The organism is Aeromicrobium sp. SP1 (assembly GCF_055663785.1).
In genome coordinates, this window is record NZ_JBQVVK010000001.1 from 1,241,394 (window position 1) to 1,297,695 (window position 56,302).

General features: G+C 70.2%; 57 protein-coding genes (2 of these 57 only partly in view). 25 read left to right on the forward strand and 32 right to left on the reverse strand.

The annotated features are described in order from the left end of the window. The 3 genes in view from ypfJ to hrpA are tightly spaced (at most 13 nt apart) and all read left to right on the forward strand, a layout consistent with a single transcriptional unit that may run on beyond the window. Positions 1-752, forward strand: partial view of a KPN_02809 family neutral zinc metallopeptidase gene (gene ypfJ, locus ACT26F_RS06120; protein ID WP_471669615.1) — the 3' portion only. Its footprint begins 154 nt before the window's first position; 752 of the gene's 906 nt are visible here — the last part of the coding sequence; its start codon lies beyond the left edge, outside the window; its stop codon occupies positions 750-752. Positions 753-756: 4 nt separating this feature from the next. After that, the gene (locus ACT26F_RS06125; protein ID WP_471669616.1) at positions 757-1,500 is read left to right on the forward strand and encodes a CPBP family intramembrane glutamic endopeptidase; all 744 of its coding nucleotides are present in this window, start codon (positions 757-759) and stop codon (positions 1,498-1,500) included. A gap of 13 nt (positions 1,501-1,513) precedes the next feature. After that, entirely contained in the window at positions 1,514-5,098 is a 3,585-nt protein-coding gene (gene hrpA, locus ACT26F_RS06130; RefSeq protein ID WP_471669617.1) for an ATP-dependent RNA helicase HrpA, read from the forward strand. A 3-nt stretch (positions 5,099-5,101) separates the two neighbouring features. Here hrpA and ACT26F_RS06135 read toward each other — a convergent pair whose 3' ends face one another. After that, positions 5,102-5,464 carry an FKBP-type peptidyl-prolyl cis-trans isomerase gene (locus ACT26F_RS06135; protein ID WP_471669618.1) on the reverse strand — a complete coding sequence of 121 codons (363 nt, stop codon included), beginning with the start codon at positions 5,462-5,464 and terminating at the stop codon, positions 5,102-5,104. Positions 5,465-5,483: 19 nt separating this feature from the next. Between ACT26F_RS06135 and ACT26F_RS06140 the strand changes: the two genes are divergently transcribed. Then, complete coding sequence (locus ACT26F_RS06140; RefSeq protein WP_471669619.1) at positions 5,484-6,503, forward strand: zinc-binding dehydrogenase; 1,020 nt, start codon at positions 5,484-5,486, stop codon at positions 6,501-6,503. Between the two features lie 33 nt (positions 6,504-6,536). Here the strand turns inward: ACT26F_RS06140 and ACT26F_RS06145 are convergent, their stop codons facing one another. After that, a complete protein-coding gene (locus tag ACT26F_RS06145; RefSeq protein ID WP_471669620.1) occupies positions 6,537-7,748 on the reverse strand; it encodes an acyl-CoA dehydrogenase family protein in 1,212 nt (403 codons plus the stop codon). A gap of 14 nt (positions 7,749-7,762) precedes the next feature. Further along, positions 7,763-9,070, reverse strand: a complete 1,308-nt coding sequence (locus tag ACT26F_RS06150) for an acyl-CoA dehydrogenase family protein (protein ID WP_471669621.1) — start codon at positions 9,068-9,070, stop codon at positions 7,763-7,765. Between the two features lie 126 nt (positions 9,071-9,196). Here ACT26F_RS06150 and def point away from each other — a divergent pair, with 126 nt between their 5' ends. Next, on the forward strand, positions 9,197-9,802 hold the full coding sequence (gene def, locus ACT26F_RS06155; RefSeq protein ID WP_471669622.1) for a peptide deformylase: 606 nt from the start codon (positions 9,197-9,199) through the stop codon (positions 9,800-9,802). Further along, positions 9,799-10,323, forward strand: a complete 525-nt coding sequence (locus tag ACT26F_RS06160; protein WP_471669623.1) for a GNAT family N-acetyltransferase — start codon at positions 9,799-9,801, stop codon at positions 10,321-10,323. Before def ends, ACT26F_RS06160 begins: the two co-directional genes overlap by 4 nt. A 99-nt stretch (positions 10,324-10,422) precedes the next feature. Here the strand turns inward: ACT26F_RS06160 and ACT26F_RS06165 are convergent, their stop codons facing one another. The 4 genes from ACT26F_RS06165 to ACT26F_RS06180 are packed head-to-tail and all read right to left on the reverse strand — an operon-like array spanning position 10,423 to position 13,599. Continuing rightward, complete coding sequence (locus ACT26F_RS06165) at positions 10,423-11,226, reverse strand: TrmH family RNA methyltransferase (RefSeq protein WP_471669624.1); 804 nt, start codon at positions 11,224-11,226, stop codon at positions 10,423-10,425. A gap of 11 nt (positions 11,227-11,237) precedes the next feature. Further along, positions 11,238-12,335: an SPFH domain-containing protein gene (locus ACT26F_RS06170; protein WP_471669625.1), complete on the reverse strand. Its 1,098-nt coding sequence runs from the start codon at positions 12,333-12,335 to the stop codon at positions 11,238-11,240. Continuing rightward, positions 12,335-12,784, reverse strand: a complete 450-nt coding sequence (locus ACT26F_RS06175; RefSeq protein WP_471669626.1) for an NfeD family protein — start codon at positions 12,782-12,784, stop codon at positions 12,335-12,337. Before ACT26F_RS06175 ends, ACT26F_RS06170 begins: the two co-directional genes overlap by 1 nt. An 11-nt stretch (positions 12,785-12,795) precedes the next feature. Beyond that, positions 12,796-13,599, reverse strand: coding sequence for an ABC transporter ATP-binding protein (locus ACT26F_RS06180; protein ID WP_471669627.1), 804 nt, complete (start codon positions 13,597-13,599; stop codon positions 12,796-12,798). Positions 13,600-13,649: 50 nt separating this feature from the next. Between ACT26F_RS06180 and serB the strand changes: the two genes are divergently transcribed. Next, positions 13,650-14,870 (forward strand): phosphoserine phosphatase SerB, encoded by a 1,221-nt coding sequence (gene serB, locus ACT26F_RS06185; protein WP_471669628.1) that lies wholly within the window; start codon positions 13,650-13,652, stop codon positions 14,868-14,870. 7 nt (positions 14,871-14,877) lie between these two features. On the opposite strand, the gene ACT26F_RS06190 is transcribed toward serB, so the two are convergent. Then, positions 14,878-15,093, reverse strand: coding sequence for a dodecin (locus tag ACT26F_RS06190; RefSeq protein WP_471669630.1), 216 nt, complete (start codon positions 15,091-15,093; stop codon positions 14,878-14,880). Positions 15,094-15,127: 34 nt separating this feature from the next. Between ACT26F_RS06190 and ACT26F_RS06195 the strand changes: the two genes are divergently transcribed. Both ACT26F_RS06195 and ACT26F_RS06200 read left to right on the forward strand, forming a co-directional pair. Next, entirely contained in the window at positions 15,128-15,409 is a 282-nt protein-coding gene (locus tag ACT26F_RS06195; protein ID WP_471669631.1) for a DUF3099 domain-containing protein, read from the forward strand. Next, positions 15,410-16,147, forward strand: a complete 738-nt coding sequence (locus tag ACT26F_RS06200; RefSeq protein WP_471669632.1) for an SURF1 family cytochrome oxidase biogenesis protein — start codon at positions 15,410-15,412, stop codon at positions 16,145-16,147. Here ACT26F_RS06200 and ACT26F_RS06205 read toward each other — a convergent pair. From ACT26F_RS06205 to ACT26F_RS06245, 9 genes are all read right to left on the reverse strand, one after another. Continuing rightward, positions 16,120-17,718 carry an ABC-F family ATP-binding cassette domain-containing protein gene (locus ACT26F_RS06205; protein WP_471669633.1) on the reverse strand — a complete coding sequence of 533 codons (1,599 nt, stop codon included), beginning with the start codon at positions 17,716-17,718 and terminating at the stop codon, positions 16,120-16,122. The genes ACT26F_RS06200 and ACT26F_RS06205 overlap by 28 nt on opposite strands. A 180-nt stretch (positions 17,719-17,898) precedes the next feature. Next, positions 17,899-18,273: a metal-sulfur cluster assembly factor gene (locus ACT26F_RS06210; RefSeq protein WP_471669634.1), complete on the reverse strand. Its 375-nt coding sequence runs from the start codon at positions 18,271-18,273 to the stop codon at positions 17,899-17,901. Continuing rightward, positions 18,270-18,725, reverse strand: a complete 456-nt coding sequence (sufU, locus tag ACT26F_RS06215; protein ID WP_471669635.1) for a Fe-S cluster assembly sulfur transfer protein SufU — start codon at positions 18,723-18,725, stop codon at positions 18,270-18,272. The genes ACT26F_RS06210 and sufU overlap by 4 nt, the downstream gene beginning before the upstream one ends. A 2-nt stretch (positions 18,726-18,727) precedes the next feature. Next, entirely contained in the window at positions 18,728-19,960 is a 1,233-nt protein-coding gene (locus ACT26F_RS06220; protein WP_471669636.1) for a cysteine desulfurase, read from the reverse strand. Between the two features lie 11 nt (positions 19,961-19,971). Beyond that, positions 19,972-20,730, reverse strand: a complete 759-nt coding sequence (gene sufC / locus ACT26F_RS06225) for a Fe-S cluster assembly ATPase SufC (RefSeq protein WP_471669637.1) — start codon at positions 20,728-20,730, stop codon at positions 19,972-19,974. A 3-nt stretch (positions 20,731-20,733) separates the two neighbouring features. Then, positions 20,734-21,057, reverse strand: coding sequence for a Rieske (2Fe-2S) protein (locus tag ACT26F_RS06230; RefSeq protein WP_471669638.1), 324 nt, complete (start codon positions 21,055-21,057; stop codon positions 20,734-20,736). Next, on the reverse strand, positions 21,054-22,229 hold the full coding sequence (sufD, locus tag ACT26F_RS06235) for a Fe-S cluster assembly protein SufD (RefSeq protein WP_471669639.1): 1,176 nt from the start codon (positions 22,227-22,229) through the stop codon (positions 21,054-21,056). The genes ACT26F_RS06230 and sufD overlap by 4 nt, the downstream gene beginning before the upstream one ends. Next, positions 22,226-23,662 (reverse strand): Fe-S cluster assembly protein SufB, encoded by a 1,437-nt coding sequence (gene sufB, locus ACT26F_RS06240; RefSeq protein ID WP_471669640.1) that lies wholly within the window; start codon positions 23,660-23,662, stop codon positions 22,226-22,228. Before sufB ends, sufD begins: the two co-directional genes overlap by 4 nt. After that, the gene (locus ACT26F_RS06245; RefSeq protein WP_471671659.1) at positions 23,659-24,345 is read right to left on the reverse strand and encodes a helix-turn-helix transcriptional regulator; all 687 of its coding nucleotides are present in this window, start codon (positions 24,343-24,345) and stop codon (positions 23,659-23,661) included. Before ACT26F_RS06245 ends, sufB begins: the two co-directional genes overlap by 4 nt. Positions 24,346-24,460: 115 nt before the next feature. On the opposite strand from ACT26F_RS06245, the gene ACT26F_RS06250 reads away from it, so the two are divergent. The 4 genes from ACT26F_RS06250 (at position 24,461) to ACT26F_RS06265 (ending at position 27,570) form a co-directional block, all read left to right on the forward strand. Next, positions 24,461-24,988 carry a hypothetical protein gene (locus tag ACT26F_RS06250; protein WP_471669641.1) on the forward strand — a complete coding sequence of 176 codons (528 nt, stop codon included), beginning with the start codon at positions 24,461-24,463 and terminating at the stop codon, positions 24,986-24,988. Beyond that, positions 24,982-25,875 carry a hypothetical protein gene (locus ACT26F_RS06255; protein ID WP_471669642.1) on the forward strand — a complete coding sequence of 298 codons (894 nt, stop codon included), beginning with the start codon at positions 24,982-24,984 and terminating at the stop codon, positions 25,873-25,875. Before ACT26F_RS06250 ends, ACT26F_RS06255 begins: the two co-directional genes overlap by 7 nt. 19 nt (positions 25,876-25,894) lie before the next feature. Then, a complete protein-coding gene (locus tag ACT26F_RS06260; RefSeq protein WP_471669643.1) occupies positions 25,895-26,962 on the forward strand; it encodes a DNA polymerase domain-containing protein in 1,068 nt (355 codons plus the stop codon). Positions 26,963-27,261: 299 nt separating this feature from the next. Continuing rightward, positions 27,262-27,570 carry a DUF2510 domain-containing protein gene (locus ACT26F_RS06265; protein WP_471669644.1) on the forward strand — a complete coding sequence of 103 codons (309 nt, stop codon included), beginning with the start codon at positions 27,262-27,264 and terminating at the stop codon, positions 27,568-27,570. Between the two features lie 7 nt (positions 27,571-27,577). Here the strand turns inward: ACT26F_RS06265 and ACT26F_RS06270 are convergent, their stop codons facing one another. Beyond that, positions 27,578-28,666 (reverse strand): ATP-dependent DNA ligase, encoded by a 1,089-nt coding sequence (locus ACT26F_RS06270; protein ID WP_471669645.1) that lies wholly within the window; start codon positions 28,664-28,666, stop codon positions 27,578-27,580. Between the two features lie 31 nt (positions 28,667-28,697). Here ACT26F_RS06270 and ACT26F_RS06275 point away from each other — a divergent pair, with 31 nt between their 5' ends. Genes ACT26F_RS06275 through ACT26F_RS06285 form a run of 3 tightly spaced genes read left to right on the forward strand, consistent with a single transcriptional unit; the run spans position 28,698 to position 31,272 of the window. Further along, a complete protein-coding gene (locus ACT26F_RS06275) occupies positions 28,698-29,642 on the forward strand; it encodes an ABC transporter ATP-binding protein (protein WP_471669646.1) in 945 nt (314 codons plus the stop codon). Further along, complete coding sequence (locus tag ACT26F_RS06280; protein WP_471669647.1) at positions 29,639-30,409, forward strand: ABC transporter permease; 771 nt, start codon at positions 29,639-29,641, stop codon at positions 30,407-30,409. Before ACT26F_RS06275 ends, ACT26F_RS06280 begins: the two co-directional genes overlap by 4 nt. Further along, a complete protein-coding gene (locus ACT26F_RS06285) occupies positions 30,400-31,272 on the forward strand; it encodes a COX15/CtaA family protein (protein WP_471669648.1) in 873 nt (290 codons plus the stop codon). Before ACT26F_RS06280 ends, ACT26F_RS06285 begins: the two co-directional genes overlap by 10 nt. Here ACT26F_RS06285 and ACT26F_RS06290 read toward each other — a convergent pair. Genes ACT26F_RS06290 through ACT26F_RS06300 form a run of 3 tightly spaced genes read right to left on the reverse strand, consistent with a single transcriptional unit; the run spans position 31,166 to position 33,070 of the window. Then, positions 31,166-31,699, reverse strand: coding sequence for a GNAT family N-acetyltransferase (locus tag ACT26F_RS06290; RefSeq protein WP_471669649.1), 534 nt, complete (start codon positions 31,697-31,699; stop codon positions 31,166-31,168). The two genes, ACT26F_RS06285 and ACT26F_RS06290, sit on opposite strands and share 107 nt — an antisense overlap. Continuing rightward, positions 31,696-32,067: a hypothetical protein gene (locus tag ACT26F_RS06295; protein WP_471669650.1), complete on the reverse strand. Its 372-nt coding sequence runs from the start codon at positions 32,065-32,067 to the stop codon at positions 31,696-31,698. Before ACT26F_RS06295 ends, ACT26F_RS06290 begins: the two co-directional genes overlap by 4 nt. A gap of 19 nt (positions 32,068-32,086) precedes the next feature. Beyond that, the gene (locus tag ACT26F_RS06300; RefSeq protein ID WP_471671660.1) at positions 32,087-33,070 is read right to left on the reverse strand and encodes a heme o synthase; all 984 of its coding nucleotides are present in this window, start codon (positions 33,068-33,070) and stop codon (positions 32,087-32,089) included. 34 nt (positions 33,071-33,104) lie between these two features. Between ACT26F_RS06300 and tkt the strand changes: the two genes are divergently transcribed. From tkt to pgl, 6 genes are read left to right on the forward strand one after another with little or no spacing between them, the layout of a single operon-like run. Beyond that, positions 33,105-35,288 carry a transketolase gene (gene tkt / locus ACT26F_RS06305; protein ID WP_471669651.1) on the forward strand — a complete coding sequence of 728 codons (2,184 nt, stop codon included), beginning with the start codon at positions 33,105-33,107 and terminating at the stop codon, positions 35,286-35,288. Positions 35,289-35,311: 23 nt separating this feature from the next. Beyond that, positions 35,312-36,400 carry a transaldolase gene (gene tal / locus ACT26F_RS06310; protein WP_471669653.1) on the forward strand — a complete coding sequence of 363 codons (1,089 nt, stop codon included), beginning with the start codon at positions 35,312-35,314 and terminating at the stop codon, positions 36,398-36,400. A gap of 3 nt (positions 36,401-36,403) precedes the next feature. Beyond that, positions 36,404-37,963 carry a glucose-6-phosphate isomerase gene (locus tag ACT26F_RS06315; protein WP_471669654.1) on the forward strand — a complete coding sequence of 520 codons (1,560 nt, stop codon included), beginning with the start codon at positions 36,404-36,406 and terminating at the stop codon, positions 37,961-37,963. Then, the gene (gene zwf / locus ACT26F_RS06320) at positions 37,960-39,477 is read left to right on the forward strand and encodes a glucose-6-phosphate dehydrogenase (protein ID WP_471669655.1); all 1,518 of its coding nucleotides are present in this window, start codon (positions 37,960-37,962) and stop codon (positions 39,475-39,477) included. Before ACT26F_RS06315 ends, zwf begins: the two co-directional genes overlap by 4 nt. Further along, complete coding sequence (locus tag ACT26F_RS06325) at positions 39,477-40,397, forward strand: glucose-6-phosphate dehydrogenase assembly protein OpcA (RefSeq protein ID WP_471669656.1); 921 nt, start codon at positions 39,477-39,479, stop codon at positions 40,395-40,397. The genes zwf and ACT26F_RS06325 overlap by 1 nt, the downstream gene beginning before the upstream one ends. After that, positions 40,394-41,098 (forward strand): 6-phosphogluconolactonase, encoded by a 705-nt coding sequence (gene pgl, locus ACT26F_RS06330; protein ID WP_471669657.1) that lies wholly within the window; start codon positions 40,394-40,396, stop codon positions 41,096-41,098. The genes ACT26F_RS06325 and pgl overlap by 4 nt, the downstream gene beginning before the upstream one ends. Positions 41,099-41,286: 188 nt before the next feature. Here pgl and ACT26F_RS06335 read toward each other — a convergent pair whose 3' ends face one another. The 10 genes from ACT26F_RS06335 to uvrA all read right to left on the reverse strand — a co-directional run bounded on the left by ACT26F_RS06335 (position 41,287) and on the right by uvrA (position 52,765). Continuing rightward, positions 41,287-41,643, reverse strand: coding sequence for an RNA polymerase-binding protein RbpA (locus tag ACT26F_RS06335; RefSeq protein ID WP_471671661.1), 357 nt, complete (start codon positions 41,641-41,643; stop codon positions 41,287-41,289). Next, a complete protein-coding gene (gene secG / locus ACT26F_RS06340; protein WP_471669658.1) occupies positions 41,640-41,876 on the reverse strand; it encodes a preprotein translocase subunit SecG in 237 nt (78 codons plus the stop codon). Before secG ends, ACT26F_RS06335 begins: the two co-directional genes overlap by 4 nt. A 16-nt stretch (positions 41,877-41,892) precedes the next feature. Further along, positions 41,893-42,690, reverse strand: a complete 798-nt coding sequence (gene tpiA, locus ACT26F_RS06345) for a triose-phosphate isomerase (RefSeq protein WP_471669659.1) — start codon at positions 42,688-42,690, stop codon at positions 41,893-41,895. Next, complete coding sequence (locus ACT26F_RS06350) at positions 42,687-43,916, reverse strand: phosphoglycerate kinase (protein WP_471669660.1); 1,230 nt, start codon at positions 43,914-43,916, stop codon at positions 42,687-42,689. Before ACT26F_RS06350 ends, tpiA begins: the two co-directional genes overlap by 4 nt. 11 nt (positions 43,917-43,927) lie before the next feature. Continuing rightward, positions 43,928-44,926, reverse strand: coding sequence for a type I glyceraldehyde-3-phosphate dehydrogenase (gene gap / locus ACT26F_RS06355; RefSeq protein ID WP_471669661.1), 999 nt, complete (start codon positions 44,924-44,926; stop codon positions 43,928-43,930). A 98-nt stretch (positions 44,927-45,024) separates the two neighbouring features. Beyond that, positions 45,025-46,008 (reverse strand): DNA-binding protein WhiA, encoded by a 984-nt coding sequence (gene whiA / locus ACT26F_RS06360; protein ID WP_471669662.1) that lies wholly within the window; start codon positions 46,006-46,008, stop codon positions 45,025-45,027. A gap of 58 nt (positions 46,009-46,066) precedes the next feature. After that, positions 46,067-47,041 carry a gluconeogenesis factor YvcK family protein gene (locus tag ACT26F_RS06365; RefSeq protein ID WP_471669663.1) on the reverse strand — a complete coding sequence of 325 codons (975 nt, stop codon included), beginning with the start codon at positions 47,039-47,041 and terminating at the stop codon, positions 46,067-46,069. Continuing rightward, positions 47,038-47,901, reverse strand: coding sequence for an RNase adapter RapZ (rapZ, locus tag ACT26F_RS06370; protein WP_471669664.1), 864 nt, complete (start codon positions 47,899-47,901; stop codon positions 47,038-47,040). The genes ACT26F_RS06365 and rapZ overlap by 4 nt, the downstream gene beginning before the upstream one ends. Positions 47,902-47,908: 7 nt before the next feature. Next, a complete protein-coding gene (uvrC, locus tag ACT26F_RS06375; protein ID WP_471669665.1) occupies positions 47,909-49,891 on the reverse strand; it encodes an excinuclease ABC subunit UvrC in 1,983 nt (660 codons plus the stop codon). A gap of 15 nt (positions 49,892-49,906) precedes the next feature. After that, positions 49,907-52,765 carry an excinuclease ABC subunit UvrA gene (uvrA, locus tag ACT26F_RS06380; protein ID WP_471669666.1) on the reverse strand — a complete coding sequence of 953 codons (2,859 nt, stop codon included), beginning with the start codon at positions 52,763-52,765 and terminating at the stop codon, positions 49,907-49,909. A 57-nt stretch (positions 52,766-52,822) separates the two neighbouring features. Here uvrA and ACT26F_RS06385 point away from each other — a divergent pair, with 57 nt between their 5' ends. Together ACT26F_RS06385 and ACT26F_RS06390 are read left to right on the forward strand one after the other, a co-directional pair. Then, positions 52,823-53,476 (forward strand): MBL fold metallo-hydrolase, encoded by a 654-nt coding sequence (locus ACT26F_RS06385; protein WP_471669667.1) that lies wholly within the window; start codon positions 52,823-52,825, stop codon positions 53,474-53,476. A gap of 2 nt (positions 53,477-53,478) precedes the next feature. Next, positions 53,479-53,865: a hypothetical protein gene (locus ACT26F_RS06390; RefSeq protein ID WP_471669668.1), complete on the forward strand. Its 387-nt coding sequence runs from the start codon at positions 53,479-53,481 to the stop codon at positions 53,863-53,865. A 15-nt stretch (positions 53,866-53,880) separates the two neighbouring features. On the opposite strand, the gene ACT26F_RS06395 is transcribed toward ACT26F_RS06390, so the two are convergent. Then, positions 53,881-55,161: a cytochrome P450 gene (locus tag ACT26F_RS06395; protein ID WP_471669670.1), complete on the reverse strand. Its 1,281-nt coding sequence runs from the start codon at positions 55,159-55,161 to the stop codon at positions 53,881-53,883. A gap of 85 nt (positions 55,162-55,246) precedes the next feature. On the opposite strand from ACT26F_RS06395, the gene ACT26F_RS06400 reads away from it, so the two are divergent. Further along, a protein-coding gene (locus tag ACT26F_RS06400) for an APC family permease (protein ID WP_471669671.1) crosses the window boundary here: on the forward strand, positions 55,247-56,302 show its 5' portion. The gene runs 351 nt beyond the window's last position; 1,056 of the gene's 1,407 nt are visible here — the first part of the coding sequence; its start codon is at positions 55,247-55,249; its stop codon lies beyond the right edge, outside the window.

Sequence of the window (56,302 nt, forward strand, 5' to 3'; positions counted from 1 at the left end):
CCTCGGCGTTCGACGTCAACGACATCCTCTCCGGCGGTTCCAGCGGCACGAGCGTCGACGTCAGCGAGTGCAAGACGGGCGCCGATGCCAACGCGAACGACGTCTGCCGCATCGTCGGCACCGTCAACAGCGTGCAGGACTACTGGACTGACGCCCTCCCCCAGGACATCAACCGCGAGTACCGGCAGGCCAAGACGGTCATCTACTCCGGCGCGACGCAGTCGCCCTGCGGCACGGCCTCGAACCAGACCGGACCGTTCTACTGCCCCACCGACGAGCGCGTGTACATCGACGCCTCGTTCTTCGACGAGCTGAGCAGCCAGTACGGCGCCGACGGCGGGAACCTCGCCCAGATGTACGTCGTCGCCCACGAGTACGGCCACCACGTGGAGAACATTCTCGGCATCCTGTCGAAGTACCAGGACGGCGGCACCGGCGCCAAGAGCAACGGCGTGCGGATCGAGCTCATGGCCGACTGCTTCGCCGGAGTGTGGGCCAACCACGCCGCGACGACCCAGGACGCCGACGGCGACACGCTCATCAAGCCGCTCACCGACGCCGACATCGACTCGGCCCTGTCCGCGGCGGCCGCCGTCGGCGACGACCACATCCAGGAGACGCTCGGTGGCGGTCGGGTCAACCAGGACACCTGGACGCACGGCTCGAGCGAGTCGCGCAAGCACTGGTTCACGACCGGCTACGAGTCGGGCAACCTGAACTCCTGCGACACGTTCGCCACCGACGATCTGTGATCGCGTGACCCGCCGGCTCCGCGCCGAGGTCTGGATCGTCCTCGGCCTCTCGCTCGGGCAGTCGGCGGTCTATGCCCTCGTCAGCCTCGTCCGCAAGCTCTCCGAGGGATCCCTGAGGGAGTCGACCGCCGGGCTCAACCAGTCCCGCGACGCCGTCGCCTGGCTCGACCTGACCTACCAGCTGCTCGCGATCGGCTTCGCGCTCGTGCCGGTCGCGCTCGCCCTGTACCTGCTGGGCCTGGACGAGAACCGTCCGCCGGTGCTGCGACGGCTGGGACTCGACGCCTCGCAACCGGGCCGCGACCTGCTCGCCGGTGTCGTCCTGGCGGCGGTCATCGGCATCCCCGGCCTGGGCGTGTACGCGGTCGGCCGCGCGCTCGGTGTCACGGCCCAGATCGTGACGAGCCCCGATCACCTCTACTGGTGGTCCGTGCCCGTCCTGATCCTCGCGGCACTGCAGAACGCCGTGCTCGAGGAGGTCGTCGTGGTCGGCTACCTGATGACTCGGCTGCGCGAGTTCGGCTGGGGCGTGCCCGCCATGATCGCCGCCAGCGCCCTGCTGCGCGGCAGCTATCACCTCTACCAGGGCTTCGGGCCGTTCGTCGGCAACGCCATCATGGGCGTCGTCTTCGGCTGGTGGTTCCACCGCACCGGCAGGGTCATGCCGCTCGTCGTCGCGCACACGGTCCTGGACCTCGTCGCGTTCGTCGGATATGCCCTGCTCGCGGACCGGTTGGGGCTGCGCTGAGAAGATGGTGCGGATGAGGCTCGAGTACGATCCCGGGCTGCCGATCGCGGCACGCCACGACGAGATCAGGGACGCCCTGCGCGACCACCAGGTTGTCGTGGTGGCCGGCGAGACCGGCTCGGGCAAGACCACCCAGCTGCCGAAGATCGCGGCCGAGCTGGGGCGTACCCGGATCGCGCACACCCAGCCGCGCCGGATCGCCGCGCGATCGGTGGCGGCCCGCATCGCCCAGGAGTGCGACGTCGAGCTGGGCGCCGAGGTGGGCTACGCCGTCCGGTTCGACGACCGGTCCGGCGACGACACGGTCATCCGGCTCGTCACCGACGGCCTGCTGCTGACCGAGCTGCAGCACGATCGGTCCCTGAGCCGCTACGACACGATCATCATCGACGAGGCGCACGAGCGGTCCCTCGCGATCGACTTCCTGCTCGGCTACCTGCGGACCCTGCTCCCCCGCCGGCCCGACCTGAAGCTCGTGATCACCTCGGCCACGATCGACGTCGATCGGTTCGCGGACCTGTTCGCGACGCCCGACCGGCCCGTCCCGGTCATCGAGGTCAGCGGACGCACCTACCCGGTCGAGGTCCGTTACCGACCGCTCGGCCGCGACGACGACATCGTCGACGGCATCGTCTCCGCGGTCCGCGAGTTGCCCCGCGACGGCGACGTCCTCGTGTTCCTGCCCGGCGAGCGCGACATCCGCGACGCGGCCGAGGTGCTCGAGGGCAAGGGCTTCGGGGACATCGTGCCCCTGTACGGACGGCTCGCGGCCCACGAGCAGCAGCAGGTGTTCCGGTCCGGCCCGCGGCGGCGGATCGTGCTGGCCACGAACGTCGCCGAGACCTCGATCACGGTTCCGGGGATCCGCTTCGTCGTCGACCCCGGCCTCGCCCGCATCTCCCGGTTCAGCACGCGCCTGAAGGTGCAACGGCTGCCGATCGAGCGGGTGTCGCAGGCCAGCGCCGCCCAGCGCGCCGGCCGGTGCGGCCGCGTCGCGGACGGCATCTGCATCCGTCTCTACGACGAGGAGGACTTCGACGCACGCCCGGAGTTCACCGATCCGGAGATCCTGCGCACCAACCTCGCGAGCGTGATCCTGCAGATGGCGGCTCTCGAGCTGGGCGACATCCGCGACTTCGGCTTCCTCGACGCCCCCGACCACCGCGCCGTCGCGGACGGCATGGCGCTCCTGCGCGAGCTCGGCGCCCTCGCCCCGCGGGCGGACGGCAGCGACCGCCTGACCGGACTCGGGCGCACGATGTCCCGGCTCCCGCTCGACCCGCGCCACGCGCGCATGGTGCTGGCCGCCGACCGGCTCGGCGTCCTGGCCGAGGTGCTCGTGATCGTCGCCGGACTGTCGATCCAGGACGTCCGTGAGCGCCCCCTGGACCGCCAGCAGGCCGCCGACACCCAGCACGCCCGGTTCACCCAGCCCGACTCGGACTTCCTCACCCTGCTGAAGCTGTGGACCTACCTGCAGGAGCGTCGCGACGAGCTCTCGCACACGAAGTTCCGCCGTATGTGCCACGACGAGTTCCTGCACTACCTGCGCGTGCGCGAGTGGGCCGACGTCAACGCGCAGTTGCGCCGCACCGTTCGCGAGCTCGGGCTCAAGCCCCACAAGCTGCGTGCCGAGCCCGACCCCGATGCGATCCACCAGGCGCTCCTGCCCGGACTGCTGTCGCACGTCGGCCTGCGCGACACCGAGGGACGGGAGTACCTCGGTGCCCGCGGCGCCCGCTTCGCGGTGTTCCCGGGCTCGGGCCTGGCGAGGAAGCCGCCGCGCTGGATCATGGCCGGCGAGCTCGTCGAGACGTCGCGGCTCTGGGCCCGCGACAGCGCCAAGCTCGACCCGGCCTGGATCGAGCGGGCCGCCGGACACCTGCTCAAGCACCAGTACTCCGAACCCCGGTGGTCGGCTCGCCGCGGCGCCGCCGTCGCCACGCAGCGCTCGACGCTCTACGGCATCCCCGTCGTGGTCGACCGCACCGTCATGCTGGCCAAGCACGATCCCCACCTCGCGCGCGAGCTGTTCGTGCGGCACGCTCTCGTCGGCGGTGAGTGGCGGACGCACCATCGGTTCTGGAAGCGCAACCAGGCCCGGCTCGCCGAGGTCGAGCAGGTCGAGGACCGCGTGCGCACCCGCGGCCTGCGTGTCGACGACGAGGTGCTCGTGGACTTCTACGACGCACGCGTGCCCGCCGACGTCGTCTCGGTCCGCCACTTCGACGCGTGGTGGAAGAAGCACGACGACAAGCAGCTGCTCGACTTCACCGACGACCTCTTCCGCGTCGAGATCGACCCCGACGCGTTTCCGACGACGTGGACGACCCAGAGCACCGACTTCGACGCCGCGTACGACGTCGCCTACCGCTTTGACCCGCAGGCCCCCGACGACGGCCTCACGATCACGCTGCCCGTCGACGACCTGCTGTCGGTCGAGGAGGGCGAGTTCGCGTGGGGCGTCCCGGGCCGTCGGGCCGAGCTCGTCACCGAGCTCATCCGATCGCTGCCGAAGTCCGAGCGTCGCCGATTCGCCCCGGCAGCCCAGCACGCCGACCGGATCCTGCCTCTGCTCGACCCGACCGGAGACCTGCTCACCGAGCTCGCCAAGGCGCTCGACGTCGACGTGGCGCACCTCGACCTCGCGGCGATCCCCGCCCACCTGCGCCCCACGTTCCGGGTCGTCGACGGCGACCGCGAGCTGACCACGGGCAAGGACCTCGACGCGATCCGCACCGCGCTGGAGCCGCGGCTACGGCGTGACCTGCACCAGCGGGCCGCGCGGGACGAGCGCACCGGCGTCAAGGACTGGGACTTCGGCGACCTTGATCGCACGCTCACGGCGGGCCAGGTGACCGGGTACCCGGCAGTCGTCGACGAGGGAACGAGCGTCGCCCTGCGGGTCCTGCGCACGGCCGAGGAGCAACAGGTCGCCACCGTGCGCGGCCAGGCGCGCCTCATCGCGCTGTCGACCGGATCGCCCCTGGCCACGATCGGCCGCACGCTCTCGCTGCAGGACAAGCTGCTGCTCGCGACGTCCCCGCAGGGAGACGCCGCCGCGGTCATCGAGGAGTCGTGGCTCGCGGCGCTCGACCACCTCGTCGTCGCGCACGGCGGACCCGTGTGGGACGAGGCGTCCTACCGCCGCCTGCGCGATCTCGTCCGGGCCGACGCCGTCCCGCTCACCGAGCGGATCGTGCGGCAGGCGATCGCGGCCCTGCAGGCGCTGGCGACCGTGAGCCCCGGCGCGGACGAGGCGGGCGAGGACGTGCGCGTGCAGATCTCGTGGCTCATCCACCCCGGGTTCATCCGCGACATGGGCGCCGACCAGGTGGCCCGGCTCGCCGTCTACCTGCGCGCGGCGGGCAGGCGACTGACGTCGACGAAGGACCCGGCGCCCATTTGGGGCCTCGAGGCTCGCTTCCACGCGGTCACCGAGGGGATGCGGCCGTGGCAGCGGCTGTCCGCCCCCGTGCAGCGCGTGCGCTGGATGCTCGAAGAGCTGCGGGTCAGCACGTTCGCGCAGGAACTCCGGGCCGTGGGGCCGATCTCGGTCCAGCGCCTCGACAAGGCGCTGGCCGAACTCGAACGCTGAGGCTCAGCCGACGCCGATGAGGTCGATCACGAAGACCAGCGTGCGACCGGACAGGCGGTGACCGCCGCCGGCCGGACCGTAGGCCAGCTCGGGCGGGCAGACGAGCTTGCGACGACCGCCGACCTTCATGCCGGGGATGCCCTGCTGCCACGCGCCGATCAGCTGCGGGAGCGGGAAGCGGGCCGACTGGCCGCGGTCCCAGGAGGAGTCGAACTGCTCGCCGGTCTCGAAGTCGACACCCACGTAGTGGACGTCGACCACGCCGCCGGGGACGGCCTCGTCGCCGTCACCGACCGTGACGTCCTCGATGACCAGATCGGTCGGCGCGGGGCCGGGGGTGAAATCGACTTCGGGCTTCTCACTCATGTCTGCCATCCTTGCACGCATGCGCGCAACCGTCCTGCACTCCCCCGGCGACATCCGACTCGACACCCTGCCCGATCCCGTCATCGAGGCGGACACCGACGCGGTGGTCCGCGTGGTGGCCGCCTGCGTGTGCGGCAGTGACCTCTGGCCGTACCGGGGGCTCAACGGCGAGCAGACGCAGGCCAAGCAGATCGGTCACGAGCTCGTCGGCATCGTCGAGAAGATCGGCACCGCGGTCGCGAACGTGGAGCCGGGCGACTTCGTGATCGCCCCGTTCATGTACAGCGACAACACGTGCGCCCACTGCCGCAACGGGGTGCAGACCTCGTGCGTCAACGGCGGGGGCTACGACGGCTGCCAGGCCGAGCTCGTCCGGGTGCCGCAGGCCGACGGCACGCTCGTCGTCGTGCCCGGCGACGTGGACGACGACCAGCTGCCGCACCTGCTGGCGCTCTCGGACGTGTTCCCGACCGGTCACCACGCCGCCGTCAGCGCGCGGGTCGCGGCCGGCTCGACCGTCGCGGTCGTCGGCGACGGCGCCGTGGGCCTCAGCGCCGTGCTCGCCGCGAAGCGTCTCGGGGCTGCCACCGTCATCGCGATGTCACGCCACGCCGATCGCCAGGACCTCGCCGTGCGATTCGGCGCCGACCACGTCGTGGCCGCTCGTGGCAAGGAGGGCGCGGCGGAGGTCAAGGAGATCCTCGGCGGGATCGGCGCCGACTCCGTCCTCGAGTGCGTGGGCACGAAGGAGTCGATGAAGCAGGCGTTCTTGTCGCTGCGTCCCGGCGGCAACGTGGGGTACGTCGGTGTCCCGCACGGCGTCGAGCTGCCGGTGAACGTCATGTTCGCCTACAACTACGGTCTCGCCGGCGGCGTCGCGCCCGTGCGGCACTACCTCGACGAGCTGCTGCCCGACGTGCTGGCCGGCACGATCCGCCCCGGCGACGTGTTCGACCTGCACCTGCCGCTCGACCGCGTCGCCGACGCCTATCGCCAGATGGACGAGCGCACCGCGATCAAGGCCATGCTGCGTCCCTGATCGCGATGCGTCCGTAGGTCCCCCGTCGTCAGCTCACTTCAGCTGCGAGCTCGTGAGGCCCAGGATCCGGCGGGCCACGATGAGCTGCTGGATCTGCTGGGTGCCCTCGAAGATGTCGAGGATCTTGGAGTCGCGCGCCCACTTCTCGAGGAACGCGGTCTCGCTGTAGCCCAGGGACCCGGCCAGCTCGACGCACTTGAGCGTGATCGCATTGCCGGCCCGGCCGGCCTTCGCCTTGGCCATCGAGGCCTGCAGCGAGTTGGCCTGACGGTTGTCGGCCATCCACGCTGCCTCGAGGGTCAGCAGCAGGGCGGCCTCCCAGTCGGCCTCCATCTGCAGGAACGTGGCCACGGCGTGCGGCTGGATCGCCGGCGAGCGGTCGTAGTCGATCGTCAGACCGGCCTGCTCGATGAGGTCGCGCATGACCTCCAGGGACGCGCGGGCACAGCCGACGGCCATCCCGGCGACGAGCGGGCGGGTGTTGTCGAACGTCGCCATGGCGCCGGCGAAGCCCTTCGACGTGTCGATCTCCGGATCGCCGAGCAGGTTCTCCGCCGGCACGCGGCAGTTGTCCAGGACGATGACGGCCGTGTCGGAGGCGCGGATGCCGAGCTTGTGCTCGAGCCGCTCGACCCGGATGCCCGGAAGCGACTTCGGCACCACGAACGACTTGACGGCGGCGCGGCCGAGCTCCTTGTCGAGGGTGGCCCACACGACGACGGAGTCGGACCGGTCACCGGAGGTGACGAAGATCTTCTCGCCGTTGAGGATGTAGGCGTCGCCGTCCTTCGTCGCAGTGGTCTTGATGGCGGCCGAGTCGGAGCCGAAGCTGGGCTCGGTGATCGCCATCGAGGCCCACGTGCCCTTGAACCGCTCGAGCTGCTCGTCGGTGGCGACCGAGGCGATCGCCGAGTTGCCGAGTCCCTGACGCGGCATCGACAGCAGGAGGCCGACATCGCCCCAGCACATCTCGATGACGGACAGGACCGACGACATGTTCGAGCCGTTCTTGACGCTCTTGTCGTCCTTGCCGCTCTTGACCCGGACGCCGGCCGCGCCAGCTCCCGTGCCCGTGCCGGACTCGTTCAGCCCGTCGATGAGCGAGGCGAGCACGTCCAGCTCCTTGGGGTAGCTGTGCTCGGCGAGGTCGTACTTGCGCGAGTTGGCGCGCAGGAACTCGTTCGCGACGTCGTGCGCCTGCTGGACGAAGCCGCGGAACTTCCTGGGGGTATCGAGGTAGATCATCGGGTGTTCCGTCCTCAGACGAGGACTGCTCCTTCCATGACGCCGACGGCCCGCAGATCGCGGTACCAGCGCTCGACCGGGTGTTCCTTGACGAAGCCGTGTCCGCCGAGCATCTGCACGCCGTCCGTGCCGATCTGCATGCCGTACTCGGCCGTCAGACGACGAGCGAGCGCGCCCTCGCGGGCGAAGTCCACACCGCGCTCGGCGCGCGACGCGGCCTTGAGCGTGACCAAGCGCATGCCCTCGAGCTCGATCGCCATGTCGGCGACCGTGAACGCGACGGCCTGGCGGTACGCGATCGGCTCCCCGAACGCCTCGCGGGTCGTGACGTAGTCCTTGACGTAGTCCAGCACCGACTTGGCCGTGCCGAGCGCGAGGCCGGCCCACGCGAGGCGCGACAGCCGGATCATCGTGCGGTAGTCCTCGACCGTGCCGAGGATCGCGTCCTCGCCGACGCGGACGTCCGTCAGCTGGACCCGCGAGAGACCGGCGGCGCGCAGCCCCATGCTGGGGTCGGCGGCGACCGTGACGCCATCGGCGCTCGACTCCACGAGCAGCATCGACGGACCACGGCCCTCGACGTCGGCGGCGATCACGAACAGCTCGGCCTCCGAGCCGCGCACGGCGCCGGACTTGAGCCCGGAGACGACGTAACCCGCACCGTCGCGCTTGGCGACGGTGCTCAGCGTGAACGGGTCGAACAGCGGGGACGGCTCCGTGACGACGAGCGCCGCCGCGGGCACGTCGCCGCCGGTGAACGACGGCAGGTAGGTCTGCTGCTGGCCCTCGGTGCCCCACAGGGCGATCGCCGTCGCGACCGCGGACGGCGCGAGGCAGGCGACGGCCTGGCCCATGTCGCCGTGCGACAGGGCCTCGGCGACGAGGACGCCGGCGACGGCGGAACGCTCCTCGGACAGGCCACCGAGCGACTCGGGGATGTTCAGCAGCGACAGTCCGAACTCGCTCGTCTGCGACAGCACCTCCTTGGGCGTGTCGTCGCGCTTCTCGGCCTCCTCCGCGCCGGGGCGCAGGACCTCGGCCGCGAACTCGCCGATGACCTCGACGATCATCTTCTGGTCCTCGGTCGGGTTGAGGTCGAAGACGCCCGTCGTCGACGCGCTCGTCGGGCGACTGCCCTGAGCGCCGCCGCCCACCCTCGTGAAGGTTCGTTGCGTCGCGCCGACGGCCTGGAAGCCGATCCTCGTGCCGCCGTGCACGGCGCGTTCGGTGAACTTGCGCAGTCCGAACCGATCGAGGGTCTCGGATGCCGCGAGCTTGTTCAGTGCGCGAAGCGCGTAGGCCATGGGGTCAGTGCCCGCCACGTTCACTCCCTTTGAGTTTGGAGATTCTTGATAACTGTCGTTTGCAGTTTCGCATACCGAGAGTATCTGAAATCGGAGGCGGCTGCCAGCGATTCGGCGAGTCGCGGCGCTCGTTACGCTGATCCCGTGGCCGAAACCCCCTCTCCCGACCAGTCCCGACCCCTGCCCACCGGCGGCTCCGTCCGTCCGATCACGCGCTGGGGCACTCCCGTCATGCACCACGAGCTCGAGGACGTGACCCAGTTCGACGACGAGCTCGCGACGCTCGTGGCGGACATGGTCGCCACGATGTACGCCGCCGAGGGCGTGGGACTGGCCGCCAACCAGGTCGGCATCGACCGCAAGGTGTTCGTGTTCGACTGCCCCGACGCCGACGGGCAGCGGATCACCGGCGTCGTGTGCAACCCGGTGCTGCGCCTGCCGGACGGCCCCGACCGCAATCTCGACGTCGCCGACGAGGGCTGCCTGTCGCTGCCCGGCGCGTTCACCGAGTGCGCCAGGCCCGATCACGCGTGGGTCACGGGAGTCGACCAGCACGGTGAGCCGATCGCGTTCGAGGGCACGGGCCTGCTCGCGCGGTGCCTGCAGCACGAGACCGACCACCTCTTCGGCACGGTCTTCGGCGACCGCGTCCCCGAGAAGGCCAGGAAGAAGCTGCACAAGCAGCACAAGGCACTCGCCGAGGACTACCCGCAGGACTGGCCCGTCGGCGAGGAGCCCGAGGTCGAGTGATCCATCGTCCCGTCACCATCGAGGACCTCGACGACCTGCACGCGCTGTACACGGATCCGCGGGTGTGGGAGCACTACCCCACGCTGCGCCCGACGCTCCGGACACAGACCCGTCGCATGCTCCAACGCTGGATGGACGGCTGGACGCACGGCCTCGGCCAGTGGACGATCCTCACCGACGACGGCGAGTACGTCGGTCACGGCGGCGCCCAGGTGGCGCACGAGGGTCTCGTCTGGAACGTGGGCTACCGTATCCGCCCGGAGTTCTGGGGCCGCGGCATCGCCGGGCAGGTCGCCCGTGAGGCCGTCGCAGCCGCGCAGGAGGTCGATCCCGGGCGGCCGGTCGTCGCCTACATGCTCGAGCACAACGTCGCGAGCTGGCGCACCGCCGAGCACGCCGGGCTGAGGCGGGTCTGGCGGGGGCGCGACACCGGCAACCCGGACCGCGGAGCCGTCCGCCTCGTCTACGCCGACCGCGACCTCGCGCGAGCGACCGTCAGACGGGTCGTGCGGGCGGCCTGACGATGCCGTGGTCTCGATACGCCGCTCGTTCCTCGCGGCACTCGACCACCGGATCCGCTGATCGAGTAGCTGGCGAGCGCAGCGAGACGCGTATCGAGATCACTGGGCCGGCCTGAACCACCAGCACGCGATCGCGGTCGACGCGGCGACGTTGAGCGAGTCGATCCCCGCGGCCATCGGGATGATGACGCGCCGGTCGGCCTCGCGCTGCCAGTGGGCGCTCAGGCCGGGCCCCTCGGAGCCGACGATGACCGCGACCCGTTCCGCCGGCTCGACCTCGTCGATCGGGACGGCGTCGTCCGCCAGCGTCATCGCGTACGACGTGAAGCCCTGCTCGCGCAGCAGGGCGGGCAGGCCGAACCAGTCGTCGATCCGCGCCCACGGCAGCGAGAAGACCGCGCCCATCGCGACCTTGATCGAGCGCCGGTAGAGCGGATCGGCACAGCGCGGCGACAGCAGGACCGCGTCGAAGCCGAGTGCCGCCACGTTGCGCATCACGGCGCCGATGTTGGTGTGGTCGACGAGGTCCTCGGCGACGAGCACGCGACGGGCGCCGGCGAGCACCTCCGTGACCTCGCGCGGCGCAGGCCGGTGGATCGCCGCCAAGGCCCCCCGGTGCACGTGGAAACCGGTCAGGCGCTCGATCTGCGACTCCCCCAGCACGTAGACCGGCGCGTCGGCGTCCGCGAGGACGTCGCCCAGCGACTCGAGCCACCGCGGCGCGAGCAGGAACGACTTGGGCGCGTGCCCGGCCGCCAGAGCCCGCCGGATGACCTTCTCGCCCTCGGCGAGGTAGATCCCGCGCTCGGACTCGACCTTCGTGCGCAGCTGGACGTCACGCAGGTCCGTGAAGTCCCGCAGCCGAGGGTCGGCGGGATCGTCGAGGACGAACTGTTCGGCCACCGTGGTGCCGGTCAGGCCGGCGGCTGGCCCGCGGGAGGCTGGTCCGTCGGCGGATCGTCTTGCGTCGAGATCGGCGACTCCGCCTGCTTGGCGGCGCGGATGGCCTCCTCGACGGCGCTGCTGGTCTCGGCCGGGGGCGGCGAGGCGTCCTCGATGGGGGCATCGGGGTCGATCCGCTTGAGCGATCCGCCACCGTCGACCGGGATCGACCCGACGACGTTGCCGATCGTGCTCAACGCGGCCGTGACCTCGGCCGGGATGATCCACGTCGAGGCGTTGTGGCCGGCCGCGATCTTCGGCAGCGTCTGCAGGTACTGGTACGAGAGCAGCTTCTGGTCCGGGTTGCCGTCGTGGATCGCCTGGAAGACGGTCTCGATCGCACGGCCCTCGCCCTGCGCGGTCAGGATCGCGGCCTGCTTCTCGCCCTCGGCCCGCAGGATCGCCGACTGCTTCTCGCCCTCGGCGGTGAGGATGTTCGCCTGCTTCAGGCCCTCCGCGGACAGGATCGCCGACTGGCGCTCGCCCTCGGCCGTGAGGATCGACGCGCGCTTGTCGCGCTCGGCGCGCATCTGCTTCTCCATCGCGTCGATGATCGTGGGCGGCGGATCGATGCTCTTGAGCTCGACCCGGCTGACCTTGATCCCCCACCGTCCGGTCGCGGCATCGAGTTCGGCGCCCAGGGTGCGGTTGATCTGGTCGCGCCCCGTGAGCGCGTGCTCGAGCGTCATGCCACCGATGATGTTGCGCAGCGTCGTCATCGTCAGCTGGTGGATGCCGTCGATGTAGTTGACGATCTCGTACGTCGCCGCGACGGGGTTGTTGACCGTGAACAGGATGACCGTGTCGATCTCGACCGTCAGGTTGTCCTCGGTGATGACGCCCTGGGGCGGGAAGGAGACGACCTGCTCGCGCTGGTCGACGCGGTACTTGACGCGGTCGAGGAACGGGATGATGAGGTGCGGGCCGGGATCGAGCGTCGTGCGGTACTTGCCGAGGCGCTCGACGATGCCCGCGAAGTTCTGCGGGATGATCTTGAGGCTTGCCGCCGCGGTCACCAGCAAGAGGATGACCAGCAGCACGAACATGATGGCCAGGGCGGACGCGAACATCAGCTCTCCTTCCGGACGACGCGTGCGGTGGCGCCGTCGATGGCGGCGACGAGGACCTCGTCGCCCGGGTCGTACGTGGCGTCCGGGTCGACCGGGCGCGCGGTCCAGAGCACGTCGTCGATCCGGACCCGGCCCGCGTGGCGCGTGACCTGTTCGTCGACGATCGCGGTGTGGCCGACCAGACCGTGTGAGCCGCTCGGCAGCGTGGGCCCGTCATGGACGCGTGCCGCGATGCGCGGCCGGACGAGCGCGAGCAGTGCCACCGCGACGACGCCGAAGATCGCGAGCTGCAGCTCGACGGGAGCCCCGAGCCCTGCCGCGACGGCCGCCGCGAACGCGGCGAGTCCGAACATGAGGAAGATCAGCTCGCCGCTGGTCAGCTCGATCAGGCAGACGATGACTCCCAGCGTGATCCAGGTCAGCCAGATGTCGTCTCCGAACCAGTCCATGCGTCCCTCCCTCAGTTGGCGCGACGACGGACCGGAGGTCGTCGTGCGGTGTAGCGGCCGTCGTCGTGCGTGACCTCGAGCCGCTGCCCGAAGGCGGCGCTGAGGTTCTCCGACGTCAAGGTCTGCTCGATCGGACCGGTCGCCACCACCCGCCCCCGCGACAGCAGCAGTGCGTGGGTGAATCCGGGGGCGATCTCCTCGAGGTGGTGCGAGACCATCACGAGCGACGGGCCGAACTCGTCGGCGGCCAGACCCGACACGGTCGCGACGAGATCCTCGCGCGCGCCGACGTCGAGGCCCGCCGCGGGCTCGTCGAGCAGCACGACCTCGGGGTCGGTCATGAGCGCACGCCCGATCAGGACGCGCTTCTTCTCGCCCTCCGAGAGCGTGCCGAACGTGCGATCGGCCAGGGGCGCGATGCCGAGCTCGGCGAGCATGGCCATCGCGCGGGCGTGGTCCTGCTCGTCGTAGTCCTCGTTCCAGCGCCCGAGCACGGCGTAGGCGGCCGACAGGATCAGGTTGCGCACCGTCTCGTCGCCGGGCACGCGCTCGGCGATCGTGGCGCTCGTGTGACCGATGCGGGGGCGCAGCTCGAAGACGTCGACGGCCCCGAGTCGCTCGCCGAGGATCTCGGCGGTGCCGGAGGTCGGGTGCATGTTCGCCGAGACGATCTGCAGCAGCGTGGTCTTGCCGGCGCCGTTGGGTCCGACCAGGACCCAGTGCTCTCCGGGCTCGACCCGCCACGACACCCCATCGAGCAAGGACTTGCCCGAGCGCACGACCGTGACGTCGTCCAGGGCGAACACAGCGGTCACCCTTCCAACCTATCGTCTCGCCCTGACCCCGGGCCGATACCCTCGACTCGATGAGCACGCCTGTTCCCGGTCACGTCCCGACCCTGCACCTCACGGCCCCGACGGTGCTCGTGACCTTCAGCGGTCCCGATCGCGCCGGAGTCTCCACGCGAGTGTTCGGGACACTCGCCGATCACGACGTCGAGGTCCTCGACATCGAGCAGCTCGTCGTGCGCGGACGGCTCGTGCTCAGCGTGCTCGTGACCGAGCCCGACGACGCGACCACGTTCGACCTCGAGGTGCGCGACGTCGCCGCCGACCTCGGGCTCGAGGTCGAGGTCGTCCGCGGCACGGGCGACAACCGCCCCCGCCGCGTCGGGCGTTCGCAGGTCGTCGTGCTCGGCGCCCCGATGCTGCCCGCAGCGATGGCCTCGATCACGAAGGGCATCAAGGACCTGGGCGGCAACATCGACCGGATCGTGCGCATGGCGCGGTACCCCGTCACGGCCATCCGGCTGGAGGTCTCCGGCGCCGAGCCGGACGCCCTCCAGGCCGAGCTCGCCACGATCGGCCACCAGCACGGCATCGACGTGGCCGTGCAGGAGCACGGGATCCTGCGGCACGCCCAGCGGCTCGTCGTCATGGATGTCGACTCCACCCTGATCCAGGGCGAGGTGATCGAGATGCTCGCCGCGCACGCCGGGTGCGAGCAGGCCGTCGCCGAGGTCACCGAGAGGGCGATGCGCGGCGAGTTGGACTTCGCGCAGTCCCTGCACGAGCGAGTGGCCCAACTGGCGGGGGTGCCGGCCTCGGCCCTCGACGACGTGTACGAGAACCTCGCGTACACCCCGGGCGCCCGCACCATGATCCGCACGCTCAAGCGACTGGGATACCGGTTCGCGCTCGTGAGCGGCGGGTTCACCCAGATCATCGAGCGGCTCGCGGCGGACCTGGGCATCGACTACTTCGCGGCCAACGACCTCGAGATCGTCGACGGCGCCCTGACCGGACGCGTCGTCGGCGCCGTCGTCGACCGGGCCGGCAAGGCCGAGGCGCTGCGGCAGTTCGCCGAGCAGGCCGGGATCAGCGTGCGGAACACCGTCGCGATCGGCGACGGCGCGAACGATCTCGACATGCTCGCCGCCGCGGGACTCGGCATCGCCTTCAACGCCAAGCCGCTGGTCCGCGACCAGGCCCGGACCTCCGTCAACGTGCCCTACCTCGACGCGATCGTGTACCTCATGGGGATCACGCGCGAGGAGGTCGAGGCGGCCGACGCCGCCGACGAGTGAGGGTGGGCTACTCGTCGTCCTCGAGGCGGAAGCCGATCTTCATCGTCACCTGGAAGTGCGACGGCTCGTCGTCGACGACCTGGCCGCGGATGCCCACGACCTCGAACCAGTCGAGGTGGCGCAGCGTCTGCGACGCCCGCTTGATGCCGCTGTCGATGGCCTCGCTGACGCCGTCGGGAGACGTGCCGACGATCTCGGTGACTCGGTAGGTGCGGTTGCTCATGAGGACATCATGCCCCGCGCGTAGAGTGGCTCGTATGGCGCGCCGTGACTCCGACGAGGTGCACTCGATCACGAGTGCCCGTGAGCCGTACAGCGCGCAGGTCGACCACCGTGAGCGCAACTACCTGATCTCGATGGCGATCCGGGTCATCTGCTTCCTGGCATTCGTCCTCATCGACCACTGGTCGCGGTGGATCTTCGGTGCCGGGGCGATCTTCCTGCCCTATGTCGCGGTCGTCATCGGCAACTCCGCGATCCGCAGCTCCGGCGACGGACCGAGCCCGTTCGGCGTCGATCGCAAGCAACTGGATCGCTAGGTGTTTCGGTTCCTCCTGAGCCCACGCTGGATCGGGCTCGCGGTCTTCTCCGCCCTGCTGGCGGTGCTGTGCGTGTGGCTCGGCGGCTGGCAGCACGATCGGTGGGAGCACCGCAAGGCCACGAACGAGATCGTCCGCGCCAACCTCGAGGCGCCGCCCGCCACCGTCTCGGACGTGCTCGCGGACGGCTGGGACGACGACCTCGAGTGGCGCACCGTGACCGCGACCGGCACGTTCGACTCCGCCCACGAGGTCACCGTCCGGTTCGCGCACCGCGACGGTCGTCCCGGTGTCGAGGTCATCACTCCCCTGCGCCAGTCCGACGGCACCGTGGTGCTCGTGGACCGGGGTTGGATCGAGGGGCCGAACACCGGCGAGGCGCCGGACGACGTCCCGGCCGCGCCGACCGGCACGGTGACCGTCACGGGCTGGCTCCAGCCCGACAGCACCGCCAATGCCGCGGCCACGACCCCGACGGACGGTCAGGTCCGCGCCGTGCGCAGTGACGCCTGGACCGACTTCCTCGGCGTCGAACCGCTCCCGGGCCACATCGTGCAGACGCAGGACATCGCGGACGGGCTGCTCGGACCGGAGGACCCCGATCTGGGCACCGGTCCCCACTTCTTCTACTCGCTGCAGTGGTACTTCTTCGCCGGGCTCGCCGTCTTCGGCTACGTCTGGTTCGTGCGCACCGAGGTGCTCGAGCGCCGTCAGGCCAGGGCGACGAGGTCGGCGTAGGTGTCGGACCACAGGTCCTCGTCGCCATCGGGCAGCAGCAGCACCCGATCGGGCTCCAACGCCAGCACCGCGCCCTCGTCGTGCGAGACGAGGATGATCGATCCCTCGTAGCGGCGGATGGCGTCGAGCACCTCGGCGCGCGAGGCGGGGTCGAGGTTGTTGGTCGGCTCGTCCAACAGCAGGACGTTGGCGCTGGAGACGATCAGACCCGCGAGGGCCAACCGCGTCCGTTCGCCACCGGAGAGCACGCCGGCCGGCTTGTCGGAGTCGTCGCCGGTGAACAGGAACGCGCCCAGCACGCTGCGGGCCTGGGTCTCGGTCAGCTCCGGCGCGGTGCGCTGCATGTTCTGCAGCACCGTGCTGTCCAGGTCGAGCGTCTCGTGCTCCTGCGCGAAGTACCCGATCTTGAGACCGTGGCCCGGGATGATCTCACCCGTGTCGGACTCCAGGGTGCCGGCGAGCATCCGCAGCAACGTCGTCTTGCCCGCGCCGTTGAGCCCCAGCACCACGACGCGGCTGCCACGGTCGATCGCGAGGTCGACGTCGGTGAAGATCTCCAGCGACCCGTACGACTTCGACAGGCCGGTGGCCATGAGCGGCGTCTTGCCGCACGGTGCCGGCTTCGGGAAGTCGATCTTGGCGACCTTCTCGGCCTGACGAACATCGTCGAGGCCGGCCATCATCTGCTCGGCGCGACGCAGCATCTGCTGGGCGGCGGACGCCTTCGATGCCTTGGCGCGCATCTTGTTGCCCTGCATGACGAGTCGCTCGGCGGTCTTCGTGGTGATCTCGCGCTCGCGCTTGCGGCGGACCTCGTCGGCCTCGCGCTGGCGCAGGTAGTGCTTCCAGCCCATGTTGTAGATGTCGATCGTCGCGCGGTTGCCGTCGAGGTAGAAGACCTTGTTGACGGTCTCCTCGACGAGCTCGACGTCGTGGCTGATGATGATCAGCCCGCCGGAGTAGGTCTGCAGGAAGCCGCGCAACCACGTGACCGAGTCGGCGTCGAGGTGGTTGGTGGGCTCGTCGAGCAGCATCGTGTCGGCGTCGCTGAACAGGATGCGAGCCAGTTCGATGCGTCGACGCTGGCCGCCGGACAGGGTGGACAGCTGCTGCTCGAGAACGCGGTCGGGCAGACCGAGGGCGTGCGAGATCGTGGCGGCCTCGGCCTCGGCGGCATACCCGCCTGCGGCACCGAACTCGGCGTCGGCGCGGGTGTACCGGCGCATGGCGTCCTCGGCGAGCGCGGAGTCGGACGAGGCCATCTCGACCTCGGCCTGGCGCATGCGACGCATCGACTCGTCGAGGCCGCGCGCGGACAGGATGCGGTCGCGCGCCGTGATGGTCAGGTCGCCGGTCTTCGGATCCTGCGGCAGGTAGCCGATCTCACCGGAGCGCGTGATGGTGCCGGAGGAGGGCTCGCCGCCACCGGCCAGCAGCTTGGTGAGGGTGGTCTTGCCGGCGCCGTTGCGGCCGACGAGGCCGATCTTGTCGCCCTTCGTGACCCGGAACGAGACGTCGGACATCAGAACGCGCGCGCCGAAGCGCAGCTCCACATTGGAAGCGGTGATCATGGAAGTGCCTTCGTGAGGGGGTGAACGGGCGAGGACGCAGGGGTCGAGCGTCACTCCAGCCGGATCATGTTCACCGCAACAGTCTACGCAGCCACCGCGGTGGCACGAAATCGTCGTGACGCAGGTCTCAGCGGGCGACGGCCTGCGCCTCGACGACGTTCGGGGCGTCGAGTCGGTCGGTCAGCCGATGTTGAAGCCGAGGGCGCGCAGCATCTCGCGGCCGTCGTCGGTGATCTTGTCCGGGCCCCACGGCGGCATCCAGACCCACTCGATCCGGAAGTCGTTCACGAGACCGTCGAGCGCGGCGCGCGTCTGGTCCTCGATGACGTCGGTCAACGGGCAGGCCGCGGACGTGAGGGTCATCTGCAGGATCGCGTTGCTGTGCTCGTCGACGTGCACGCCGTAGACGAGGCCCAGGTCGACGACGTTGATCCCGAGCTCGGGGTCGACGACATCCTTCATCGCCTCCTCGACGTCCTCCTGCGTCGTGGCGCCCGGCTGGACCGTGACGTCGGGCAGGTCACTGTGGTCGGTACCGATCTCGTTCGTGGTCATGCGTCCTCCTTGGCGAGGGCTCGGGAAACCGCATCCTTGAACGCCATCCAGGACAGGAGGGCGCACTTGACGCGGGCGGGGAACTGGGCGACACCGGCGAACGCGATGCCGTCCTCGAGGACGTCCTCGTCGGGCTCGACCTGGCCGCGACCCTGCATGAGCTCCTGGAACACGTCCAGGGTCGCAAGGCCGTCGGCGACCGACTTGCCGACGATCAGGTCGTTCAGCACGGACGCGGACGCCTGGCTGATCGAGCAGCCCTCGGCGGCGTACGACACGTCCTGCACCATCTCACCGTCGAGGTGGACGCGCAGCGTGATCTCGTCGCCGCACGTCGGGTTCACATGGTGCACCTCGGCCTCGAACGGGTCGCGCAGACCCGCACCGTGGGGGTGCTTGTAGTGTTCCAGGATGATGTCCTGGTACATCGCGTCGACATTTGCTGCGTTCATGGTCATACCCCGAAGTACTTCTGGGTGTGCCGGATCCCCGCGACGAGTGCGTCGATCTCGGCCTCGGTCGTGTACAGGTAGAACGACGCGCGGGTCGTCGACTGGACGCCGAAGCACTGGTGCAACGGCTTGGCGCAGTGGTGTCCGGCCCGGACGGCGACGCCCTGGCTGTCGAGCAGCTGCGCGACGTCGTGCGGGTGCACGCCGTCGAGGGTGAAGCTGATCGCTCCCCCGCGGTCGACCGGCTCCTTCGGACCCACGATCGTGACGCCGGGCAGCTCGTTCAACTGGCCGAGCGCGTAGGCGGTGATCTGCTGCTCGTGCGCGGCGACGTTCTCCATGCCGAGCGCGGTCAGGTAGTCGACCGCGGCACCCAGCCCGACCGACTGCGCGATCGGCGGCGTGCCGGCCTCGAAGCGGTGCGGCGGTGCGGCGAAGGTCGTGTGCTCCATCGAGACGGTCTCGATCATCTCGCCGCCACCGAGGAACGGCGGCAGCTCGGCGAGCAGGTCGTAGCGACCCCACAGCACGCCGATGCCCGTCGGACCGACCATCTTGTGACCGGTGAAGGCCACGAAGTCGGCGCCGAGCGCAGCGACGTCGACCGGCAGCTGCGGCACGGCCTGCGAGGCGTCGATCACGACGAGCGCACCCACCTCGTGGGCACGCCGCACGACCTCGGCGACGGGGTTGATCGTGCCGAGCATGTTCGACACCCACGTGACCGAGACGACCTTGGTCCGCTCCGTCAGCTCGAGCGAGTCGAGGTCGAGCCGACCCTCGGGCGTCACGCCGTACCAGCGCAGCGTCGCGCCGGTGCGCTGCGTGAGGAGCTGCCACGGCACGAGGTTGGAGTGGTGCTCCATCTGCGTGACGACCACCTCGTCGCCCTCGGCCACGCGACCGGCGTCGCCGAGCACCCGCGCGACGAGGTTGAGCGCCTCGGAGGCGTTCTTCGTGAAGATGACCTCGTCACGACTCGGTGCGCCGATGAAGCCGGCGACCTTGTCGCGACCGAGCTCGAACGCAGCGCTGGCCTCGGCACCGAGCTGGTGCATCGCCCGGGCGACGTTCGCGTTGTGCTCGAGGTAGTGGCGCTCGATCGCGTCGACGACCTGGCGCGGCTTCTGCGACGTGTTGGCGCTGTCGAGGTACACCAGCGGACGGTCGCCCGCCAGGGTCCTCGACAGGATGGGGAAGTCCTTGCGGACCGCCTCGACGTCGTAGTTGCTCATGGTCACTCCCGTCAGACCGAGGCCTTGACGAACTTGTCGTAGCCCTCGACCTCGAGCTGCTCGGCGAGCTCGCGGCCACCGGTCTCGGCGAGCCGGCCGGCCACGAACACGTGGACGTAGTCGGGCTGGATGTAGTTCAGGATGCGGGTGTAGTGCGTGATCAGCAGGACTCCGCGGTCGCCCTGCGCCGAGTAGCGGTTCACGCCGTCGGACACGACGCGCAGGGCGTCGATGTCCAGACCCGAGTCGGTCTCGTCCAGCACCGCGAAGCGCGGGTTCAGCAGCTCGAGCTGGGCGATCTCGTGGCGCTTCTTCTCGCCGCCGGAGAAGCCCTCGTTGACCGAGCGCTGCGCGAACGTGGGATCGAGCGTCATGCGCTCGAGCGCCGCGTTGACGTCCTTGACCCACGTGCGCAGCTTGGGCGCCTCGCCGTCGATCGCGGTCTTGGCCGTGCGCAGGAAGTTCGCGACCGACACACCGGGCACCTCGACGGGGTACTGCATCGCGAGGAACAGGCCGGCGCGGGCGCGCTCGTCGACGCCCATCGCCAGCAGGTTCTGACCGTCGAGCAGCACCTCGCCGTCGGTGACGTTGTACTTCGGGTGGCCGGCGATCGAGTAGGCCAGCGTGGACTTGCCGGAGCCGTTCGGGCCCATGATGGCGTGGACCTCACCGGAGTTGATGGTCAGGTCGACGCCGCGCAGGATCTCCTTCTCGCCGTCCTCGGTCGTGACCGAGACGTGAAGGTTCTTGATCTCCAGGGTGCTCATGCTTCAGTTCTCCTCAGGGACCTCGACGAAGACGACGTCGCCCTCGATCGTGGTGGTGTAAACGGGTACGGGTTCGGTGGCGGGCAGACCGTTCGGCTCGCCGGTCTTGAGCGAGAAGCGCGATCCGTGCAGGAAGCACTCGATCTCGCATGCGGCCAGATCGACGTCGCCGTCCGAGAGCGGGATCTCGGCGTGCGAGCACCAGTCCTCGATCGCGTAGACGGTCTGGCCGTCACGCACGAGAGCGATGTCGTGGCCGCCCGCCTCGGTGGCGAACGTCGCGCCGTCGGGCAGTTCGCCCAGCGTCGCGATCCGGTGCTTGGTCATGCGAGCCGTCCGACGACGGTGGCCAGCTCGTCCTCGATCGCGGCCATGAGCCGTTCCTGCAGGTCCTCGACGCCGACGCGACGGATGATGTCGTTGAAGAAGCCGTGCACGACGAGACGCCGTGCCTCGGTCTCCTCGATGCCGCGGCTCTGCAGGTAGAACAGGTGCTCGTCGTCGAAGCGTCCGGTCGTGGACGCGTGTCCTGCGCCCGCGATGTCGCCGGTCTCGATCTCGAGGTTCGGCACGGAGTCGGCGCGCGCACCGTCGGTCAGGACGAGGTTGTCGTTCTGCTCGAACGTGTCGATGCCCTGGGCGACCTTGCGGATCAGGACGTTGCCGATCCACACGGTGCGGGCGCCCTGGCCCTGCAGCGCTCCCTTGTACTCCACGTTGCTGCGGGTCTTGGGCGCGGTGTGGTCGACGAACTGGCGGTGCTCGAGGTGCTGACCGGCGTCGGCGAAGTAGATGCCGAGCAGGTCGACGCTGCCGCCGGGCCCGCGGTAGTCGACGTTCGTCGACGAGCGCACGAGGTCGCCGCCGAGGGTGAACTCGAAGAACCGCACGGTCGCGTCGCGGCCGACGCTGATGCCGTGCTGGACGGCATGGACCGCGTCGTCGTTCCAGTCGGCGAGGTTGACGATGTCGACCTGCGCGCCGTCACCGATCAGGTACGTGACGTTCGTGGCGTACGTGGCCGAGCCGACGTGGTCGAACAGGATCGTGGCCTTCGAGAAGGGCGCGACCTTGACCACGATGTGGCCCCACGCGACGTCCTCGACCGAGTTGCCCGTCAGCCTCAGGCGGGCGGGTGCGTCCAGCTCGCCGTCGACCTCGACCAGGGCCACGGCGGTGGCGTTCTGGACGGCCAGCGCGGCGAGCCGGTCCAGAGGCGCGATGCCGCCGAGGGCCTTGGCCTCCTCGGTCGTGATGGGAGTCAGCTTCACGCCCGCGGGCAGGTCCTCCTCGAGCGCGAGGTGGGCGTCCGACGGCGCGCCGTCGAGCAGTCCACGCAGGCGCTTGAGCGGCGTGAACCGCCAGATCTCCTCGAGGCCCGTGGGCTTCGGGTGGTCGGCGATGTCGTAGGACGGCACCGGGTGCAGGTGGGACTGCACGTGCTCCAACTCGAGGACCTGGTTGATGTTCTCGATGTTCGTGTCGGTGGTGACGGTCATCCGACAGCACCCTCCATTTGCAGCTCGATGAGACGGTTCAGTTCCAGCGCGTACTCCATGGGCAGCTCGCGCGCGATCGGCTCGACGAAGCCGCGCACGATCATCGCCATGGCCTCGTCCTCCTCCATCCCGCGCTGCATGAAGTAGAAGAGCTGGTCGTCGCTGACCTTCGAGACCGTGGCCTCGTGGCCGAGCGTGACGTCGTCCTCGCGGACGTCGACGTACGGGTAGGTGTCCGAGCGGCTGATCTGGTCGACCAGGAGCGCATCGCACTTGACGGTGCTGGCAGAGCCGTGCGCGCCCTCGTTGACCTGCAGCAGGCCGCGGTACGACGTGCGACCGCCGCCGCGCGCGACCGACTTGCTCAGGATCGAGCTGGACGTGTTCGGGGCGACGTGCACCATCTTGGCGCCGGTGTCCTGGTACTGGCCCTCGCCGGCGAACGCGATCGAGAGCGTCTCGCCGCGGGCCTGCTCGCCCATCAGGTAGACGGCCGGGTACTTCATCGTGACCTTGGAGCCGATGTTGCCGTCGACCCACTCCATCGTGGCGCCGGCCTCGCACGTGGCGCGCTTCGTCACGAGGTTGTAGACGTTGTTCGACCAGTTCTGGATCGTCGTGTAACGGACGCGGGCGCCCTTCTTCACGATGATCTCGACGACGGCGCTGTGCAGCGAGTCGGTCTTGTAGATCGGCGCGGTGCAGCCCTCGACGTAGTGGATGTAGGAGTCCTCGTCGGCGATGATCAGCGTCCGCTCGAACTGACCCATGTTCTCGGTGTTGATCCGGAAGTAGGCCTGCAGCGGGATGTCGACGTGGACGCCCTTGGGCACGTAGATGAACGAGCCGCCGGACCACACCGAGGTGTTGAGGGCCGCGAACTTGTTGTCGCCGACCGGGATCACGGTGCCGAAGTACTCCTGGAAGAGCTCCGGGTGCTCCTTGAGCGCGGTGTCGGTGTCGAGGAAGATGACGCCCTTCTCCTCCAGATCCTCGCGGATCTGGTGGTAGACGACCTCGGACTCGTACTGGGCCGCGACGCCGGAGACGAGGCGCTGCTTCTCGGCCTCGGGGATGCCGAGGCGGTCATACGTGTTCTTGATGTCCTCGGGCAGCTCTTCCCACGTGGTCGCCTGCTTCTCGGTCGAGCGCACGAAGTACTTGATGTTGTCGAAGTCGATCGCGTCCAGATCGGCGCCCCACGTCGGCATCGGCTTGCGCTCGAAGAGCTTGAGGCCCTTGAGGCGCAGGTCGAGCATCCACTGCGGTTCGCTCTTCTTGCCCGAGATGTCGCGCACGACGGCGTCGCTGAGGCCGCGCTGGGCGCTCGCCCCGGCGACGTCGGCGTCGTGCCAGCCGAACTCGTAGTTGCCGACCTCCTTGAGACCGGGATTCAGCTCCTCGATCGAGGTCGTGTCGTTCGTGGTGGTCATCGCGACAGCCTTTCCGTGTTCGACAGGGGCGCGTGGGGCAGGTGCGTCGTGCACACCCCGTCGCCGTGGGCGATGGTCGCCAACCGTTGGACGTGGGTGCCCAACAGGTCGGCGAAGATCTCGGTCTCCGCCTCGCACAGTTGCGGGAACTCCTCGGCCACATGGGCGACCGGGCAGTGGTGCTGGCAGATCTGGACGCCCAGGGGCGTCGAGCTGGTGGAGGCGGCGAAGCCGTCGTCGCTGAGCGCTCGCGCCAGGACCTCGGCGTGCTCGGCCGGCGGCACGTGCTCCAGCAGCGCGGCGTACCGGGTGCGGAACTCGGCGAGACGGTGACGCGCGAACGCCAGGACGGCCGCGTCTCCCCCGGCCTCGCGCAGGAACCGCAGCGCCTGGGCGGCGAGGTCGTCGTACGTGTGGGTGAACGTGTCGCGGCCCGCGTCGGTGAGCGCGAACACGCGCGCGGGGCGGCCGCGCCGACGCTGTCCGCTGATGCGCTCCTCGCGCGCCTCGACCAGGCCGATCTCGGCGAGGTGCTCGAGGTGACGACGGACGGCGGCGGGGGTCAGCTTGAGGCGCTCGGCCAGGGCCGTCGCCGTGCTCGGACCGTTCTCGAGGATGCTCCCGGCGACCCGTTCGCGCGTGGGGGAATCGTCGACGACCGACGGCTCCTCACTCACGCGCATGTTTTTCACAACACCATTGTGACGTTAATGCTTCCACCCATTCAACGAAGGACACCCTCAGTGAGGCATGCCTCACGAGAAAGCCTTCGACGCCGAACCCCGTTATCATGGCCGCATGCTGCTCAGGGGGAAGCGCATCGCGGCCGTCGTCGTGACGCTCATGTCCATGTCCATGCTCGCGTCCTGCGGAGGTTCGGCCGACGAGCCCGACCCCACGACCGCCACGTCCGCCTCGGCCACGCCGACGGCGTCCGACGAGGCCGATGCCGCGGCGGTGCTCGAGAAGTTCTGGACCGAGCGGGTGCGCGTCGAGACCTCGGGCGACTACGACTCGGCCGACTTCACCGGGATCGTCGCACCCGATGCGATCGAACCCATCAAGCAGCGCTACAGCCAGTACGACGACGGCGGCTTCCACCGGGTCGGCGAGCCGCAGCTGCGCGACTACACCACCGTGGTCGACGGCGACACCGCGATCGCGACGGTGTGCGTCAACGAGGACGACTGGGGCGCCGAGGCCGACGGCAAGATCGTCGAGTCCGAGCCCGCGGGCTGGTACGCCTCCAGCCACGCACTCGAGCAGACCGACGGCGCGTGGCTCATCGTGGGCGACGCCAAGACCCCGGCGGGGGTCACGTGCTGACCGCGGCTCGCCGGTTCACGATCGTCGCGGTGGCGTGCGCGGCGGCCGTCGTCGGTCTCGCGTCCGTGGCTCACGCCGCGACCTGCAGCGCCTGGGGCGACGTCGATCCCGACCAGCCCGGGATCCAGTACGGCTGCGTCAGCTGGACCGGCGGCGGCAACGACGGCGGTGGCGGCGGCGATGACGGAGGCGGCGGTGGCGGCGGGTCCAGCGAGCCGTCGTGCACGTTCTTCGACCTCTGGAACGACTTCTGCAGCGGCCCGCGGGCCTGTTTCATCAACGACCCGGCCGCGATCCAGGACCTGGACGAGGCGCGCGAGGTCACCCCGGGCCTGTCGGACCAGCCGGAGGAGGCCGACCACCTGATCTACACCAGCTGCCGGCGCGACGCGAACGACGACGAGGTCCAGACGTACTACTGGGACTCGGAGTTCGACGAGGGACCGACGCTCGAGGAGCGCATCGTGGCCGCGCGGGGGGCCTTGGTCCTGCCGACGGTCCGACCCGTGTTCAATCCGCCGACGCGGACCCTGGTCAACCTCGAGACGTGGTGGTGGGCCGAGGGCGCGTCGACCGGCGAGGTCGTCGGGTCGGAGGCCCTGGGCCTGCGGGCGATCGCGACGCCACGCGGCATGACCGTGACCGCGGCCGGCCAGACGCTCCAGTGCCCCGTCGTGACGCAGCGCTCGGACGCCTGCGCCATGACGTTCCGGCGCGCGGGCGACTTCACCGCCACGATCACGATCGTCTACGACATCCGCTTCGAGATGAACGGCACCGTGATCGACGTGCCCACGGGCGCGGAGGACCTCACCTCGATCACGACGTCCGGGACGACGCAGGTGCCGGTGCTCGAGGTCCAGTCGATCGTGACCGACGTCGACTGAACCGGCGTAGGGTCGGCTCATGGCGGCGTCGGCAGTCGAGGTCGAGGCGGGTGGACGCGCGGTACGCGTCTCGTCGCCCGATCGGGTGATCTTCGAGGCGACCGACCGCACGCCTGCCATCACGAAGCTCGAGGTCGTCGAGTACTACGTGGCTGTCGGCGACGGGCTCATGCGCGCCCTCGACGAGCGCCCGACGACGCTCGAGCGCTGGCCGAAGGGCTTCCGGCCCGACATGGTGATGGCGACGCGGGCCGACGGGCACGGGGACGCGTTCTACCAGAAGCGCGTGCCCAAGGGCGCTCCCCCGTACCTGGAGACGGTGCGCATCCACTTCCCGTCCGGCCGGCGTGCGGACGAGATCTGCCCGACGGAGATCGCCGTGGCGGCGTGGGCGGCGCACATGGGCACCCTGACGTTCCATCCGTGGCCGGTCCGTCGCGCCGACGTGGACCACCCGGACGAGCTGCGCATCGACCTCGACCCGCAGCCCGGCACCGACTTCCACGACGCCCAGCGCGTCGCCCGGTCCGCCAAGGAGCTGCTCGAGGAGATCGGCATCCGCGGCTTCGCCAAGACCAGCGGCAACCGTGGCGTCCACGTCTTCGTCCGGATCGAGCCGCGCTGGACGTTCACCGACGTGCGTCACGCCGCGCTCGCGTTCGGCCGGGAGCTGGAGCGTCGCGACGAGGGCGTCACGACCAAGTGGTGGAAGGAGGAGCGCGGCGAGCGGATCTTCGTCGACTTCAACCAGAACGCGCGCGACCGCACGATCGCCAGCGCGTACAGCCTCCGCCCCAAGCCGGGCGCTCCGGTCTCCACTCCGCTGACGTGGGACGAGCTGTTCGACGTCGAGGACCCGCGCGACCTCAACCTCACGACCGTGCCGGCGTTGTTGGCGCAGCGTCCGGACGCGTGGACCGAGATCGACGACGTCCAGCACTCGCTGGAGACGATGCTCGAGTGGTACGACCGCGACGAGGCCGAGGGACTGGGCGAGATGCCCTACCCGCCGGACTACCCGAAGATGCCCGGCGAGCCGCGACGGGTGCAGCCCAGTCGCAAGCGCGCCGAGGCAGATTCAGGGTGAAACTCCGAGTTGAACCCTCGTTGCCACGGCGCGATCCGCATCCGCCACCTAGGTTGGGCGTGCCCCGAACTTCGGTCGGGGTGTGGGCCGTCTTGCAGCAGCGGCCCCGGGAATCGCCCCAGTCAGCATCGGGAGGCTGGGGCGATTCCTTGTCCCCTGCACCGCACATCGCGATTCGGCCCGGGATACCGCCACAACTCGGTGTTACATCATGGATCGATACGCGCACCGTCTGTCACACAGGAACCGTCCCGCCAGTCTCCCTCGGCGGGGCGGTTCCGCTCGGTTAGGGTCGGGCCGTGAGCGTTCGCAAGGCCCCCGCCGGCTGGTACGACGATCCCGCCGGTGGCGGAGGACGTCGCTACTGGAACGGCACGACGTGGACCCAGCGGGTCGAGACCGGCCGATCGTCGGCCCGCCCCGTCGACCGCGACCGGCTCCCGGACGGCTACATGATGCTCAACGGACACCGGGTGAAGCTGGGCACGAAGGCCGTCGCGATCCGGGCGGCGCGGTCCCACGGCGTCCGGAACCTCGTGGCGTTCCTCGTGGTCGCCGGGGTCGCGTTCCTCGGGCTCGTCTGGCTGTTCTCGACCCTCGGCGGGTGATCCACGCCTACTGCAGGACGTCGGCGAGGTCGTACCTCGCGACCTCCTCCAGCTGCTCGTAGGTGCACGACTGCGGCTCGCGGTCGGGACGCCACCGCTGGAACCGCGCGGTGTGGCGGAACCGGGCATGGTCGCCGGCGCCCTCCATGTGCTCGTAGCCGACCTCGGCGACGCGCTCGGGGCGCAGGGGCACGAACGAGAGGTCCTTCGTGCCCGTCCACCGGCTCTGCCCACCGGGAAGGCGCCCCTCGGCCTGGGCCGCCTCGTCGCGCCACGACGCCCACGGGTGCGACTCCCCCTCGCCGACCACGAGCGGCGCGAGCTCCGTCACGAGCTCGGCCCGTCGGGTCTCGGTGAACGAGGCGGCCACGCCCACGTGCTGCAGCCGCCCGTCGTCGGCATGGATGCCCAGCAGCATCGACCCGAGCAGAGGGCGCTCGGCGGTCGAGTTCTTGTGCAGGCGGTACCCCGCCACGACGACGTCGGCGGTCCGGGCGTGCTTGACCTTGATCATCGCGCGACCGTTCGGCGTGTACGGGGCGTCGAGCCGTTTCGCGATCACGCCGTCCAACCCCGCGCCCTCGAAGCGCTCGAACCACCGCTCGGCCTCCTCGGGGTCCTCGGTCACGCGCGTGACGTGCACGGGAGGCCGGGCGTCCGCGAGCGCGTCCACGAGCGCCGGCCGGCGCACCGACAGGGGCTCGTCGAGGAACGACCGGTCCCCCAGCGCCAGCAGGTCGAACGCCACGAACGACGCCGGCGTCGCCTCGCTCAGCATCGTGACCCGCGACGCCGCCGGGTGGATGCGGCTCGTCAGCGCGTCGAAGCTCAGCCGACCGTCCTGGGCGATCACGATCTCGCCGTCGAGGACGCAGCGGTCCGGCACGTTGGCCCGGATCGCCTCGACCACCTCGGGAAAGTAGCGGGTCAGTGGCTTGGTGGACCGACTGGCGATCTCGACCTCGTCGCCGTCACGGAAGATCACGGCGCGGAAGCCGTCCCACTTCGGCTCGTACGTGAGACCACCACCGGCGGGAACGGCCTTGGCGGACTTCGCGAGCATGGGCGCCAACGGGGGCTGCACGGGCAGGTCCATGGGCCCAAACTGCCACATCTAGACTGTCCCGGTGCCCCACTCGTCGACGGATCCGGCTGTCGAGGTCCGCGACCTCGTCATGCACTACGGTCGCGGCGACAAGATCGTCCGCGCGGTCGACGGGCTGAACCTCGCGGTCCCGCCCGGCTCCGTCACCGCGATCCTGGGCCCGAACGGCGCCGGCAAGACCACCACGATCGAGACGTGCGAGGGCTTCCGGCGACCGCAGTCCGGCACGATCCGCGTCCTGGGCCTCGACCCGGTGGCCGACGCCGCTCAACTGCGGCCCCGTGTGGGCGTCATGCTGCAGTCCGGCGGCGCCTGGCTGGGCGTGCGGACCGACGAGATGCTCCGGCACGTCGCCTCGCTGTACGCCGAGCCGCTTGACGTGGACGGCCTCGTCGAACGACTCGGGATGGGCGGGTTCGCCCACACGTCCTACCGACGCCTCTCCGGCGGCCAGAAGCAACGGCTGTCGCTCGCGATGGCGATCGTCGGCCGGCCCGAGCTGGTGTTCCTCGACGAGCCGACCGCGGGCCTGGACCCGCAGTCACGGCGAGCCACGTGGGACCTCGTCGACGAACTGCGGCGCCACGGCGTCACCACGGTCCTGACGACCCACTACATGGACGAGGCGCACGAGCTGTCCGATCTCGTCCACATCATCGATGCGGGCCGCGTCATCGCGTCCGGCACGCCGTCCGAACTGGTTGCCGAGGGAGCCCGGAACACGATCCGCTTCCACGCCCCGGCCGGCCTCGACCTCGAGTCGCTCACGAAGGAACTGCCCGACGGCGCCGGCGTCACCGAGCCGAGCCCCGGTCACTACGTCGTCGCGACCGAGGTCGACCCGACGGTGCTCCACCGGGTCACGGGCTGGTGCGCGGCACACGACGTCCTCGTGGAGTCGGTGCTGGTCGAACGACAGACCCTCGAGGACCGGTTCCTCGAGCTCACCGGCCGGGAGCTGAGATGAGCGACGTGGACCTCTCCCCCGCACCCGGCGCCGCGCCGGCCGCCCGCCGGCTGCTCAGCCAGGCGCGGATGGAGCTGCGCCTGACGCTGCGCAACGGCGAGCAGGTGTTGTTGACGTTCATCATTCCCGTCCTGCTGCTCGTGGCGGGCTCGCGGTCCGATCGGCTCGTCGGCGGGGACCGGCCGATCGACGTCGTCGCCCCCGGGGTGCTCGGCCTGGCGATCCTGTCCACCTCGTTCACGTCGCTCGCGATCGCGACGGCCTTCGAGCGGCGCTACGGCGTCCTGAAGCGGCTCGGCGCCACGCCCCTGTCGCGCACCGGGCTGCTCGGCGGCAAGGTGCTCGCGGTCGCCGTCGTCGAGGCCGGCCAGTTCGTCCTGCTCTCGCTCCTGGCCCTCGCACTCGGTTGGAACCCGACGGGCGGCGCCTCCGCCTGGTTCTGGCTCGTCGTCCTGGCCCTGCTCGCGACGATCGCCTTCGGCGGTCTGGGCCTGCTGATGGCCGGCACGCTGCGTGCCGAGGCGACGCTCGGACTGGCCAACCTCGTGTACGTGCTGCTGCTCGTCGGCGGCGGCGTGCTGCTCCCGCTCGACCGCTATCCCGATGCCGTGCACGACGCGCTGGTCCTGCTGCCGTCGGGCGCGCTCGGCGAGGGTCTGCGGCACGCTTTCACGACCGGGTCGCCCGGTACCGTCGAAGTGGTGGTGCTCGCCGTGTGGGCCGTCGTGGCCGCGGCCGCCGCCGGAAGGTGGTTCAAGTGGGAGTGACGCAGGCCGGCCGACGCACCTCGTCGCGGTCAACGGTCGAGAAGTGGGCGTGGGCGAACCTCGCCGCCAACATCGTCATCATCCTGACCGGTGGCCTGGTCCGGCTCACGGCGTCGGGCCTCGGCTGCCCCACGTGGCCGCGGTGCACCGACGAGTCGTTCGTGCCCCACGGCGCCCTCGGCTGGCACGGGATCATCGAGTTCGGCAACCGGACCCTCACGTACGTGCTCATCGTGATCGCCATCGGCACGGTCGTCGCCGTGTGGCGCTGGCCCGGGGCGACCCGGGCGCAGTGGCGCCTCGCGCTCGGCATTGCCCTCGGCATCCCGTTCCAGGGCGTGATCGGCGGCATCACCGTCCTGACCGAGCTCAACCCCTGGGTCGTCGCGCTGCACCTCGTGCTGTCGATGGCGCTCGTCGTCGCGGCCACCGCCTTCCTCGTCAGCGTGCGCGGAGGCGAGGGCACGGTCGACCGGACCCCGGCGATGCTCGTGCGTGCGGCCTACGTCGTCCTGCTGGCGGCGATCTATCTCGGCACGATCGTCACGGGCAGCGGCCCGTACGCCGGCGACGCCGACGCGCCGCGCAACGACCTCAACCCCGAGACGTGGAGTCGCGTCCACGCGTTGAGCGTCTGGACCTTCCTGGTCCTCGCGGTCGTGGCGACCGTCCTGCTGCGTGGTCGGGCCCGCCGGGCCGGGCTGCTCGTGCTCGCCGTCGGCGCGGCCCAGGGCCTGATCGGCTACGTCCAGTACTTCACTGATCTGCCGATGGCCCTCGTGGCGATGCACCTGGTCGGTGCGGCCGTTCTGTTGGCGACGGCCACGCGGTGGGTGCTGGTGGCGCGGCCCGTCTCATCGTGAACGTGCCCTCCTCGTCGGGCTCGCCGGGCACCAGCACGAAGCCCTGATCGCAGTAGAACCCGATCGCGTCGGCGTTCCCGGCCATCACCCGCAGGCCCACCGCGCTCCCGTCCGCCTCCGCCACGACGGCGGCCACGAGTGCGACGCCGACTCCGCGGCCACGCACCTCGGGAGCGACCCACATCGACACCAGCTCGAGCCCGTCGCCGGCGTCCAGGCCGACGATCCCGACGTCATGGCCGTGCTCGTCGACGGCGAGGAACGAGGCCCCCGGCGCGGCGAGCCGGGCCCGCCAGTGCGGTTCATCGTCGGGGCGCGCGTGAGCACCGGCACTGAACGCCTCCGGGTCGGTCTGCAGGCCACGACGGCGCACGGCCCGCAGGCGGCGCCAGTCGTCGGCCGTGGCGCGCTCGATCCGGACGGTCACGCGGCCGGGTTCTGGCGGCGGCTCTCGAGGTGTTGGCGCACGGACCACGAGACGACCACCAGCACCGTCGCTCCGATCGCCGCACCGATGCCGATCATGAGCACGCCCACGAGGTACAGCCCCGTCTCGTCGTCGGACCAGCTCGACGCCACCGCGGCGCACAGGCCCACGACCGACGACACGATGATCGGCAGCAGCAGCGTGCGATCGGCGAGCCAACCGAAGACGATGCCGAGCGCGATCAGGATCAGCACCACGGGCACGACCTGACCCACGGTGTACTGGTCGTCGTCGTCACGGCCGAGGAACACCCACCACGTGGCGGCGGTGCAGAGGGCGGGTACGAGCCAAGCGATCATTCCGCGCATGGCGCGAGCGTAGCCCGGCTCAGCGGAAGAAGGGATCCAGCGCGGCCGAGACGAACAGCAGCGCGAGGTACGCGTTCGAGAAGTGGAACAGGCGCATCGGCTTGATGACCGACAGCTCCTCGGACTCGCGGGTGCGGGCACGCAGGTCGTAGGCCTCGATGAGGAACACGATGCCCAGGATGATCGCCATCGACGGGTAGAACCACCCGGTGTACGCGACCGGCCACACCACGAGCGACGTGATGACCGTGGCCCACGTGTAGCGGACGATCTGCCGTCCGACCTCGGCCGCCGGCGCGACCGACGGCAGCATCGGCACCGAGGCCGCCGCGTAGTCCTCGCGGTAGCGCAGGGCCAGCGCCCAGAAGTGCGGCGGCGTCCAGAAGAACACCACGAGGAACAGCACGATCGGCGTCCACGCCAGCTCGTTCGTCACGGCGGTCCAGCCGATCAGCGGCGGGAAGCAGCCGGCGGCACCGCCCCACACGATGTTCTGCGTCGTGCGGCGCTTGAGCAGCATCGTGTAGCCGACGACGTAGAAGACGTTCGCGGCGAGAGCCAGGATCGAGGAGAGCCAGTTGACCGCGAAGCCGAGCCACAGGGTCGAGACGACGCCGAGCACGAGCCCGAACACGAGGGCGTTGCGGGTGCCGACCTGGTGCCGCGGGAGCGGGCGGCGGGCCGTGCGGCGCATCTTCTGGTCGATGTCGGCGTCGACGACGCAGTTGAGCGCGTTCGCCGAGCCGGCCGAGAGCGCGCCGCCGACGAGCGTCGCGACGACGAGCCACAGGTCGGGGACGCCCTGCTCCGCCAGGAACATCACGGGGACCGTGGTCAGCAGGAGCAGCTCGATGATGCGCGGCTTCGTGAGCGCCACGTACGCGAGGAGGACGTCCCGGCGGCCGGGTCCGTCGGCTGCGGTGTCGTCTCGGGTCGCGTGCGGAAGGACGGTCACGTGGCAGAGTCTAATGCCCGGCGGATAGTCTCGAACCCAAGACCTCAGCGACCCATCCCACGCAGACCCCAGGAGTGCCGCGGTGACCGACGCCCCCATCACCACCCAGCCCACGATCGAGTGGTCGGAGGTCGACGACCGCGCGGTCGACACGGCGCGGCTGCTGGCGGCCGACGCCGTCCAGAAGGCCGGGCACGGCCACCCCGGCACGGCGATGAGCCTGGCCCCCGCGGCCTACCTGATCTACCAGAAGCTCATGAACCACGATCCCGCCGATCCGACGTGGCTCGGCCGCGACCGGTTCGTGCTCTCGTGCGGGCACTCGAGCCTCACGCAGTACGTCCAGCTGTTCCTCGCGGGCTACCCGATGGCGATCGAGGACCTCAAGTCGCTGCGCACGTGGGGCAGCCAGACTCCGGGCCATCCCGAGTACGGCCACACCCCCGGCGTCGAGGTGACCACCGGGCCGCTGGGCCAGGGCATCGCGAACGCCGTCGGCATGGCGATGGCCGCCCGCCGCGAGCGGGGCCTGTTCGACCCGTACGCGGGCGCCGGCGAGAGCCCGTTCGACCACGACATCTACGTGATCGCCTCCGACGGCGACATGCAGGAGGGCGTGTCCGGCGAGGCCTCGTCGCTCGCCGGCCTGCAGCAGCTCGGCAACCTGACGCTGCTGTACGACGACAACAAGATCTCGATCGAGGACGACACCGACGTCGCGTTCACCGAGGACGTCGCGCTGCGCTACGAGGCCTACGGCTGGCACGTGCAGACGGTCGACTGGACCCATGGCGGCGGCGAGTACCGCGAGGACGTCCACGCCCTGGCCGACGCGTACGCGGCGGCGAAGAGCATCACCGATCGACCCAGTCTGATCGTCCTGCGCACGATCATCGCGTGGCCCGCGCCGCACGCCCAGAACACGGGTGCCTCGCACGGATCGGCTCTCGGCGTCGACGAGATCCGCGCCACGAAGGAGCTGCTCGGCTTCGATCCCGACGTCGACTTCGCGGTCGACGACGAGGTCCTGGCGCACACGCGGCAGACCCTCGAGCGCGGTGCGGCGGCGCATGCCGAGTGGCAGACGCGCTTCGACCTGTGGGTGACGGCCAACGGCGACCGCAAGGAGCTGCTCGACCGGCTGTCCGCCCGTGAGCTGCCCGCGGGCTGGGACGCCGACCTGCCCGTCTACGAGCCGAGCGAGAAGGGTGTCGCGACCCGCGTCGCGTCGGGAGACTTCCTCGCGGCCGCCGCGCCGCGGCTGCCCGAGCTGTGGGGCGGTTCGGCCGACCTGGCCGGCTCCAACAACACGACGCCCAAGGGCGAGCCCTCGTTCCTGCCGCCGCAGAACTCGACGAAGAAGTTCACGGGCGACTGGTACGGCCGTGTGCTGCACTTCGGCATCCGCGAGCACGCGATGGGCTCGATCATGAACGGCATCGCGCTGCACGGCCCGACGCGCCCCTACGGCGGCACGTTCCTGGTCTTCAGCGACTACATGCGACCGGCGGTGCGCCTCGCTGCCCTGCAGGAGCTGCCGGTCACCTACGTGTGGACGCACGACTCGATCGGCCTGGGCGAGGACGGACCCACGCACCAGCCGGTCGAGCACCTGGCCGCGCTGCGGGCGATTCCCGGCCTCGACGTCGTCCGCCCCGCGGACGCCAACGAGACGGTCGCCGTGTGGAAGAACGTCCTCGAGCGCCAGCACCGGCCCGCCGCGCTCGCGCTGAGCCGGCAGAACCTGCCGGTGTACCCGCGCGACGGTGAGTTCGGCGCCGCCGACCAGGCCGCGAAGGGCGCGTACGTCCTGCTCGACTCCCCGGCGGACCTCGAGAAGGACGTCCCGGACGTCGTCCTGGTTGCCACGGGCTCGGAGGTCCAGCTCGCCGTCGAGGCCCGCACGCTGCTCGCGCAGGAGGGCATCGCCGCGCGCGTCGTGTCGATGCCGTGCCGCGAGTGGTTCGAGGAGCAGGACGCCGCGTACCGCGACGAGGTGATCCCCCCGGCCGTTCGCGCCCGGGTCGTCGTCGAGGCGGCCGTGGCCTTCGGCTGGCGCGACGTGGTCGGCGACGCCGGCCGGATCGTCTCACTCGAGCACTTCGGCGCCTCGGCGCCCTTCACCGAGCTCTACGACCGCTTCGGCATCACCGCCGTCGCCACCGCGGAGGCTGCGCGCGAGTCCGTCGCGGCAGCCCAGCACGAAGGCGGCGTGCCCGTCTTCGCCCGGCCGACCGGACCGGTCCTGCCGGACACCAGCCACTGATCCATCACACAGGAGCGATCGACATGACCGAACGACTGAAGGCACTCAGCGACGCGGGGGTGTCGATCTGGCTCGACGACCTCTCCCGTGAGCGCATCGAGAGCGGCAACCTCGCCGACCTCGTCGCGAACCGTCAGGTGGTGGGTGTCACGACCAACCCGACGATCTTCGCGTCCGCACTCTCCAACGGCGAGCGGTACGAGGGACAGGTGGCCGAGTTGAAGGCCGCCGGGGCTGACGTCGACGCGGCGGTGTTCGCGCTGACGACCGAGGACGTCCGCAACGCGTGCGACATCCTCAAGCCCGTGTACGACGCTACCGACGGCGTCGACGGCCGCGTGTCGATCGAGGTCGAGCCCGGTCTGGCACGCGACACCGACGGCACGGTCGCGATGGCCGAGCGGCTGTGGGCCGAGGTCGACCGGCCGAACCTGCTCATCAAGATCCCCGCGACCCGTGAGGGCCTGCCGGCCATCGCGGCGGCGATCGCCAAGGGCATCAGCGTCAACGTGACCCTGATCTTCTCGCTCGAGCGCTACCGCGGCGTCATGGACGCCTACCTCTACGGCCTTGAGCAGGCCGACGCCGAGGGACGCGACCTGTCGACGATCCACTCCGTCGCGTCGTTCTTCGTCAGCCGGGTCGACGCGGAGGTCGACGGACGCCTGCCCGCCGACAGCCCGCTGCGCGGCAAGGCCGCACTGGCCAACGCCTGGCTCGCCTACGCGGCGTTCGAGGAGGTCTTTGCCTCCGACCGGGCCCAGGCCCTGCTCGCGAAGGGCGCGCACCCCCAGCGGCCCCTGTGGGCCTCCACGGGCGTCAAGGATCCGGCGTACCCCGACACGCTGTACGTCTCCGAGCTCGTCGTCGCCGACACGGTGAACACGATGCCGGAGAAGACGCTCGACGCCTTCGCCGACCACGGTGAGCTCACGGGTGACACCGTCAGCGGTCGCGGCGCCGAGGCACAGCAGGTCATCGACGACCTCGAGGCACAGGGCATCTCGTACGACGAGGTCGTCGACAAGCTGGAGGTCGAAGGCCTGCAGAAGTTCGACGACTCGTGGGCCGAGTTGCTCGACACCGTCCGGAACGAACTCGACAAGGCCTGAGCCATGAGCCTCGACGTGACGCTTCAGGTTCCCGACCAGTCCGCGCTCGACAGCCAGGTCGCCGATCTGGTCGACGCCGGCTTCGCATCGAAGATGTTCGCCGGCGATGGAACGCTGTGGGGTCCGGCGGCCGAGTCCGAGTCGTCGATCCGGCTCGGCTGGACGGGGCTGGCCCAGACCTCGCGACCCCTCGTCCCCGAGATCCTCGCCCTGCGCGACGAGCTCGCCGGACGGGGGATCACGCGGGTCGTGCTGTGCGGGATGGGCGGCTCGTCGCTGGCCCCCGAGGTCATCTGCGCGGCGGCGGGCGTTCCGCTCGACGTGCTCGACTCCTCGCAGCCAGACATGGTCCGCTCGGCGATCCACGACCTCGAGTCGACGGTCGTGGTGGTCTCCAGCAAGTCCGGCGGCACGGTCGAGACCGACAGCCAGCGGCGGATCTTCGAGCAGGCGTTCAGCGACGCCGGGCTCGACCCCGCCGGGCACCTGGTCGTGGTCACCGATCCCGGCTCCCCGCTCGACGAGCAGGCGACGGCGGCCGGCTACCGCGTGTTCCACGCCGATCCGCACGTCGGTGGCCGGTACTCGGCCCTCACGGCCTTCGGGCTGGTGCCGAGCGGGCTCGCCGGAGCGGACATCGGCGGACTCCTGGACGAGGCCGAGCAGGTCTCGTCCGAGCTCGCTGCGGACTCCCCCGCGAACGTCGGGCTGACGCTCGGCGCGGCGCTAGGCCTCGCGGCGGGACAGGGCGTCGACAAGGTCGTGCTCCTCGACCGCACGGGCCACGGGGTGGGCGACTGGATCGAGCAGCTCGTTGCCGAGTCGACCGGCAAGGACGGCACCGGCATCCTGCCGGTCATCGCCCTCACGGACGACGACCCGGTCACGGCCGACGAGGTCGTCGTGCACCTGGGTACCGACGTCCTGCCGGACCAGCCCTGGAGTGGCGCGATCGATGCTCCGCTCGGCGCGCAGATGCTGTTGTGGGAGGTCGCCACGGCCGTCGCCGGGCGCCTCCTGGGGATCAACCCGTTCGACCAGCCCGACGTCGAGAGCGCCAAGGCTGCCGCCCGCGAACTGCTCGGCGGGGGCGCGGCCGCGCCCGGGCCGGACGCGGTCGACGGCGACGTCGAACTGTACGGCACGTCGGCGGGCACGCTCGCCGAGGCGATCGACGGGCTGCTCGCGCAGGTCGGCGACCGCGAGTACCTCTCGCTGCAGTTCTACCTGGACCGGTGGGAGTCGTCCGGACTCGAGTCGCTCGCCCCCGCGCTCGCCGCTCGCCTCGGTCGGCCCGTGACGTTCGGCTGGGGACCGCGGTTCCTGCACTCGACTGGTCAGTACCACAAGGGCGGCACGCCGGTCGGGGTGTTCCTGCAGGTCACGTGCGACCCGGCCGAGGACCTGGCCGTCCCCGGCCGCGACTTCACGCTCGGTGAGTTCATCGCGTCCCAGGCCGCCGGCGACGGAGCCGTGCTGAGCGATCACGGCAGGCCCGTACTGCGGCTGCACCTGCGCGACCTCGCGGCGGGCCTGGCTGCGGTCAAGGACGCGCTGGCGTGAGCACGAACCCGCTGAGGGACCCTCGCGACCGGCGACTGCCCCGGATCGCGGGGCCGTGCAGCATCGTGATGTTCGGCGTGACGGGCGACCTCGCCCGCAAGAAGCTGATCCCGGCGATCTACGACCTCGCGAACCGCGGCCTGCTGCCGCCCGGCTTCGGTCTGGTCGGCTTCGCCCGGCGTGACTGGGGCGACGGCACCTTCGCGGCGCTCATCAAGAAGGCCGCGAAGGCCGGCGCCCGCACCGAGTGGAGCGAGACGGTCTGGAAGCAGCTCGCGGCCGGCATCAAGTTCGTGCCCGGCCAGTTCGACGACGACGAGTCGTGGGACCAGTTGGCGCTGACCCTCAAGAAGCTCGACGAGAAGCAGGGCACGGGCGGCAACCACGCGTTCTACCTGTCGATCCCGCCGGGCCTGTTCCCCACCGTCGTGGCGAAGATCGACGAGCACGGCCTGGCCGACGAGTCCGTCGGCTGGCGACGGGTCGTCATCGAGAAGCCCTTCGGCCACGACCTGGAGTCCGCCACCGAGCTGAACCAACTGATCGGCAACGTCTTCGACGCCGAGTCGGTGTTCCGCATCGACCACTACCTGGGCAAGGAGACGGTCCAGAACATCCTGGCGCTGCGGTTCGCCAACCAGCTGTTCGAGCCGGTCTGGAACGCCCACTACGTCGACCACGTGCAGATCACGATGGCCGAGGACATCGGCATCGGCTCGCGCGCCGGGTACTACGACGGCATCGGGGCGGCCCGCGACGTCATCCAGAACCACCTGCTGCAGCTGCTCGCACTCGTGGCGATGGAGGAGCCGGTCTCCTTCGAGGCCGCGAGCCTGCGCACGGAGAAGCAGAAGGTGCTGCGCAGCGTGCGGCTGCCCGACGACCTCGATGCGCACACGGCACGCGCCCAGTACGTCGAGGGCTGGGCCGGCGGCGAGCCCGTCGTCGGCTACCGCGACGAGGACGGCACCGACCCGAAGTCGATGACCGAGACGTTCGCCGCGATCCGGCTCGACATCGACACCCGCCGCTGGGCCGGCGTCCCGTTCTACCTCAGGACGGGCAAGCGCCTCGGGCGGCGCGTCACCGAGGTCGCCGTGGTGTTCAAGAAGGCACCGCACCTGCCGTTCGAGAGCAACGACGTGACCGAGCTCGGCCACAACGCGCTCGTGATGCGCATCCAGCCCGACGAGGGCACCACGCTGCGCTTCGGGGCGAAGGTTCCCGGCACCACGATGGAGATCCGCGACGTCAACATGGACTTCGTCTACGGCGGCTCGTTCGTCGAGAGCAGCCCCGAGGCGTACGAGCGACTCATCCTCGACGTCCTGCTCGGCGACCCGCCGCTGTTCCCCCAGCACGAGGAGGTCGAGCTGTCCTGGCAGATCCTCGACCCGATCATCGAGCACTGGGCTCGGCGGCGGACGATCGACACGTACGAGTCCGGAACGTGGGGTCCGCAGTCGGCCATCGACATGCTGGCCCGCGACGGACGTGTCTGGAGGCGGCCCTGATGGATCTCACCCTCGAGAACACCCGGTCGTCGAGCGTCGCGAAGGCGCTGACCCGGGGCCGTGCCGAGGCGGGCTCTCCCGCGATGGACATGGTCCTGACGTTCGTCATCGTCACCGACGAGGACAACGTCGCCGAGGCGATGAAGGCCGCCAACGTCCTGCAGCACGAGCACCCGGCCCGCGTCCTCGGCGTGATCCTGGGCGACGGACGCGGCAAGCCGCGCCTCACGGCCCGCGTGCGGGTCGGCGCGGGCGCGCCCGGCGAGTCGGTGCTGCTGCGCATGTCCGGTCCCCTCGTCAAGCACGCCGAGTCGGCGGTGCTGCCGCTGCTCGTGCCCGACTCCCCCGTCGTCGTCTGGTGGCCGGGCGTGGGCCCGCTGGAGCCCTCGACCGATCCGATCGGCCGGCTGGCGAAGCGTCGGCTCACCGACTCCGAGCGCACCCCCGATCCCGTGCGCTGGCTGCACCGGCTCGCTCCGGGGTACAGCCCCGGGGACACCGACCTGGCGTGGACACGACTGACGCTGTGGCGGGCCCTGCTCGCCGCCGCCCTCGACCAGACGAGCGGTGCGGTCACCTCGGGCAGGGTCGTCGCGGACGACAAGAACCCGGTCGCGATCCTGCTGCGCGCCTGGCTGCAGTGCCGTCTCAACGTGCCGATCGCGTTCGAGGACGACAACGCCGCGTCGCAGGTCAGCCGGGTCACCCTGCACACCGACGTCGGGGACATCGACATCCGCCGGACCAGCGCGATGAGCTGCGAGTTCAGCGTCCCGGGCTCGTCCTCGCGTGTCGTGCCGATCCGGCGGCGCACGATCCCCGAACTGCTGGCCGAGGACCTGCGGCGGCTCGACGCCGACGAGATCTACGGTGAGACGCTCCAACATCTCACCGCGAAGAAGCGGAGGACCCGACGATGACGATCGAGGTGTTCGAAGGACCCGACGAGCTCGCGGCCGCGGTGTCTCGCCAACTGGCCGCACGCGTCCAGGCCATCGCCACGACGGGCCGTGCGCCACTCATCGTGCTCACCGGAGGCACGATCGCCGGGCGGATCTACGCGCGGTTCTCCGACGAGAACGCCGACTGGGCGGCCGCGGAGTACTGGTGGGGTGACGAGCGCTTCGTCCCCGACGGTCACGAGGACCGCAACGACCGGCAGGCACGCGAGGGGTTCCTCGACCGACTCGCGGTGCCCGACGAGCACGTCCATGCGATGCCGGCCCACGGCTGCGACCTGTCGATGGCCGAGGCCGCCGACCAGTACGCCACGACGCTGCCCGACGGACCGTTCGACGTGGTCCTGCTCGGCGTCGGCCCCGATGCGCACATCGCCTCGCTCTTCCCGGGTCACCCGCAGGTGCACGAGCAGGAGCGGTACTGCGTCGAGGTGTTCGACTCCCCCAAGCCACCGCCGCAACGGATCACGTTGACCTACCCGGCACTGAACCACACGCGAGCAACGTGGTTCGTGGTCTCGGGCGCGGACAAGGCCGACGCGGTGGCCACGGCGCTCGCCGGAGCCCCGATCGACGAGGCGCCCGCCGCGGGCGCGCGCGGGATCGACGAGACGATCTGGTTCCTCGACGCGGGTGCCGCGTCGAAGTTGCCGCGCGGCTGATCTCGATACGGACCGAGCTCGCAGAGCTCGCCGGCCCTACTCGATCACCGAGGCCGGTGGTCGAGTGCCGCGAGGAGCCACGCTTGGCGGGCGCTGCCCGGACCTGACCGGGTTTCGAGGCTTCAGGCGCTGGGCGCCCTCGCACCTCAACCTCTTCGAGCGATCGGGCGCGGAGCGCCCTCATGCTCTCAGAAGATGATCTCGCCCGTCCGGCGCTTGGAGCGCAGGGTGTCGAGGGCTTCCTTGAGGATGTCGGCCGCCTCGGTCTCGGAGCGGCGCTCCTTCACGTAGGCCAGGTGCGTCTTGTACGGCTCGGTCTTCGGGGCGTCGGGCCGGTTGTCGGAGTCGACGCTGGCCGGCATGCCGCACTTCGGGCAGTCCCAGTCAGCGGGCACCTCGGCCTCGATCGCGAACTGCAGCGTGATCGAGTGGTCGTTGACGCAGAAGTACGACACCGACTGGCGCGGCGCAGCCTCGCCGCGCTCGGCCTCGCCCATGGGGCCCGAGCCGATGCGGCTGCCCCGGATGGCTCCGGCCGCCATCAGTTGCTGACCTTGAGCAGCAGACCGAGCGCGAAGATGCACACGACCCACACGACGGCGACGCCGATCGTGATGCGGTCGAGGTTGCGCTCCGCGACGGACGAACCGCCGACCGAGCTGGACATGCCACCACCGAACATGTCGGAGAGGCCGCCGCCACGGCCCTTGTGCATGAGCACGAGGACGATCATGAGCAGGCTGCTCAGCGCCAGCAACACGGAGAACGCGATGATCACGTTCGCTCCTTCTGGGTCAGGACCCCGCGAGGTCCGGCATGTCGTAGAACCGGGCGATCCCCGCGAACTCCTCCGCCACCAGGCTGGCCCCGCCGACAAGTGCTCCGTCGACGTCCTGCTTGGCCATGATGGCGGCCACGTTCGCTGCTTTGACCGATCCGCCGTACAGGATACGTGTCTGGTCCGCAGCCTCCACACCCCAGGTCTCCGCAAGGCGTCCACGGATGGCCGCGCACACCTCCTGCGCGTCCTCGGGAGTGGCCACCTCGCCCGTGCCGATCGCCCAGACCGGCTCGTACGCGATGACGAGGGCGGCGACCTGCTCGGCCGAGAATCCGGCCAGCGAGCCGTCGAGCTGCGCGAGCGTGTAGGCCACGTGCTCGCCGGCCTGGCGGACCTCGAGGCCCTCGCCGACGCACACGATCGGGGTCATCCCGGCGGCGATCGACGCGGTCGCCTTGGCGTTGACCAGCGCGTCCGACTCACCGTGGTAGTCGCGTCGCTCGGAGTGGCCGACGACGACGTACGAGCAGCCGAGCTTGGCCAGCATCGCGGCCGACACCTCGCCCGTGTACGCGCCACCGTCGTGCGCCGACACGTCCTGGGCGCCGTAGCCGATCGACAGCTTGTCACCGTCGACGAGCGTCTGGACGCTGCGCAGGTCGGTGAACGGCGGGATCACGACGACCTCGCTCTTGGCGTAGTCGTGCTTCTTGTCCGACAGCGTCCACGCCAGCTTCTGGACGAGGACCACCGCCTCCTGGTGGTTGAGGTGGGACTTCCAGTTCCCGGCCATCAACGGCGTGCGCGTCATCGCCCCTCCTCGGACTCGTCGGACTCCTCCAGCACGGCCAGGCCCGGCAGGGTCTTGCCCTCCAGGTACTCCAGGCTCGCGCCACCGCCGGTCGAGATGTGACCGAACTGGTCGTCGCTGAAGCCAAGCTGACGCACGGCCGCGGCCGAGTCGCCACCGCCGACGACCGACAGGCCGTTCAGCTCCGTGAGCGCCTCGGCGACCGCCTTGGTGCCGGCCGCGAACGGTGCCATCTCGAACACGCCCATGGGTCCGTTCCAGAAGACCGTGCGCGCGCCGCGGATGACGTCGGCGAACGCAGCGCCCGAGACGGGACCGATGTCCAGTCCCAGCTGGTCGTCGGGGATCGCGTCGATGCCGACGACGCTCGCGGGCGAGTCGGCCTTGAACTCCGGCGCGACGACGACGTCCGTGGGCAGCACGATCGTGACGCCGAGGTCGGCGGCGCGGTCGAGGTAGCCCTTCGCGACGTCGATCTGGTCCTCCTCGAGCAGCGACTTGCCGACGCCGTGACCCTGGGCGGCGAGGAACGTGAAGACCATGCCCCCGCCGATCAGCAGCGTGTCCGCCTTCGTCATGAGGTGGTCGATCACGCCGAGCTTGTCGGAGACCTTCGAGCCGCCGAGCACGACCGCGTACGGGCGCTCGGGTTCCTCGGTGAGCCGCTTGAGGACCTCGACCTCGGCCTGGACGAGACCGCCGACCGCCGAGGGCAGCCGCTTCGCGATGTCGTACACGCTGGCCTGCTTGCGGTGCACGACGCCGAAGCCGTCGGAGACGAACGCATCGGCGAGCCTGGCCAGCTCGTCGGCGAACGCACCCCGCTCGGCGTCGTCCTTGCTGGTCTCGCCAGGATTGAACCGGACGTTCTCCAGCAGTGCCACCTCGCCGGCCTTGAGCTCGACGGCCGTGCGCTGGGCGTCGACCCCGACGGTGTCGGCGGCGAACCGCACGGGCTGGCCCAGCAGCTCGCTCAGCCTCGAGGCCACGGGAGCCAAGGAGTACTGGGGATCCGGCTCGCCCTTGGGACGTCCGAGATGGGCGGCCACGAGCACCTGCGCACCGTTGTCGAGGAGCTTGCGGATCGTCGGCACGCTGGCGCGCACCCGCCCGTCGTCGGTGATCTTCTTGCCATCGAGCGGGACGTTCAGGTCGCTACGGACCAGGATCCGCTGACCCTTGAAGTTTCCGCCGAACTCCTCGAGCAGGTCGTCGATCGTCTTCACGATCGTCGACCTCAGAGCTTGGATCCGACGAGCGACGTGAGGTCGACGAGGCGGTTCGAGTAGCCCCACTCGTTGTCGTACCAGCCGACGACCTTGACGAGATCGCCGGTGACCTTGGTCAGCGGCGCGTCGAAGATGACCGAGTGGGGATCGGTGACGATGTCGGTCGACACGATCGGGTCCTCGTTGTACTTGATGTACTTCGAGCCCTCCGCGGCGGCCTTGACGATCTCGTTGATCTCCTCGACCGAGGTCTCACGACCGGCCGTGAACGTCAGGTCGGTGGCCGAGCCGGTCGGCGTCGGGACGCGCAGCGCGTAGCCGTCGAGCTTGCCCTTGAGCTCGGGCAGGACGAGCGCCACGGCCTTGGCCGCACCGGTCGACGTGGGGACGATGTTGAGCGCGGCCGCCCGGGCGCGACGCAGGTCCTTGTGCGGCGCGTCCTGCAGGTTCTGGTCCTGCGTGTAGGCGTGGATCGTCGTCATCAGGCCACGCTCGATGCCGATCGCGTCGTTGAGCGCCTTGGCCATCGGGGCGAGGCAGTTCGTCGTGCACGAGGCGTTCGAGATGACGGTGTGCGCGGCCGGGTCGTACAGGTCGTCGTTGACGCCCATGACGATCGTGATGTCCTCGTTCTTGGCCGGGGCCGAGATGAGCACCTTCTTCGCGCCGCCGTCGAGGTGCGCCTTGGCCTTCGTGGCATCCGTGAAGAAGCCGGTCGACTCGATCACGATGTCGGCGCCGACCGAGCCCCAGTCGAGGTTGGCCGGGTCGCGCTCGGCCCATGCGGCGATCGTCTGGTCGCCCACGTGGATGTTGGCGTCGTCGTGGCTCACGTCGGCGTCGAGACGGCCGAGGATCGAGTCGTACTTGAGCAGCGTCGCGAGCGTGTTGTTGTCCGTCAGGTCGTTGACGGCCACGATCTCGAGGTCAGCACCGGCGGCACGCGCCGCGCGGAAGAAGTTGCGGCCGATGCGGCCGAATCCGTTGATGCCTACGCGAACGGTCACGGGGAGCTCCTGTGCGTGGTGGGGAGAGACGTGCTTACGTCTTCACCCTACCCACGTCGAAGGCCACCGCGCACCGGTGCCTCCGGCGTACGGGACGCTCAGCCGTCGGCGAGCTCGGCGGCGTTGAGTCCGGCCTCGGTGTCGGGCAGGCCGAGCTCGTGCGCTCGCTTGTCCGCCATCGCCAGCAGGCGGCGGATCCGACCGGCGATCGCATCCTTCGTCAGCGGCGGCTCGTGCAGCTGGCCGAGCTCCTCCAGGCTGGCCTCGCGGTGCTCGACGCGCAGCGTGCCGGCCAGCTTGAGGTGATCGGGGACGCCGTCGCCGAGGATGTCCAGGGCGCGCTGGGCGCGGGCGCCGGCCGCGACCGCGGCGCGGGCGGACCGACGCTGGTTGGCGTCGTCGAAGTTGGCTAGCCGGTTGGCGGTGGCGCGGACCTCGCGACGCATCCGCCGCTCCTCCCACGCCAGCAGGGTCTCGTGGGCGCCGAGCCGCGTCAGCAGCGCGCCGATCGCCTCGCCGTCGCGGATCACGACGCGATCGCCGCCGCGCACCTCGCGCGCCTTCGCCGAGACGCCGATGCGGCGTGCCGCACCGACGAGGGCCAGTGCGGCCTCGGGGCCGGGGCAGCCGATCTCGAGCGCGGACGACCGGCCCGGCTCGGTGAGCGACCCACGGGCCAGGAAGGCACCACGCCATGCCGCCACGGCGTCGCAGGACGGGCCGGACACGACCTGGGGCGGCAGGCCACGGACGGGGCGACCGCCGCCGTCGACGAGTCCCGTCTGGCGGGCCAGCAGTTCGCCGCCCTTGGAGATCCGCACGACGTACATCGTCGTCTTGCGGACACCGGCGCCCTGCTGGACGATCAGCTCGCTCTCGTGGCCGTACACATCGGCGATCTCCTGGCGCAGTCGCCGGGCGGCGGCCGCGGTGTCGAGCTCGGCCTCGATCACGATGCGACCCGACACGATGTGCAGGCCACCGGAGAAGCGCAGGGTGGTCGAGACCTCGGCCTTGCGGCAGCACGCCTTCGTCACCGGGATCCGGGCGAGCTCCGCCTTGACCTGTGCCGTCATCGCCATCGACCCACCAGCCTCCTGTTCCGTCGCGGCGGCCACACGTGTCGCCGCTCGGGCCACTCTATGCCCGGGCCGGTGACGCCGTACCGAACGTTCGGGAGAAGACCTCCGCCAGTGCCGACGGATCATGCTGGTCGACGTCGGAGGCCGACCGGACGTCGGCCGTGACGAGCTCGGCGCCGAGCGCACCGGCGGCCTTGACGAGCGCCGCGACGTCGCCCGTGCTGCGCGAGTCCGCGACCACGACGTCGAGGTGCAGGGCGGGGGCGTGCTCGGCGAGCACCTCGAGGTGCTCGTCCGGCGTGAGGTGCTCGGTCTCGCCCGGCTGGCCGACGAGATTGAGCACGAGGGCGCGCCTCGCGGAGGTGCGCAGCAGCGCCTGGCGCAACTCCGGGACGAGCAGCGTCGGCATGACGCTCGTGAACCACGACCCGGGACCGATCGTGACCCAGTCGGCGGTCTCGAGCGCCGCGACGGCCTGAGCGCACGCGGGCGGGTCGGCGGGATCGAGGCGCACCCCCAGGATCCGACCCGGGGTCGTCGCGACCTCGGCCTGACCCCGGACGATCTCGGTCCGGCCGTCGGGGAAGGCGACGTCCGCCTCGATGTCGAGCGGCACGTTCGCCATCGGCAGGACCCGGCCGTGCGACCTGAGCAGCTCGGCGACCATGTCGAGGCCCGCCACCTGGTCGCCCTCCATGTCCCACAGCGCGGCCAGCAGGAGATTGCCGACGGCGTGGCCGGCGAGCGGCCCACCTCCGGCGAAGCGGTGCTGCAGGATCTCGGCCCAGGCCCGGCCCCAGTCGTCGTCGCCGCACAGCGCCGCGAGCGCCATCCGCAGGTCGCCGGGCGGCAGGATGCCGAACTCCTCGCGCAGGCGCCCGGAGGACCCGCCGTTGTCGGCGACCGTGACGATCCCGGTGAGCCGGTCCGTCACCCGTCGCAGCGCCGTGAGTGTGGCGGCGAGCCCGTGGCCTCCACCGAGCGCCACGACGGCAGGGCCCACGGCGGCCGGGCCGCTCGTGGGCGAGGTCATTCGCGCCCCAGGTCGCGGTGGACGGTGAGCGTCCGTACCCCGGCGTCGCGCAGCCGACTGCTCAGCGCCTCCGACATCGCGACGCTGCGGTGACGCCCGCCCGTGCAGCCGATGCCGACGGTGAGGAACAGCTTGTCCTCGTCGAGGAAGCCGTTCGTCAGCAAGGACAGCAACTCGACGTAGCGGTCGAGGAACTCCTGCGACCGCGGCTGCCGTCGGACGTAGTCGCGCACGGGCTCGTCGAGTCCGCTGAGCGGGCGCAGCTCGTCGATCCAGAACGGGTTGGGCAGGAATCGCATGTCGGCGACCATGTCGGCGTCGATCGGGATGCCGTACTTGAACCCGAACGACACGACCGTGACGTGCAGGCCGTGCTCGGCCTCGTCCTCGAACGCCTCCCGGACGCGGGCCGCGAGCTGGTGCACGTTGAGCCGGCTCGTGTCGATGACGATGTCGGCGCGACCGCGGATCGTCCGCAGCAGCTCGCGCTCGCGGACGAAGCCGTCCATGAGCCGGCCCTGTCGGCTCAGCGGGTGTGGCCGGCGGGCGGCCTCCTGACGGCGGACGAGCACCTCGTCGGCCGCCTCGAGGTACATCGTGCGGACCTTCACACCCAGGTCGTGGACCGACTCGATCGCGTCGACCAGCCCGAAGAAGAACGTGCGCGAGCGCGAGTCGACGACGACCGCGAGCCGATCGATGTCCTCGGCCGCGTCGACGGAGGCGACGAGGTCGTCGAGCATGCCCGGCGGCAGGTTGTCGACGACGTAGTAGCCGAGCTTCTCGAGGGCCTTGGCGGCCGTGCTGCGACCGGCGCCGGTCATGCCCGTCACCAGGACGAACTCCGTGAGCTTCGTCATCGCGCGCTCAGTCCTCCAGGATCTCTCCGGTGGCCGTGTTCACGGCCGGGGCAGTCGGCTGGCCCTCGTGCTCCGCCGGGTTCTGCGGGGTCTGCAGGGCCGCCACGATGGATTCTGCCGTAGCCGGGCCGATCCCGGGGACGGTCCTGATCTCCTCGGCCGTCGCGGCCCGTAGTTTCTTGACCGACCCGAAGTGCCGCAGGAGGGCGCGGCGCCGGGTCTCACCGAGGCCGGGCACCGGGTCGAGCAGGCTCTCGATCATGGACTTGCTGCGGCGCTGACGATGGTGCGTGATCGCGAACCGGTGGGCCTCGTCGCGCACGCGCTGGAGCAGGTAGAGGCCCTCGCTCGTGCGCGGCAGGATGACCGGATCCTCCTCGTCGGGCAGCCACACCTCCTCGAGCCGCTTCGCCAGACCGCACAGCGCCACGCCCGTGATGCCGAGCCGGTCCATCGCGGCCTTCGCCGCCGCGACCTGGGGCGGGCCGCCGTCGACCACGACGAGGGACGGGGCGTACGCGAACCGGCGGGGTCGGCCCGTCTCGGGGTCGATCGCTCCCCCGCCGTCGGCCGGATCGGCGTCCTGCTGCCGTTCGAGCGCGCGCAGGTGGTGCTGGAAACGGCGCGTGATGACCTCGTCCATCGCCGCGACGTCGCTCTGGCCCTCGTGGCGCACCGTGAAGCGGCGGTACTCGGACTTGCGCGGCAGGCCGTCCTCGAAGACGACCATGGACGCCACGATCTCGGTGCCCTGCAGGTTCGAGACGTCGTAGCACTCGATGCGCAGCGGCGGCTCGGCCAGGTCGAGTGCCGCCTGGAGCTCCTCGAGGGCCCGGCTGCGGGCCGTGAGGTCGCCCGAGCGCTTGAGCTTGTGCCGCATCATCGACTGCTTCGCGTTCTGCTCGACCGTCTCGAGCAGGCTCCGCTTGTCACCGCGCCGCGGCACCCGGAGCGTGACCCGGCCACCGCGTCGCTCGGCCAGCAGCTCCTGGACCGCCTCGTGGTCGGCGGGCAGCTCGGGCACGAGCACCTCGCGCGGGATCGCGCCCGGCGCGACGTCGGAGTACAGGGTCATGACGGCGTTCTGCACGAGCTCGGGGAACTCCGCGTCGTCCTCCTTGTCCGCGACCCAGCCGCGCTGGCCCCGGATCCGCCCGCCGCGGACGTTGAAGATCTGGACGGCGACCTCGAGTGGATCGTCGACGAAGCCGAGCACGTCCGCGTCGGTGCCGTCGCCGAGCACCACCGCCTGCTTCTCCAGCACGCGACGCATCGCCGCGAGGTCGTCGCGGTACTTGGCGGCCAGCTCGTACTCCTGGCTCGCGGCGGCCTCGCGCATCCGCAGCTCGATGGCGTTCTCGAACCCGGCGGTCTGACCACCCATGAACGCCAGGAAGTCGTCGACGATCTCGCGGTGCTCCTGCGGGCTGACCCGGCCCACGCACGGCGCCGCGCACTTGCCGATGTCGCCGAGCAGGCACGGGCGTCCTGAGGCCTTCGCCCGCTTGAAGACGCCCGCCGAGCACGACCGCATCGGGAACACGCGCAGCAGCGTGTCGACGGTGTCGCGGATCGCCCAGGCATGACCGTAGGGACCGAAGTACCGGACGCCCTTCTTCTGCGCGCCCCGCATCACCAGGACGCGCGGGATCTCCTCGGACACCGTGACCGCGAGCCACGGATAGGACTTGTCGTCGCGGTACTTGACGTTGAACCGCGGGTCGAACTCCTTGATCCACGAGTACTCGAGCGCCAGCGCCTCGACCTCGGTGTTCACGACGGTCCATGACACGGAGGCCGCCGTCGTGACCATCTGGAACGTGCGCGGGTGCAGATTGCCCAGGTCCTGGAAGTACGAGCTCAGGCGCGGCCGCAGCGACTTGGCCTTGCCGACGTAGATCACGCGGCCCTCCGCGTCGCGGAACCGGTAGACCCCCGGGGCGGTGGGGATCTCCCCCGGTTTGGGTCGGTACGTCGACGGATCAGCCACGCCACGAACCTCCCGTCACGACAACAGCGGCTTGAGGAACCGCCCGGTGTGGGAGGAGCCGTTCGCGGCGACGTCCTCGGGGGTGCCCTCGGCCACCACCATGCCACCGCCACTGCCGCCCTCGGGACCCATGTCGATGATCCAGTCGGAGGCCTTGATGACGTCGAGGTTGTGCTCGATCACGATGACCGAGTTCCCGCTGTCGACGAGTCGCTGCAGGACGCCCAGCAGCTTGCGGATGTCCTCGAAGTGCAGACCCGTCGTCGGCTCGTCCAGGACGTAGACGGTGCGCCCCGTGGAGCGCTTCTGCAGCTCGGAGGCCAGCTTGACGCGCTGGGCCTCGCCGCCGGACAGCGTGGGCGCGGGCTGGCCGAGCCGCACGTAGCCGAGGCCGACGTCGACGAGGGTGCGCAGGTGGCGGGCGATCGCCGGGATGGCCTCGAAGAAGTCGACGGCCTCCTCGATCGGCATGTCGAGGACCTCGGCGACGGTCCGGCCCTTGTAGTGCACCTCGAGCGTCTCGCGGTTGTACCGGGCGCCGTGGCACACCTCGCACGGCACGTACACGTCGGGCAGGAAGTTCATCTCGATCTTGATCGTGCCGTCGCCACGGCAGGCCTCGCAGCGACCGCCCTTGACGTTGAACGAGAACCGGCCCGGCTGGTAGCCGCGCATCTTGGCCTCGGGCGTCTGGGCGAAGAGCTTGCGCACGTGGTCGAAGACACCCGTGTACGTGGCCGGGTTGGACCGCGGCGTGCGGCCGATCGGCGACTGGTCGACGTGGATGACCTTGTCGACGTTGTCGGCCCCCTCGATCGTGCGATGCCGGCCGGGGATCGTGCGCGCCTTGTAGATCTGGCGGGCGAGCGACGTGTAGAGGATGTCGTTGACGAGGGTCGACTTGCCGGACCCGGAGACACCCGTCACCGAGACCAGCTGACCGAGCGGGAACGTCACGTCCACGTCGCGCAGGTTGTTCTCGCGCGCGCCGCGGACCGTCAGCTCGCGGCCCTTCACGCGCGGGCGGCGCACCTCGGGCACGGGGATCTGGACCCGGCCGGACAGGTAGGCGCCGGTCAGCGAGTCGGGGTTGGACAGCAGGTCGTCGACGGTGCCCGAGACGATCACCTGTCCCCCGTGCTCGCCGGCGCCCGGACCGATATCGACGACCCAGTCCGAGGTGCGGATCGTGTCCTCGTCGTGCTCGACGACGATGAGGGTGTTGCCGAGGTTCTTGAGTCGCACGAGCGTCTCGATGAGCCGGTGGTTGTCGCGCTGGTGCAGGCCGATCGACGGCTCGTCCAGCACGTAGAGCACACCGACGAGGCCCGCGCCGATCTGGGTCGCGAGCCGGATGCGCTGTGCCTCGCCGCCGGACAGGGAGCCGGCCGCACGGTCGAGGGCGAGGTAGTCCAGGCCCACGTCGAGCAGGAACCGCAGCCGCTCGTGGATCTCCTTGAGGACGCGCTGGCCGATCTGGCGCTCGCGGTCGGTCATCACGAGGTCCTTGAGGAACTCGGCCGCCTCGGCGATCGACAGGTGGCACACCTCGGCGATGTTCATCGGCCCGAATCGCTCGGACTCGATCGTCACGGCCAGGATGACCGGCTTGAGGCGGGTTCCCTTGCAGGTCGGGCACGGCACCTCGCGCATGAAGCCCTCGAGCCGTTCGCGGCTCGTGTCGGACTCGGTCTCGGAGTGCCGGCGCTCGACGAACGACCGCGCGCCCTCGAACTCGGCCCAGTACGAGCGCTCGCGGCCGTAGCGGTTCTTGTACTGGACGTGGACCTTCGTCGGGTGCCCGTTCATGAGCGCGTCCTGCACCTCGACCGAGAGGTCGCGGTACGGGGTGTCGACGTCGAACCCGAGCTCGTCACCGAGCGAGCGCATGAGGCGCAGGAAGTAGTCCGAGACCTGCGTGTACGACCACGCCATGACCGCGCCCTCGGCGAGCGTCTTGTCCGGGTCGGGCACGAGCAGCTCGGGGTCGACCTCCATCCGCGAGCCGAGGCCGTGGCAGTCCGGGCACGCGCCGAACGGCGCGTTGAACGAGAACGACCGCGGCTCCAGCTCGTCGACCTGGAGCGGGTGGTCGTTCGGGCAGGCGAGCTTCTCGGAGAACCGGCGGTACCGGCCCGGGTCGTCGTCGGGCAGGTCGACGTAGTCGATGATGACGAGCCCGTCGGCCAGGCTGAGCGCGGTCTCGACGGACTCGGTGAGGCGCTGCTTGGCGGAGGCCTTGACCGTGAGTCGGTCGACCACGACGTCGATCGTGTGCTTCTTCTGCTTCGCGAGCTTCGGCGGCTCGTCGGCGAGCAGATGCACCTCGCCGTTGACGATCGCGCGGCTGAAGCCGGACTGCTGCAGTTGGCGGAACAGCTCGAGGTACTCGCCCTTGCGGCCGCGGATCACGGGTGCGAGGACCTGGAAGCGGGTGCCCTCCTCGCCGGTGAGGATGCGGTCGACGATCTGCTGCGGCGTCTGGCGCGAGATCGGCTCACCGCACACGGGGCAGTGCGGCCGTCCGGCGCGGGCGTAGAGCAGGCGCAGGTAGTCGTAGACCTCGGTGATCGTGCCGACCGTCGAGCGCGGGTTGCGCGAGGTCGACTTCTGGTCGATCGAGACCGCGGGCGACAGTCCCTCGATGAAGTCGACGTCGGGCTTGTCCATCTGGCCGAGGAACTGGCGGGCGTACGCCGACAGCGATTCGACGTACCGGCGCTGGCCCTCGGCGAAGATCGTGTCGAAGGCGAGCGACGACTTCCCCGAGCCCGACAGTCCCGTGAAGACGATGAGGGAATCACGGGGAAGATCGAGGGAGACATCCTTCAGGTTGTGCTCACGCGCACCCCGGACAACGAGACGATCGGCCACCCGTCAAGCCTACTGACGAGTCCTGACAGAAACCTCTCGACGAGTAGGGTCGGCACCATGACCTACACCGGACAGGTGACCGTGGGAGGACCCACCGACACCCGCGAGGCCGGCGATCTCGTCATCACCAAGATCGCCGTCGGCCCGATGGCCAACAACGCCTACCTGCTGCGCTGCGCCCTGACCGGCGAGCAGGTCCTGATCGACGCCGCCGACGAGGCGCCGCGACTGCTCGAGGCGATCGGCGACGGCGGACTCGCCCGGGTCGTCACGACGCACCGGCACGGCGACCACTGGCAGGCGCTCGAGGCCGTCGTCACGGCCACGGGGGCCGAGACAGTCGCCGGCGAGGACGATGCCGACGAACTGCCGGTCGCGGTCGATGTCCGCGTCCGCACCGGGGCTCGCGTGCGCGTCGGGTCGTGCGAGCTGGAGGTCATCGAGATCGTCGGTCACACCCCCGGCTCGATCGTGCTCGCCTACGACGACCCCGACGGCGTGGTCCACCTGTTCACCGGCGACTCCCTCTTCCCCGGGGGCGTCGGTCGCACGTGGTCGCCGGACGACTTCATCCGTCTGGTCGACGACGTGGAGTCCAGGATCTTCGGCCGATTTGACGACGACACGTGGTTCTATCCCGGGCACGGCGACGACTCGACCCTCGGCGCCGAGCGCGCAAGCCTGCCCGACTGGCGCGCCCGCGGCTGGTGAGCGTGTCCCGGTCGCTCGGCGCACTGTGGTGCGTCCTCGTCCTCGGATCCGTCGCGGGATGCAGCGATCCCGTCGAGCAGGAGTGGCAGGGCCACGAGAAGGAGCCCTCGTGCGGCGACGTCACCCTCGGCCCGGGCGAGAAGCTCACCGAGGTCGCCCCGGACGAGGTCGCGTGCATGCAGGAGGCCCTCGACGCCGGGCGCGTGGCGCGACTCTCCGTCACCTTTCCCACGGTCGAGGGCGATCCGATCCACTACCACTTCAGTCTCGGCGAGGACGGCCGCGTCGTCCTGTACGAGGACAGCACCGAGGACGAGTACGGATCCAAGGAGTGGTCGACCGTCGACTGCTACGAACCGGACTGGCTGCCCGCCGTCACCTGCCCGTGAGCGCCCGGGCGGACGTCAGAACGTGACGGGCAGGGAGGCGATGCCGAACACGAAGCTGAGCTGACGGAACTCCAGCTCGGACTCGGGCACGGCCAGGCGCAGGTCCGGGAAGCGCCTCAGGAGCTTCGGCAGGACGATGCGCAGCTCCATGCGGGCCAGCTCCGCGCCGATGCAGCGGTGGATGCCGTGGCCGAACGCGAGATGACCGCTCGCCGGCACCCGGTGGGGGTCGAACCCGTCGGCCGGATCCCCCGCGTTCTGCGGATCGCGGTTGGCCGCGCTGAGCGAGACGAGCAGGACGTCACCGGCCTTGACCTGCGTGCCGAACAGGTCCATGTCCTGCTTGGCGAAACGCGGGAAGGCGACCTGCACGACCGAGAAGTACCGCAGCAGCTCCTCGATCACCCGGTCGACGGTCGCGCGGTCGCCCGAACGGACGAGCTCGGCGTACGCGGGGTCACGGGTCAGCATGATCGTGCTGAGCGCGATCATGCCCGCGGTCGTCTCGTAGCCGCCCGTGAAGACGCCGTCCGCGAGTCCGGCGAGGTCGTAGTCGGTGATCGTGTCGCCCTCGTCGCGGATGATCTGACCGATCAGGCCCGGACCGGGCTCCTTGCGCTGGCGCGCGACGGCGTCGAACAGGAACTCCCGTTGCGCGGACACCGCGCCGAAGGCCGCGGCTCCGCCGTTGGTCGCGTCGAAGCGGTCGCTGCCGAGCTTGGAGAACGCGACGGTGTCGTCGAAGTCGAGGCCCAGGAGCGCGCAGATCGTGTTGAAGGGGACGGGGAAGGCGACGAGCTCGGCCAGATCGGCGCCCGGTCCGGCGGCGGCGAGCGCCTCGAGCCGCTCGTCCGCGATCTTCTCGATGAGCGGCTCGAGTCGGGCGAGTCGACGCATCGTGAACTCGGGCGTGATGATCTTGCGCAGCCGGGTGTGCACGGGCGGGTCGGTGAAGCCGAGTCCGCCGATGTCGTCGGACGTCGCGGGACCGTCTCCGGAGAACAGGTGCCGGATGTCGGTCGAGTACGTGTCGCGTGCCGTGAGGACCTGGCGGGCCTCGTCGTAACCCGTCACCAGATAGGCCGTGAAGTTGAACGGCAGATCGAGTCGGTGCAGCGGTCCCTCCTGCCGGATCTCGGCCATCCGGGGCACGGGATCGAGGCCGATTCGCTGCAATGGCGCCTTCGTCGGCTCCGGGATCATCGAGAACGTGGCCAGGTCGATCCCGTGCTTCATGACGTGTCGACGGGCGACAGCTCCGACGACCCGGGACTTCACCGAGCGCAACCAACTCACCGGAGTACGGTACCCGGCTCAGGTTGCCGGACGACACCGGCAGCGCGAGAGTGGAGGGAAAAACACATTTCAGAGGGAGTGTGACATGGCCGTCGCAGAGACCGAACCCACCGAGCTGAGGCGGGTTCTCGGACCCAAGCTCCTCCTGCTGTTCATCGTCGGAGACATCCTGGGCACGGGCGTCTACGCCCTCACGGGACAGGTCGCCGCCGAGGTCGGCGGAGCGGCATGGCTGCCGTTCCTGGTGGCCTTCGGGGTGGCGCTGCTGACCGCGCTGTCCTATCTCGAGCTCGTCACGAAGTACCCGCAGGCCGCCGGCGCGGCCCTGTACGTCCACAAGGCCTTCGGGATCCACTTCCTCACGTTCATCGTCGCGTTCACCGTCATGTGCTCGGGCATCACCTCGGCCTCGACGGCCTCGCGCGCCTTCGCGGCGAACCTCGCGGTCGGCATCGACTGGGAGGCCTCGAACGCCGAGATCATGCTGATGGCGCTGGGCTTCATGCTGCTCGTGGCGGCGATCAACCTGCGTGGTGTCAGCGAGGGCGTGAAGACGAACGTCGTGCTCACGCTGATCGAGCTGTCCGGTCTGCTGCTGGTCATCATGGTCGGCCTCTGGGCGATCGCCGGCGGCAACGCCGACTGGGGCAGCGTGGTCGCGTTCGACACCCCCGACGACAAGAACGTCTTCCTCGCCGTCACGACCGCCACCTCACTCGCGTTCTTCGCGATGGTGGGCTTCGAGGACGCGGTCAACATGGCCGAGGAGTGCCACGAGCCGAACCGGATCTTCCCGAAGATCATGCTCACGGGCCTGGGCGTCACGGGCGTGATCTACATCCTCGTGTCGATCTGCGCCGTCGCACTCGTGCCGGTCGGCGACCTGGCCGGTAGCGACACTCCCCTGGTCCTCGTCGTCGAGAAGGGCGCGCCGAACCTGCCGATCGACCAGCTGTTGCCGTTCATCTCGATGTTCGCGGTGGCGAACTCGGCCCTCATCAACATGCTCATGGCCAGCCGCCTGCTCTACGGCATGGCGAAGCAGGGCGTCATCCCGCACTCGCTGGCCCGGATCAGCGCCCGGCAAACCCCGTGGGTCGCGATCGGGTTCACGACGGCCCTCGCCCTCGCGCTGATCGTC

Coding starts and splice junctions, on each gene's coding strand:
- ACT26F_RS06170 (WP_471669625.1), bottom strand. CDS start 12,335: ATGTTCGCGTCCGCCCTGGCCATCATGTTCGTGCTGCTGGTCATCCTC.
- ACT26F_RS06365 (WP_471669663.1), bottom strand. CDS start 47,041: ATGACCTCGCCCACGAGCGGCCCGGCCGCCGTGGGCCCTGCCGTCGTG.
- ACT26F_RS06135 (WP_471669618.1), bottom strand. CDS start 5,464: ATGAGTGAGAAGCCCGAAGTCGATTTCACCCCCGGCCCCGCGCCGACC.
- serB (WP_471669628.1), top strand. CDS start 13,650: ATGAGCACGCCTGTTCCCGGTCACGTCCCGACCCTGCACCTCACGGCC.
- ACT26F_RS06270 (WP_471669645.1), bottom strand. CDS start 28,666: ATGGACCTGCCCGTGCAGCCCCCGTTGGCGCCCATGCTCGCGAAGTCC.
- ACT26F_RS06315 (WP_471669654.1), top strand. CDS start 36,404: ATGAGCCTCGACGTGACGCTTCAGGTTCCCGACCAGTCCGCGCTCGAC.
- whiA (WP_471669662.1), bottom strand. CDS start 46,008: ATGGCGATGACGGCACAGGTCAAGGCGGAGCTCGCCCGGATCCCGGTG.
- ACT26F_RS06205 (WP_471669633.1), bottom strand. CDS start 17,718: ATGATCACCGCTTCCAATGTGGAGCTGCGCTTCGGCGCGCGCGTTCTG.
- tal (WP_471669653.1), top strand. CDS start 35,312: ATGACCGAACGACTGAAGGCACTCAGCGACGCGGGGGTGTCGATCTGG.
- pgl (WP_471669657.1), top strand. CDS start 40,394: ATGACGATCGAGGTGTTCGAAGGACCCGACGAGCTCGCGGCCGCGGTG.
- tpiA (WP_471669659.1), bottom strand. CDS start 42,690: ATGACGCGCACGCCGTTGATGGCCGGGAACTGGAAGTCCCACCTCAAC.
- sufU (WP_471669635.1), bottom strand. CDS start 18,725: ATGAACGCAGCAAATGTCGACGCGATGTACCAGGACATCATCCTGGAA.
- ACT26F_RS06220 (WP_471669636.1), bottom strand. CDS start 19,960: ATGAGCAACTACGACGTCGAGGCGGTCCGCAAGGACTTCCCCATCCTG.
- ACT26F_RS06295 (WP_471669650.1), bottom strand. CDS start 32,067: ATGCGCGGAATGATCGCTTGGCTCGTACCCGCCCTCTGCACCGCCGCC.
- ACT26F_RS06280 (WP_471669647.1), top strand. CDS start 29,639: ATGAGCGACGTGGACCTCTCCCCCGCACCCGGCGCCGCGCCGGCCGCC.
- ACT26F_RS06195 (WP_471669631.1), top strand. CDS start 15,128: ATGGCGCGCCGTGACTCCGACGAGGTGCACTCGATCACGAGTGCCCGT.
- hrpA (WP_471669617.1), top strand. CDS start 1,514: ATGAGGCTCGAGTACGATCCCGGGCTGCCGATCGCGGCACGCCACGAC.
- ACT26F_RS06245 (WP_471671659.1), bottom strand. CDS start 24,345: ATGCGCGTGAGTGAGGAGCCGTCGGTCGTCGACGATTCCCCCACGCGC.
- ACT26F_RS06260 (WP_471669643.1), top strand. CDS start 25,895: ATGGCGGCGTCGGCAGTCGAGGTCGAGGCGGGTGGACGCGCGGTACGC.
- ACT26F_RS06250 (WP_471669641.1), top strand. CDS start 24,461: ATGCTGCTCAGGGGGAAGCGCATCGCGGCCGTCGTCGTGACGCTCATG.
- sufB (WP_471669640.1), bottom strand. CDS start 23,662: ATGACCACCACGAACGACACGACCTCGATCGAGGAGCTGAATCCCGGT.
- ACT26F_RS06385 (WP_471669667.1), top strand. CDS start 52,823: ATGACCTACACCGGACAGGTGACCGTGGGAGGACCCACCGACACCCGC.
- ACT26F_RS06175 (WP_471669626.1), bottom strand. CDS start 12,784: ATGGACTGGTTCGGAGACGACATCTGGCTGACCTGGATCACGCTGGGA.
- rapZ (WP_471669664.1), bottom strand. CDS start 47,901: ATGACGAAGCTCACGGAGTTCGTCCTGGTGACGGGCATGACCGGCGCC.
- ACT26F_RS06140 (WP_471669619.1), top strand. CDS start 5,484: ATGCGCGCAACCGTCCTGCACTCCCCCGGCGACATCCGACTCGACACC.
- ACT26F_RS06325 (WP_471669656.1), top strand. CDS start 39,477: ATGGATCTCACCCTCGAGAACACCCGGTCGTCGAGCGTCGCGAAGGCG.
- ACT26F_RS06145 (WP_471669620.1), bottom strand. CDS start 7,748: ATGATCTACCTCGATACCCCCAGGAAGTTCCGCGGCTTCGTCCAGCAG.
- sufD (WP_471669639.1), bottom strand. CDS start 22,229: ATGACCGTCACCACCGACACGAACATCGAGAACATCAACCAGGTCCTC.
- ACT26F_RS06210 (WP_471669634.1), bottom strand. CDS start 18,273: ATGACCACGAACGAGATCGGTACCGACCACAGTGACCTGCCCGACGTC.
- ACT26F_RS06190 (WP_471669630.1), bottom strand. CDS start 15,093: ATGAGCAACCGCACCTACCGAGTCACCGAGATCGTCGGCACGTCTCCC.
- sufC (WP_471669637.1), bottom strand. CDS start 20,730: ATGAGCACCCTGGAGATCAAGAACCTTCACGTCTCGGTCACGACCGAG.
- ACT26F_RS06230 (WP_471669638.1), bottom strand. CDS start 21,057: ATGACCAAGCACCGGATCGCGACGCTGGGCGAACTGCCCGACGGCGCG.